The following is a 50,566-nucleotide window of genomic DNA, read 5'->3' as shown; positions in this document are numbered from 1 at the left end:
TGGCGAGGCGCCCCGGTGCCGGGGGGTGCGCGCCCCCCCCCCCCCCCCCCCCGGGGGGGGGGGGGCCCCCCCCCCCCCCCCCCGGGGGGGGGGCCGCCCCGGGGGGGCCCCCCCCCCCCGGCGTGGGGATGGGGGAGTGGTCAGGCGGCGACAGCGGCTTCGCGGCCCCTGCGGGTACGGCGGTGGAAGATCTCCTCGAAGGACGCGCGGGCGCCGTCGGGGTCGATGTAGTGCATGGCCAGCAGGGCTGCAATGACAGCGCCGACGAGGTCGTTCTGGACCTCGGACCAGCCGTGGGCGTCGCCGCAGGTGGTGAGGCCCTTCAGGCCGTGGAGGGCGTGCATGGCCTCGCCTGCCTCCTCGGCGACCTTGCCCACCTGGAGGGCCTTGAGTTCCTCGTCGGGGAGGTGTTCACCGGCCTTGCGGCAGACGGTGGAGAGCTTGGTGATGTCGTCCCACAGGTCGTCCATGTCGGATCTCCCATCCGTGTGTCCCGGCCCCGGGACGGGGCCTGGGGTCCTATGGCTGTGCGGGTCGGCCGAGCTGGCGTACGGTCCATCCAGCTGTGCGCCAGGTGTCGGCGTTCAGGAGGTTGCGGAGGTCCACGAGGACCGGTTGCTCGGCCAGGGCGGCCAGGGCCCTGGGGTCGGTGTCGCGGAACTGGGGCCACTCGGTGGCCAGGACGATCAGTTCCGCGCCCTTGACCGATTCCTCCAGGCCTTCCGCGTAGTCGAGTTCGGGGTGGCGTACGAGTGCGGTGGGCACGGCGTGGGGGTCGTGGACCGTGACGGTCGCGCCGCGCTGGTGCATGAGGGCGGCGACGGCGAGGGCTGGCGACTCGCGCACGTCGTCGGTGCCGGCCTTGAAGGAGGCGCCCCACACGGTGACGCGTGTTCCTGCCACTGGTCGGTCGAGGGTCTGTTCGATGAGGGCGAGGGCGGCGGTGGGGCGGGACTCGTTGACCTGCTCGGCGGCTCGCAGCAGGGTTGCCGCGTCGAGGGCGCCGAGGCTCTGGGCGGAGGCGGTGAACGCGCGTACGTCCTTGGGCAGGCAGCCTCCGCCGTAGCCGGGTCCGGCGTTCAGGCCGCCGCGGCCGATGCGCGGGTCGAGGCCGATGGCCTCCGTGAGCTGGTGGACATCGGCGCCGGCGGCAGTACACATGTCGGCGACGCCGTTGATGAAGGAGATCTTCATACCGAGGTAGGCGTTGGCGGCGCCCTTGATCAGTTCGGCGGTGGCGGGGTCGGTGACGAACAGAGGGATCTGGTTGTGCAGCAGTGGGGCGTAGACCTGGCGGACGACGTCCTCGGCATGCAGGGAAGGGACGCCTGCGACGATCCGGTCGGGGCGGAGGGTGTCCTCGATGGCGTGGCCTTCACGCAGGAACTCGGGGTTCCAGACGACCTCGACGTCGGTGCCCGCGGGGGCGAGGCGGGCAAGGAGGGCGGCCAGGTCGCGGGTGGTGCCGACGGTGACAGTGGACTTGCCGATGATCACGCATGGGCGGGTCAGGTGCGGGGCGAGTGCGCGGGCCGCGCCGAAGACCTGGCCGGTGTCGTAGCTGCGGCCGTCGGCGTCGATGGGTGTGCCGACGGCGAGGAAGTGGACGTCGGCGAAGGCCGCGGCCTCGGCCAGGTCGGTGGTGAAGCGCAGTCGGCCGGTGGCGGTGTGGGTGGCCAGCAGGTCTGGCAGGCCCTCTTCGTAGATGGGGCATTCGCCGGCGTTGAGCCGGTCGATCTTCGTCTGGTCGAGGTCCACGCCGATGACCTCGTGGCCGATCTCGGCCATGGCCGCGGCGTGCGGGATGCCCAGGTGGCCGCAGCCGATGACGGATACGCGCATGGTGCGGGCGCTCCTTTCCCTGTCTCGCCTGCCCGGTGGTCCGGGCCGGTCAGGGGCGACACGCTAGCGCCGCTGTCCGGCCCGGACCTGATCGTGCAGGTAGGTCAGTCGGTGGACGTGGCGAGGAGGTTGACGAGTTCCGGCAGGCCCTCCGCGGCTGGCTTCCGGCAGACCAGGTCGTCGTCCTGGGGACCTTCCAGCGGGTAGGGCTTGAACTGGCCGTCGTGCCAGAAGCCCTCGGGGTCGAGGTAGACGACCTTCAGACCGCGCTCGCGGGCGCGGGCCTGGACCTTGCGCCGGTCGGCGTGCAGACCGACGACGAGCAGGGCCTTCGCGCCGTCCACCCACTCGACGTCCGGTACGGCCTGGTCGTAGCGGCGCATGAAGCACTCCTCCAGGCCGGCGCGGGCCGCCAGCACGTCGAAGTTGTTGGTGATCACGGGCCCGACCAGGTGTCCGGCGTCGTGAAGCTCCTTCAGTGCGCGCATGGCGGGCGTTGGCTCGGCCAGGAAGCACGCCTTGAACATCTCGGTAAACTCGGCCGTCTTCTCCTCCGGCTCGGTGAGCACTTCGTGCAGAAGCGGGTCGGAGGTGGGGGAGAGGGTGAAGCGGTGTTCGCGCGGGTCGTCGCCCTGGCGGTCGGTGACGCGGTAGATCTCGTGGAGGCGGTGCAGGGGCGGGATGCCGGCCTCCACGGAGGTGCCGCAGCCGATCTCGACCTGGAAGGGGAGGTGATCGGCGAGGACGGACAGGTCCGGGACGAGGGTGGGTGTGCCGCGCTGGTCCTTGATCCGGATGCCGGAGGCCAGCACGTCCCAGGGCCGTTGCCGCACGGCCGGTGGTGGGGCGTACTGGGCGGAGGTGATTTGGACGTCGAGGCTGCGGTAGTTCTGCGGGAGCTTGCGGCGGGCCACGGCGTCCTGGGGGTGCAGTGTGAACTGCGTGATCTTGCACTTGAGGTCCTGGCGCATCCACGAGGCACCGCCGGGGGTGCGCTTCCATCCCCCGACCGCGAGCGAGGCCCTCACCGCGTCCTCGTGCGCGGTGATCTCGCCGGCGGGCGCGGTCACGGAGTGGTACAGGTATAGGTCGGTCAGGCCGATCGCCGGGGCGGCCGTGGTCGGCACCAGGCCGTACCGGTAGCGGTAGTGAATGAGTCGGCGACGGGCGTCGTCGCCCCCGCTCCAGCCCGACTGGCCGGCGGTGGCTTCCTCCTGGGTGCGACGCCAAATGCCCTCCTCGATGTAGCGGGGGCGGTCGGCGTCGCCGAAGTATGTGCTCCACACCTGCTGCTGCGACGGGGTGAGCTGGTCGACGACGATGTACGGGGTCTCCACGGGCTTCCCTCCCTGGTGATGGTCCGCCCGCCCACAGCGATGGGCGGCCGATCTGATGCCGTACGACATGTGCCGGGTCGAGCGCCGTTCCGCCCGGCGGAGCCGAGCCGCTGGCTTGCACCGGGCGGTACGGGTTGTGCTGCGGGGCAGCCCGCCGTAGCGAGGGCGGCTCCTCACCGCACCTCCTCCAGGGCGGTGTCCGGTGCTCCGGCACCCGGGGGCAGGCCCCAGGCCGGGGCCGGAGCGGTCTAGGGGTCCGGCTCGGTGATGTCCGGCATGGAGACGGCCGTGGGCCGCTCGGCGGGGAGAAGATCGGCAGCCTGGCCGCGCAGAACCCACGCGGGCCCGGCTAGGCCGAGCAGAGCCAGGACAGTCAGGGCGATGCCGCCGGATTCGCGGTGAGTCGGGCTGCTCGGACCGTGGTCCGGCGCGCGGTGCCGTCCCTGGGGCATCACGGCGCCCCGCCGCGAGAGTGCTCGTGGTCGGCGAGTATGCGTCCGGTCTGGGCGTGCAGGCGCTCAAGGTCGGTCGGCGTGAGGATCAGCGCGGCCTCGCTGCGGCCGCCATCTTCGTGGTGCACGAGGATGGCCACCGAGCCTTGCTTGGCACGAGGGTCGTAGACCGCGTCGGTGATGAGCAGGGTCGCGTATGTCGGCCTGGCGGGCACCGGCTCCAACGTGCTGGCGTCGGCCGGCGCGGACCATGCCGGACCACCGCCCGGTGGGCGCAGGTGGTACGTCGCGGCGCCTTCGCCGGGGAGGGCGACGACGACGCCGACTCGGCCGTTCCGGGCGGTGTCGGCGGCGAGGTCGCCGAGCTGGGGAGAGAACGGGGCCGTTGTGCCTAACTCGGCTCCCTGCGAAGGAAGATGGAGAGTTCGTCGTCCGCTCATGCCCCTGACGCTAGGAACGGTTCAGGGGCCTAATATGAGCCCGAGGAATACGACCCTCATCCGTCCAGGTGGAAGCGGTCGGACATGTGCCGCAACTTCTCGCGTGTGACCGCTCGCTCGGCGTAGACGATGCTGCGAAGGGTGGAGCGGGCGATGGGGTGGTTACGGATGAGCTGCGGTGCGATTCGCTCCGCCGTCTCCAGTTCGCCCAGTGCCTTGTCGCGGCGCCCATCCCATAGCCAGGCTCGCGCGAGGTCCATGTGGTGGTGCCCCTGACGCGAGTTGGGCATGGAAGCGACCAGCTCCGGGCTGGTGCGGTGGTTTATCGTCAGGGCCTTCCGCTGCTGTCCCATCTCCAGAGCCACGCTGATGGCGTGGATCTGGACGTTGCCGGGCGAGAACGTCAGCGAGTGCCTGTCGTACACCGGAGGCCCGGTGTACTCGTCCATGCGGTCGGCCGCCGTCCTGGCTAGACCTATGCGGTCTTCCGCCTCCGCTGCCCGGCCGCCTCGTGCTGCGGAGACCGCGGCACGGAGCTGGAGCGTCCCCCATGCCCGCAGGGCCAACGGCTCGCCACGCTCGTAGTCCTGCTGAAGAGTGCTGATGGCCTTGTCGGACAGGACGATGGCGTCTTCCCAGTCCGCGCTCGCCCACATGTCCCAGACCCGCATCCAGTCGGCGACCGCGGGCAGGACCGGGTCGCCGGACAGCCGTGCGGACCAGGCGGCCCGCTCGCAGGCCATGGCGACCAGCTCGGGGTGGCCCAGAGCGTGGGCGGCGGTGTGTGCGAACTTGCAACACACCGCGTAGATCGAGTAAGCCTCCTCCCGCTCGTGGCCGGTGGTCACCTCGGCGAGTGCGCGTGACTCGCGGAGCAGGTCCGGCAGGACGCGCAGGATGGCCACGTTCGCGGCGGCGTCCCGCAGTCGGTGCAGCCGCGTCATCTCCCGCCAAAGCTTCGCCGCTGGACGCGGGGTGCCGTCGAACACGGGGGCGAGGTCGTAGCGACGCAGTTCCCGCAGGATCGAGGAAGCGGCAACCTGCCACTGGTTCTCGTCGGGGGAGCTGGTGTACGGGCGGCCGATCAGATCATTGGGGTGGACGTGCAACTCGGCGGCCAGCAGGTTCAGAACGCCGACCCTGTCCAGCTCGATCAGGCCGCGCTCCATCTTCGAGACCCAGCCCTGCGACTTGCCCAGAGCAGCGGCAAGGTCGGCCTGGGGCATGCCCAGGCGGAGGCGGGCACGACGGGCTCGGCGACCGATCTCCTCGGCTTCCTCCAGCATCACTGCACCCCCGACCTGCTGATGGGCCGGCTTGGCTCAGTCGTTCGGCAGGGCATGGTGCCTCCGTCCGTTCAGGCGTCTCCATCAGAACGGTACCTATGCCGGCGCATTCCTCGCTGATGGCCTCGCTTCCGCGAGGCCATAGCGCTGGGATCATCGGTGTCGGGCAGGCGCCGTAAGGTCGGACTGCGAGGGGATCTGTGTGGCATGGCCGGGCTGTGCCGGTCGTGCTGTCGCGGTCGTGCGGGCTTGGGCGGCTCGTGCTCGGTCGCCGGGGGCTCGCCTGGCGGCGAGGCGTTGGATGCGCCAGGTGAGGGTCCCGGCGGTGGAGTGGGCGTCGCCCAGGGTGCGCAGGCGTGCGGCGTGCTGGAGGAGTTGCTCGGGGTCGTGGCCGGCGTTCTCGGCCTCGGTCAGGGCGGCGGCCAGTGCCGGCCAGGCGGGGTCGTCGAGGATCTGCTGGGCGTAGTCGGGCACGGCCACGAGGATGCGCTGAGCGTGCCGTTCCACGGTGCGGGCCGGTGGTTTGCGCTGGGCCAGGGCGGCCAGCGGCTGAGTGGCGGCTTGCTGGTAGGCGGCCTGGAGATGGGCCAGGGCCTGGTGCGCGGCGGCGACCTGCTGGTCGTGCCGGCGGGCCTGGTGCCAGCGGGCTGTGGCGATGACGATGAGGACGGCGATGTCGAGGAACATCGCCAGCCCGGAACCGTCCCCGGTGACCGGCGCGGTGCGCAGGGCCCGGACGGCGCCGCGCAGGGCACGGGCTTGGTCTTGCTGGGCGTGGATGCGGGAGCGGGTGGCGCGTTCGAAGGCGACGGCAGCCTGCTGCAGCCGTGGCCGCAGGTGGCTGGGGGCGAGCAGCGGCAGGACGTCGATGGCCTCGCCGAAGGCCGCGACGTGAGCCTGGGAGGTTTCGTCGTCGCCGTGGTCGAGGTGGTGGGGGATGCGCTCGGCCGCGGCGGTGGCCTGGTGCCAGGGGTTGGGCTTGCGCTGGCTGCCTGGCTCGGTAGCGGGCGGGCTCTCGATGGCGGTGAGGCGCTCGCGGATCTTGGGGAAGGACAGGTCGGGGGCGAGTTTGGCGCCGGAGAACCAGACGGGCTCGCCAGCGGCATTGGTGTCGCCTTCGACGGCGACCTTGTACCCGCGTACATCGCCGGAGGGGAAGTGCTGGACGTCGACGAGCACGCCCTCGATGCCGTCGAGCAGGCGGAGGAAGTCCTCTGGGCTGGTGGCGATGGCGACCAGCTGTCGGACGGTGGTGCGCAGGTGTTCGCGGGAGGTTTTGCCCTTGCCTGCGCGGCGGGCCTTCTCGGTCTCGGCGCGGGTGGGGCGCTTGGCTGCGGTGCGGTCACCTCGTACGACTTGCTGGAGGCCGTATTCCTTCTCGATGGCGGCGAGTTCCTTGTCGGCCTTCAGGTAGTCGTTCCAGTGGCGGGCGGTGCGTAGGTCGCCGCGGACCCTGGTGGCAGCGATGTGGATGTGGTCGTCGGCGTGGCGTATGGCGACCCACCGGCACCCGTCGGGGTCACCTTGTGGCGCGATGCCGGTGGCCGCCACAATGCGGCGCGCGAGGTCCGCCCACTCGGCGTCGGTGAGGTGCCGGTCGCCGGGAGCGGCCCGTACCGAGCAGTGCCACACGTGTCGCTCGGGGGCACGGCCCAGCCGCCTGGCCTGCTTGAGACGCAGGTCGAGGTCCGCCACGAGGAGCTTCTTCGTGGCCTCGAAGTCGTCGGCGCGGCCGGGGTCGGGCGCGAAGCCGTCCCAGGACGCGACCAGGTGCGGGTCGGTGTGGTCCTTGGCCGTCTTCGTGTCGAACAAGTACCGGATCAAGCCGGCAGTGCTCTTGCCGCTGCCGATCTTGGCGATCATCAGGCGGCCTTCGTGGAGACGGCGTGGTTCATGACCTGCGCGATGTCGCTGATGGAGGCGCGGACGGTGTGCAGGGTGCGCTCGGCCTGAGCGAGGACGGCGGTGTCCATGGGGTGTGGATCGCCTCCGGTGTTGAGGCGGTGGGCGATCTGGTTGACGTTGTTGCCGATGCGGGCGACTTCGGTCCGTAGGGCGTCGAGCTTGTCGAGGTAGTCATCGAGCTGGGTACGTTGGTCGGCCAGGCCCACGGTGAGATCGCCGTCGAGGTACGCCGTGATCACGGCGCCGACGAGGTGGGCGCCGGCGATGCCCATCTCACCGGCGCGGGTGAGGATCCGGGTCTTCTCGTCGACGCTGTAGCGGACGTCGACACGCTCTTTGCGCTGGACGTCTTCGCGGGTACGGCGGCGAGCGATGCGGCGCAGCGTGACTTCATCGACGGGCGTCTCCTCCTCGGGCACCCCCTGGTGCCCGAGACCCTCCGCCACTCCTGGGGCGGAGGTGTTCGCGTTGGACCGGCCGGTGGACGGTCCAACGTCATACCTTGCTCCGCCCGGGGCTGGGTGAGCAGGCGTCTCCGGTCGGGTGGTGGGGGAGAGGGCGGAGCTGTGCTGTTTGGGCATCGTCGGGCCTTCTGGCGGTGGGCTGGGGGGGAGGGGAAGCGGAGTTCGCCCCAGGAGTCCCTGGGGCGAACGGTGGAGCCTGCGGACCGGGCCGGGCCTATGCGGCGTCGGCCCGGGCTCGGTCGAGTTCGTCCTGCAGGAAGTCCTTGGCCTCGTCCAGGCGTTCACGGCCGATGCGGAGGCCCTGGTCGCGGATGGCCTTCTCGATGTGACGACGGGATGCGCGGCCGCCACGTCCCAGCGGTGCGGTGCGGCCGATCTCGATGGCCTGCTCCAACGTGGTGCTCGGCTGCCGGCCGGGCCGTCCGGCGGGCCGCCTTTCGGGCTGAGTCACTTGAGCGGTGGCGTCTGCAGCTACGTCGCTGACCGGCATCGGCTCTGGGGTAGTTGTGACGCCACTTGCTGGGACGGGGACGGGGACGGGGACGGTGGCGGTGTGGCTGGGCTCTTCGTGCGGCTCCATCTCCATCTGGGCGGGGCGGCGCTGGACGAGTAGGTAGAGGTGGACGGCGCCGGCTAGGGCGAGTGGGGCGATGGCGGAGATGACGCCGACGGTGATGTCGTCGAGCGCGAGCCCGCTCCGGCGGGTCTGTTCGTTGAGACGGACGGCGTGCAGGACGTTGGCCCAGATGCTCGTGCCGGTGGCGATGCCGACCAGCACCGAGACGTACAGGCGAGGCCGCAGGGGTGAGGTGCGCAGGACGAGCAGGGCACCGATGCCGATGGCGATGAAGCCGTCGATCACGAGGGGGAAGGCGTAGGTGAGCACCTGGTGGATATGGCTGGCGGTGGCCATCTGACGCAGGGCGTCGTAGGAGAGGGCGAAGGCGGCCAGGGCCAGCAGGGCCACACCGGTGCGGATCGAGGTGGCGAGGGCCGCCGGTACGGAGACGGAGGTGAGAGTGGTGGTGGGTGCGGGCAAGGGTGAGGGTGCTCCAGGAGTGGGGGCGGAGGTGTGTCCGTGGCGGGTGGGGACCCGTTGCGACTCGTCGCGTGCCTGGTCAGAGCAGGTACGGGACAGGCGTTGATGTCGGGTCGACTCGTTGCGGGCTGGTGAGTCGTCCCGGCTCTGACCTGCGTGGCGACGGGTGGGGACGGGTGGTGTCGGGTCAGGCGCCGGTCGTGGGTTCTGGCTCGGCCGTCGGCTCGGGGTCGGGGCAGTAGCGGGCCCAGGCGTCGGTGAATTGCAGGCGGGTGAAGCCCTTGGCCTGGTGGCCGTCGGGGAAGCGGCGGTTGGCCGAGCCGATGCCGTAGTCCTTCAGCAGGAGCTGCAGCCCGCGTGCGGTCAGGCCCTTGTCGCTGTACCCCGGCCAGGGGGACTCGGCGTCCTCGTTCAGGGAGTCGATCAGGCGGCTGGTGCGGATGATCGCCGGGTTACCCTCGGCGGCGAAGACGCGGCGGATGTCAGCGAGGAGGCGGATGTTCAGGGCGCTGTTGTCCTGGTCCTGCTCGGCCTCGTGCTTCGTCATCGCCAGGCAGGCGGCGCGGGCGGCCTCGGGCCAGGGACCTCCGGCGAGGTCGGCGACGGCGATGAGCGGCTCCCAAGTGTCGGCGGCGCGGTCCTCCACCGGCATCGGCGGAGTGAGGTCCATCGCGGTGGCGTGGAGCGGGGCAAGCCAGGCCATGAGGCGATCACGCAGGGCATGCAGGGCGGGGGTGTCGCGGACGGTGCGGAACTCCGCGACCTTCTCGCCCGGCCTGCGGCGGCGCATCCGGATGACGACCGAGCGGTCCATGATCGTGTCGGGTAGGTCACCGATGCCGGCGAGGGCGGCCATGGCGAAGGTGGGGAACTTCGACACCTCGTGGTTGGGGCCGGAGACTCGCAGAGTGGGCCGGTTGCGCTGGTGGCCGGCGTTGAGCAGGCCGCGCATCTCCTCGTTCTTCTCCGCGACCTTCGCCGAGCCGAAGAGGGTGTCGGCCTCATCCACCAGCAGGGTGGGCGGGTTCTCGGTGATCGACCGGAAGACGGCCGCCGGGGAGGCGTTGACTGTGATCAGCGGGTCGTGCACGGTCTCGGTGACCACGTCCAGCAGACGCGACTTGCCGCATCGCTTGGCCGGGCCGACGACCGCGAGGCGTGGGGCATGCTGCCACGCCGTCTGCAGGTGAGTAGCCGCCACCCACAGCGTCACCGCGGTGAGCGCGTCCTCGTTCGGCAGCACCACGTACCGCCGGAACTGTGCCCGCAGGTCGGACAGCACCTGCTCACCCTCGGAGGGGTGGGCGGGCTCGGGCTGGGGGACAGCCGGTTCGCCGGGGACGGCGATCGGCGGCCAGGACGGCTGAGCGTCTTCGGGGGAGGGTATTGGGGCGGCGGCTTCCAAGGCGGCTCCTTCACTGGTGGTCCCATCGAGAGACCACCTCGGGGATTGGGTGGGGCATCCGGCGTTGTCGGGGTGCGTGGACAACACAGCCACACCCGGTGCGTGAAAGTCCAGCCTTGGCACTGGAATTCGCGACAGCTCGTTTCGCCGGTCTATTGACTGTAAGACCGGGATCCCGGTTGGCGAAATAGCCCCGGAAATTCGCCGGCGGTCGGCGCATCGCTCACAGCAGACAGAGAAACGTTCCCAGGCGGCCGGCGCGCAAGCTACAACACACCGATGCCGCCACGCCCACTCGAAATCGGACCCGCCGGACGAGCCGCCGCCCGTGCCATCGAACGCGCCCGCATCGCCCGCGGCCACTCGCAGCGCCAGCTCGCCGCCCGCGTCACCGCACTCGGTCGGCCCATGACCTTCACCGCGCTTTCCCGCATCGAACGCACAGTCCGCCGTTGCGACATCGACGACCTCGTCGCCATCGCAGCCGCCCTCGGAATCCCGCCCCAGACCCTCCTCGCCGGCCCTGAGCCGGTCGGAGCGGGCGCAATGTAGCCGACGATCTCCGGTTTCCCTAACCGGGGACTCTCCGGACCATTGATCGTCCTGGCGCTCTTCCGGCAGTCGAGGTGCGCTGCTCCTTTCTGCCCGCCGATTTAAGGAATCCCGCTTGTCTGTCGTCACCCCCATTTCCTCTCGTTCTACCCCCGAAGCCGGAGGCGACCCCACCATCGGTCGTGCATTTCTCGGGGTGAAGGACGCGGCCGCATACCTCGGGCTTTCGCCCCGCACGTTGTACGTCTGGCGCCACCGTCGGCAGGGGCCGCCGAGCTTCCGAATGGGAGCCCACGGGCGAGTGACATACCGGCTCGATGCCCTCGACGCGTGGATACGCGAGCAGGAGCAGGCGGACTCTCGCTCGAACCCCGCCTTGAACCCCGTGAGCGCGGCCCCGCAGCGCCGCGTCGGTTACTCGGCCACGGCCTGACGCCCCAGCGCCAACGGCACTCCCACCCCCGATCCTGAGGAAGTACTTGGCCGGCTACATCGAAGACCGCTGGATCAACAAGAAGAAGGACCCCACCAGCGGCAAGCGGGAGCGCACCACTCGCTATGGGAAGGGCTCGCGGTATCGCGTCGCCGGGATCCCCGGCGTACGGAACATGTCGTTCGACACGCTGGAGGACGCCAAGGCGTGGCTGCGCAGGGCCGGAACCGACAGCGAACGTGGCGAGTTCGTCGACCCGCGCGACGGCTCCATCCCGCTGACTGACTACGTCACCCGCTTCTGGAAGGAGGGCGTACGGGGCGCGCCCGGCACGATCAAGCGTGTCGACGAGCGCGTACGCCTCCACATCCTTCCGCACCTCGGCACGGTGGGACTGAGAGACATCTCCGCGACCGTCCTGCGCGGCTACATCGCCACGCTGGAAGGAGAATGCGCGCCGCGCTACGCCCGGCAGATCCTGACCACCCTCTCGAACATCTTCGAGACGGCCATCGACGACAAGCGCCTGGTACGCAACCCGATGCGCGCCAAGTCGGTGCGCTGGCCCAAGGTGCCGGAGGACCAGCGGGAAGCATGGCCGCTGGAGACCGCGCAGCGCGTGCGGGACGCGATCAAAGCGCGGTACCGCATTGCCGTCGTGGTCGCGCTCGGCTGCGGGCTTCGGCAGGGAGAGGTCTTCGGCCTATCGCCGGAGGACATCGACTTCCAGCGCGGGATCATACGCGTGCGAAGGCAGGTCCAACTACTCAATGGCCGCTTGTACTTCACCCTGCCTAAGGGCGGGAAGACGCGCATCGTCGATATGCCCCGGTCCGTCGCCGCCGAACTGGCCACTCACTTCCTCCAGCACCCAGCCGTCGAGGTGGAGCTGCCCTGGGGCGGCCCGGAGCTGGAGCGGGAGAAACGATCGTTCCCGCTCGTCCTGACGACGACGTACGGCAACGCGCTGCGGGCCAACATCTTCAACGACGAGGTCTGGAAGCCCGCCCTCGCGGCGGCCGGGGTCATCCCCATGCGGGAGAAGGGGAAGCGCTGGAAGGCTTCCCGCAAGGACGGCTTCCACGTCCTCCGGCACACCTACGCCTCGATCATCCTCGAAGCCGGCGAATCCGTCGTCACCCTCGCCCGATGGCTCGGCCACTCCAGCCCGACCATCACCCTCGACCACTACGCCCACTTCATGCCGGAGGCCGGCGGCAAGGGGCGCGCTGCGCTCGATGCGCTGCTCGGCCCGGTCCCCGAGCATGTCCCGGAGAACCTAGTCGCGGTCTGAGCAACGGGTGGCACAGCACACGCTGTGCCACCCGTTCTCGTTGGTGCGTCGCGGCGCGCGGGTCATGCCGCTCGACGCCACGGCAAGCGGGAGCCTCCCGTGGGCAGCGCGAGCAGTTCGTGCAGGGGCCTGCCCTTGTGGGCCCAACGGTCCAGCTGGTCGCGGTCCACCCACCGCACGCCGTGGCGGTCGCCCCAAGCCGTGGCGTCGCGGGTGAACGAGCCGTTGGTGACGACGACCGCGTGGTCCGCCTTGTGCACGGGACCCGCTGTGCCCTTCACCTGGTACATCACCGACGAGCCGACCTTGCCTCCGACGCGTGTGTGTTTGGCCTGCACTACGATCCGCCCGAGGGAGGTCCGGACGCCGATCACGTCGGCGGCCTGGTCCCCGGCCTTGCCCACCTTCCTGGCCGCCCAGCCGTCGCGGACGAGGAGGTCGCGCAGTGCGTACTCGAACTGCCCGTCGTCCATCGCATCGAACTCCGCCAGGGTGATGCGCAGGCGAGCCAGCCGTTCCCTGTCCGCGCGATCCCGACGGTGGCCCCATACGCGGGGGCCGGCCACGGCGACGGCCAAGGCGAAGGCGACCAGGACCAGCAGGGGCCAGGCCGCAGCGGCCCTCGTCATCAGGTTCGATGCGGCCTGCGCCAGGGCGACCATGACCGCGAGGGCCACGGCTGTCGCACCCAGGGCGTCCAGGGTGCTGCGCGGTCGCCACTGGAGCCTTCGCCGCGGTCGGGCTGTCATCGCCCGTCCGCCGGCGCGGAGACGGCCGGCTTCGGGGCGGGCTGCTGCTCGGTGTCGTTGTCGCCGAACCCGAAGATCTGGCCCCAGAGCCATACCACCGCACACAAGCCGGCCACGGCCCAGACGCTGAGCCCCTTGGCGGACTTGGGCCCCGGCTTGCGGCGGAGGTGGCTTCGTACGCGCACGTATCCGTCCGGAACCTTCGGCATGCTGCATCCCCTCCCTAGCGGTCCGCGCTGCGCGGACCTCCAGTTCGGTTGTAGCGGTGACCACTGACAGAAACTGATGCCCCGTCATGATCGTGCGGGTGCCAAGGGTGCAAGTCGGCCGCGCCTTCGCGACTGCCTACCGACCCTTGCGACCCTCTGGCCTGCGCCGAGACTCTTCGGCTGGGTGCCGTGGGCGGATACGCAAGTCGTTCCGAATGGCCTGTTCCTGCGGAGTGCGGTGAGCAGTGACCGCGCCGGGCGCCGCCCCTCGATGAGGTGGAGGCTCTGAGCCCGGTCGGCCCGCTGCTGCGCATTCTCCCCAGATTCTCCCCAGAGGGTCGGGAGTCGCCCTCAGCGTCGTTCGCGTACGCGAAGTCGATCAAGGGATCGCATCCTCGTCGCTACAGCCAGTCCCGCCGCTTGAAGATGAAGTACAGGCTCGTGCACACCGCCGCCATCAGCAGAATTGCGAACGGGTATCCACCGGCCCAGTGCAGCTCCGGCATGTTGTCGAAGTTCATGCCGTAGATCGTTCCCACCAACGTGGGAGCAAACAAAATAGCGGCCCACGACGAGATCTTCTTGATCTCCTCGTTCTGCTCGAAACCTGCCTCCGCCAGAGCGCGCATTTCCGCGTTCTGTTGCTGGGTGACGAGTGTGGCGTTGACCTGGAGGATGTCGGTGAGGGCGGAGCGGAAGCCGTCGACGCGTTCGCTGGTGTGGGTGACGTGGTCGGCGACGTCGCGGAGGTAGCGCTGGAGTTCGTCGTCCGTGCCGTATTTGGCGAAGCCCGCCATCAGGCCGTGGAGCATGCCGACCAGGGGGCGGGTCGCGCGCTGGAACTCCACCATTTCGCGGGCGAGTTCGTAGATGCGGCGGGAGACGGCCGGGTCGCCGCCGAAGACCTCGGTCTCGATCTCGTCGAGGTCGTTCTGGACGCCCGCCACGACCGGGGCGTAGCCGTCGACGACGGCGTCGAGGATCGCGTAGAGCACGGCCTCCGGGCCGAGGGCGAGGAGCTCCGGGGTGGCCTCCATGCGGCGGCGGACGGCCGGGAGGTCCGGGGCGGCGCCGTGCCGGACGGTGATGACGAAGTCGGGGCCGACGAAGACGTGGAGCTCGCCGAAGTCGACCTCCTCGGGGGCGTCGAGGTAGCGGGCGGCGCGCAGGACCACGAAGAGGGTGTCGCCGTAACGTTCCAGCTTGGGCCGCTGGTGGGCCTCCAGGGCGTCCTCGACCGCGAGCTGGTGGAGGTCGAACTCCCCGGCGAGCGAGAGGAGTTCCTCCTCGGAGGGGCGGTGGAGGCCGATCCAGGCCATGCCGTCGGGCTGCTCGCGCAGTCGTCGGTAGGTGTCCGCGAGCGAGGTCGGGGTGGCCACGCGGTGGCCGTCGCGGTAGACGGCGGCGTGGACGACGCTCGTCCCGTCGACGGCCTTGCCGTCGGTGGCGCGGTCGGCCGACGGGCCGGTGGCGGGGTCCGGGCCGGGTGCCGGGGGAGCGGTCGTGCGGCCGTTTGCCGGGCGCAGCCATGAGTGCTTCCGTGGGACGGGTCGGTGGCGTGGAGGGCGCTCGGGCATGGTTCGTCTCCCTCTCGCCCGTCGCGGGCCGCGGAACAGGGTACGCGGAACAGGATATACATCCCCATTTGCAGTGCCCGAGGGGCTGCTCCGGTGGCGTCAGGTGGCGTCAGCCGCCGTCGCCCCGCAGTGATCGCAGGTGCAGTCGCAGTACCCGGCGCATGTCGTCGGCGGGGACCCGGTCCGGGTGGAGGACGGCCGTGAGGGTCAGTCCGTCGATGAGCGCGAGCGTCCGCAGCGCCTCCGTGGGGACGTCGAGGTCCTCGGGGAGGCCGCCGGCGCTCCGCGTCTCGCGCAGGACGCGCTCGACCAGCTCGCGCATGCCCGTGTGGAGGCTGTCGGCGCTGGGTCGCAGCTCGGGGCGGACCCGGGCCGCCGTGCCGAAGGCCAGCCACAGGACGGCCTCGTCGTGGCGGTCCTGGTCGAGGGGGAGGAACTCCGCGAGGAGCTCCTCGACGAGCGCGGCGCGCTCCGGGGCGGGCGGCGTGGCCAGCAGCCGCTCGGCGTGGCCGCGCACGCGGTCCTCGACGCGGCGGGCGAGCTCCCGCATGGCGAAGAGCATCAGGTCGGAGTGGTCGGCGAAGTAGTGCCGCACGGAACCGACGGCGAGCCCCGCCTCCTGGGCGACGTTGCGCAGTGACGCGTTCTCCAGGCCGTCGCGGCGGGCCACCCGGAACACGGCGTCGGCGACCGCCCGGCGGCGGGCCTCGGGGTCGACGATCTTAGGCATGTTGCCGTTATAGCACGACCGGGTTAAATTCTTATTTGGCACGAGTGGGTTATGAAAAGGAGCTGCGCGAGCAATGAGCCGCGCGAGCAAGGAGTCGGTGTGAACGTCTGGCTGTTGACCGCCCTCATCGCCGCGGGTGCCGTGGCCGTCGTGGTCAAACGGCTGCGAGGGGAACCCCTCAACGCCCGCGACCTGTTCGCGGCCCCGCTGATCCTCACCGGCCTCGGCGCGTGGACCCTGTGGAAGGCCGAGGGCATCGGCGTCGCGGACACCGTCTGGGTGGCGGCCGGCGCCCTGCTGGGCGTCTCGCTGGGGGCGGTACGCGGGCTGACCATCCAGGTCTTCGAGAAGGAGGGGGTGCTCTGGCAGCGCTACACCGGCCGGACGTTCGCGGTGATGGCTGTGTCGGCGCTGCTCTCGCTCGGCTTCGGGCTCCTCGCGAGCCGGATGGGCATGCACCCGCAGGCCCGCCCCGTCCAGCTCTCCATCGGCATCGGCTTCCTGGGCGAGGCCCTGGCGGTGGGCGCGCGCGGCCTGATGACCGGGGTCCCCTTCGCGCCGGAGTCCCGGGACGGGCGCCGCCGCTGAACGGCGGCGCCCGCCCAGGCACGGGGGTGGACGGTCAGTCCGGCAGCTCCCGGCTCCACAGGTCCGCCGGCGTCTCCCGGCGGACCAGCAGGCGCGCGCGGCCGTCCGCGACGGCGGCCACCGGGGGGCGGCCGACGAGGTTGTACGCCGAGGCCATCGACAGGTGGTACGCACCCGACGCCGGGACGGCGAGGACGTCCCCGGGGCGGACGTCGGCCGGCAGCGGGACGTCCTCCGCCAGCACGTCGCCCGCCTCGCAGTGCCGGCCCACCACCGTCATCGGCCGGGCCGGCGCCGCCGAGGCGCGGCCCGCCAGCCGGACCGTGTAGCGCACCCCGTACAGCGCCGGGCGGGGGTTGTCGCTCATCCCGCCGTCCACGGCGACGAACGTCCGTCCGCCCGAGACCTTCACCGCCAGCACCCGGTACAGCGCCACACCCGCCGGGCCCGCTATCCAGCGGCCCGGCTCGACGGCCAGCCTGGGCGCCGGGAGGTCCGCGTGGGCGCAGCGCAGCGCCAGCTCGGCGGGGACGCGCGCCGCGTACTCGGCGGGGTCGAAGACCGGTTCGCCGTCGCGGTAGGCGATGCCGAAGCCACCGCCCAGGTCGAGTTCGGGGAACGTCACTCCGTGCACGTCGCGCAGACCGGACAGGAAGGCCACCAGCTTGCGGACGGCCGCGAGATAGGGGTCGACCGAGGTGATCTGGGAGCCGAGGTGGCAGTGCAGGCCCACGAGTTCCAGCCGGGGCTGCCCCAGGACGCGCGCCACGGCGTCCGCCGCCTCGCCGCCGTCGAGGGACAGCCCGAACTTCTGCCCCTCGACCCCCGTCCGCACCGCCGCGTGGGCGCCGGCCTCGATCCCGGGCACCACGCGCACCAGCACCTTCTGCCGGGCGCCGGGCGGCACCAGCGCCGCGAGCCGGGCGATCTCACCGGTGTTGTCGAGGACCACGCGCCCCACGCCCAGGCGCAGCGCGGTCCGCAGGTCGTCGGGGCTCTTGGCGTTGCCGTGGAGGATGACGCGCTCGCCGGGGAAGCCCGCGTGCGCGGCGAGTTCGAGCTCGCCGGCCGAGCAGACGTCGAGGTGGAGCCCTTCCTCCTCGACCCACCGGATCATCGCCCGGGTGAGGAACGCCTTGCCGGCGTAGGCCACGTCGGCGTCCGGGAGCGCGGCGCGCCACGCGCGGGCACGCGCCCGGACCTCGTCCTCGTCGACGACGTAGGAGGGGGTGCCGAAACGGTCGGCGAGCTCGGCGAGGGGCACCCCGCCGACGGCCAGCCCGCCCGAGGGCAGGGCCCGGGCGGACGCGGGCCACACGGGACCCGGCCATGCCGGGTCCGGGTGGGCGGACCCGGTCGGCACGGGGGCCGGCACGGGCTCCCCGGGCCGCGGGGACAGGGCGGCGGGGGAGAGGGGGAGGGACACGGATGATCTCCTTCGGGGGAAATCGGTGGGGCGCGAGGAGTCAGCCGGAAGTGTCAGCCGGGGAACGACGGGAAGGGGGGAAGCGCGGGCGCGGCCTCCTCGGCCACCGGCAGCACGGGGCGGGCCGTCAGCTGCGGGTCGACCGAGACCAGCCCGACGCCGAGCGGCGCGGCCAGGGCCCGTACGGCGGGCAGGGCGAGACGGACCGAGGGGACACCCGCCCCCAGACAGTCGGAAAGCCGCCGCCTACTGGTGAAGGCGACGGCCGTCCGGTCGCCGAGCGGGGTGCGGAAGACACGCAGGGCGAAACCCACGGAGCAGGGGCGTACGGGGACGTACAGCGGCCGCTCCGGGCCCGGGTGGGCCGGCTGGACCGGCCGGCCGGGATGGGAAGGCTCGCCGTCGTCGGCGGGGCGGCTCCCGGCGGTCTCGGGGGACATCGCCGCGGCGACGGCCGCGGCCTCGGCGGGAGTACGGCTCAGATGCATGACGGTCCTTGGGAGGTGTCGGTGAGGTGCGTCGGTCACGCTATGCCCGGCCCCGGCCCGGGCGACCGCCTCCTTGACAGCACATTGACCCCACCCGGGAGTCCCTTGACGGCTCGTTTACGCGCCGGGAACCACCCTCGCGCCCCCACGCGCCCTTGCGCCGGCCGGGTCCGAGGACGCGCCGCCGTACCACCGTCGTACGACCGCCGCCCCTCGTCCGCCCCCGGAAGCGCCGCCCCCGGCCCCCGGAAATCTTTGGAACAATCCGCCCCGCGCGCACCGGCACCGGCCCCGCGTCCCGCCCCGCGCGCACCGGACCCCTCCGGGGCTGGTCAGACGTGGATCATTGCCGCACGATGCTTACCGGCGGGGGCGGCACGGCCCCGGGCACTTACGGAGGACAAGTGACGGCGATGACGAACGTGACCGCGAAACCCGGCCCGGCGGACGGCTTCCGGGCGGCCCGGGACTTCCTGCTCGACCACCGCGAGGACTACGCGGCGGCCCGCGAGGGCTTCTCCTGGCCCCGGCCCGCCGCCTTCAACTGGGCGCTGGACTGGTTCGACACGATCGCCCGGGACAACGACCGCACCGCCCTGTGGATCGTGGAGGAGGACGGCGGTGAGGAGAAGCTCTCCTTCGACATGATGCGCCGCCGCTCCGACCGGGTCGCCAACTGGCTGCGCGCGCGGGGCGTACGGGCCGGCGACCGGATCGTCGTGATGCTCGGCAACCAGCGCGAGCTGTGGGAGACCGCCCTGGCGGCCATGAAGCTGCGCGCCGTCGTCATCCCCGCCACCCCGCTGCTGGGCCCGGCCGACCTCGCCGACCGCATCGAGCGCGGCCGGGCCCGCCATGTGCTCGTACGGGCCGAGGACACCGGCAAGTTCGCGGACGTCCCCGGCGACTACACCCGTATCGCCGTCGGTGGGGCTCCGGAAGGCGGCGGCTGGCTGGCTTACGAGGACGCCGACCACGCCGAGGAGGCGTTCACCCCCGACGGGCCCACTCACGCCGACGACACCCTGCTCCTCTACTTCACCTCGGGCACCACAGCTCGCCCCAAACTCGTCGAGCACACCCACATCTCGTACCCCATCGGTCACTTGACCACCATGTACTGGATCGGTCTGCGTCCCGGCGACGTCCACCTCAACATCTCCTCGCCCGGCTGGGCCAAGCACGCCTGGTCCAATCTCTTCGCCCCCTGGAACGCCGAGGCCACCGTCTTCGTCCACAACTACACCCGCTTCGACGCGGCCCGCCTCCTGGCGGAGCTGGACCGCTGCGGCGTCACCAGCTTCTGCGCCCCGCCCACGGTGTGGCGGATGCTCATCCAGGCCGACCTGGGCGCGCTGCGCGAGCCGCCGCGCGAGGTCGTGGCCGCGGGCGAGCCCCTCAACCCCGAGGTCATCGAGGCCGTCCGGCGCTCCTGGGGCCGTACCATCCGCGACGGCTTCGGGCAGACCGAGACCTCCGTCCAGATCGCCAACCCGCCCGGCCAGCCGCTGAAACCCGGGTCCATGGGCCGCCCCAGCCCCGGCTTCACCGTCGTCCTCCTCGACCCGCGCACCGGGGAGCCCGCCGACGAGGGCGAGATCGCCCTCGACCTGCGCGACCGCCCCGTCGGCCTGATGACCGGCTACGCGGGCGACCCCGAACGCACCGCCGAGGCGATGGCGGACGGCTACTACCGCACCGGCGACATCGCCGCACGCGACGAAGAGGGGTATCTGACCTACATCGGGCGCGCCGACGACGTCTTCAAGTCCAGCGACTACAAGATCAGTCCCTTCGAGCTGGAGAGCGCCCTCCTGGAGCACGAGGCCGTCGTCGAGGCGGCCGTCGTCCCCGCCCCCGACCCGCTGCGGCTGTCCGTGCCCAAGGCCTACGTCGTCCTCGCCGCCGGCTGGGAGCCCGGCCCGGACACCGCCAAGGCCCTCTTCGCCCACTCGCGCGCCGTACTCGCCCCCTACAAGCGCGTCCGCCGGCTGGAGTTCGCCGAGCTGCCCAAGACCGTGTCCGGCAAGATCCGCCGCATCGAGCTGCGCGAACGCACCGCGCGGGGCGGCGGGACCGAGTACCGAGAGGAAGACCACCGGTGACCACACCCTCCCCCTCCCACACGGCAGGCCCCGTCGACACCCCGTTGCTCGACGACACCATCGGCGCCAACCTGGCCCGTACCGTCGCGCTCTTCGGCGACCGCGAAGCGCTCGTCGACGTCCAGGGCGGCCGCCGCTGGACCTACGAGGAGTTCGGCAGGGCGGTGGAGGAGGTCGCCCTGGGGCTGCTCGCCAAGGGCGTGGCCAAGGGCGACCGCGTGGGCATCTGGGCCGTCAACTGCCCCGAGTGGGTCATGCTCCAGTACGCCACCGCCCGGATCGGCGCGGTCATGGTCAACATCAACCCGGCCTACCGCGTCCACGAACTGGCCTACGTCCTGCGCCAGGCGGGGATCGGCATCCTCGTCTCCTCCGTCGAGTACAGGACGAGCGACTACCGCCGCATGGTCGAACAGGTCCGCGGCCGCTGCCCGGCGCTGCGCGACGTCGTCTACATCGACGACCCCACCTGGACCGGCCTCGTCAGCCTCGGCCGGAACGTCGACCCCGCCCGCCTCACCGCCCGCGAGAAACTGCTCGGCCCCGACGACCCCGTCAACATCCAGTACACCTCGGGCACCACCGGCTTCGCCAAGGGCGCCACCCTCTCCCACCGCAACATCCTCAACAACGGCTATTTCGTGGGCGAGGGCCTCGGCTACACCGAGGCGGACCGCATCGCCCTCCCCGTGCCCTTCTACCACTGCTTCGGCATGGTCATGGGCAACCTCGCCGCCACCACCCACGGCGCCTGCGTCGTCATCCCGGCCCCCACCTTCGACGCCACCGCCACCCTCCACGCCGTCGAACGCGAGCGCTGCACCTCGCTCTACGGCGTCCCCACCATGTTCATCGCCGAGCTCGGCCTGCCCGACTTCGCCACCTACGACCTCGGCTCGCTGCGCACCGGCATCATGGCGGGCTCGCCCTGCCCGGAGGAGGTGATGAAGCGCGTCGTCACGGAGATGCACATGTCCGAGGTCGCCATCTGCTACGGGATGACGGAGACCTCCCCGGTCTCCACCCAGACCCGGCGCGACGACCCCCTGGAGTGCCGCACCGGCACGGTCGGGCGGGTGCTGCCGCACATCGAAGTGAAGATCACCGACCCGGCCGACGGCTCCACCGTCCCGCGCGGCGAGCCCGGTGAACTGTGCACCCGCGGCTATTCGGTGATGCTCGGCTACTGGGACGACCCCGAGCGCACCGCGGAGGTCGTCGACGCCGAACGGTGGATGCACACCGGCGATCTCGCGGTGATGGACGAGGACGGCTACGTCCGGATCGTCGGCCGCATCAAGGACATGATCATCAGGGGTGGGGAGAACGTCTACCCGCGCGAGATCGAGGAGTTCCTCTACACCCACCCCAAGATCTCCGACGTCCAGGTCATCGGCGTCCCCGACGAGAAGTTCGGCGAGGAGATCATGGCCTGCGTCATTCTGCGCGACCCCGCCGACACCCTCACGCGCGACGAGCTCGCCCGCTACTGCCGGGGCCGGCTCGCGCACTACAAGGTGCCCCGCCATCTGCGGCTGATGGACGCCTTCCCCATGACCGTCAGCGGCAAGGTGCGGAAGGTGGAGCTGAGGGAGGAGGCCGCCGCGCTGCTCGCGGGGGCGGGCGTCGCCGTGCGGGGCTGACAGCGGACGGAGCCGGCGGCGGATGGTGCTGACGGCAGACGGACGGGGCGGGCCGCGTACGGCCCGCCCCGTCGTCTTCCCCCGTTCCCCCCGTATCCCCCGTTCCCCCGTGAACGGTCTCTTTCTCCCCCGTGCCCCCCGTGGCCGGGCCCGCAGTCCCCCGTGTCTCGCGGGCCCTGCGCTCAGTCTCCGCCCCGGCGCACCCAAGTGGCCATGATGGGGCGTCAGTTCAGAGGAAGAATTGAGCTTCGCGTCACCTCCTGCCGCGCCGCACCAGCTCGTCGGCCCACTCGTTGAGGGCCTGCGGAGTGCCCGTCAGGTCCATCACGAACAGGGGGAGCCGCAGGTCGTCCGCCCGGCAGCGGGCGTCCCGGGCGTAACCCGCCAGCGAGAAGCAGACGCTCGTCGCGGAGTCCAGCAGGCCGTACAGCCACAGGCACTCGATGTCGCGCAGGGTGGTGGGGAGGGTCGTGGGGTCGACACGGGCGACGACGCCGGTGGCGCACAGGTCCACGCCGCTCGCCGCGGGCGCCGGGCAGTTGCCGGGGCGGCGTACGTCCGGGAAGCCCAGCCACCGCAGATAGCGCTCGGCCGACATCACCGCGTCGCGCTCGGTACGGATGGCCACCGGCCGGAACGGTGGCTTGGAGATGGCGCGGGGGCGCGGGGCGGTGTCGGAGGGCGCCTCGGGCGCTGCCTCCTCCAAGCCCTTCGCGCCCTTGGTCTCCTGGGGGTTCTCCACGGCGTCGCGCGGCGGCAGGACGGGCAGCCGGACGACCGTCCCGCAGGAACAGCCCAGTTCGGGCCGGGGCCACTGGCCCTGCCGGTCGCAGGACGGGCAGCGCACCGCCACCCAGGAGTCGCGCCAGGTGCGGTGGGCGAGTAACTCGGGGGTGGCGTCGGGCGGTACCGGCAGGGTCAGTGGGGTGCCGCAGGCGCAGGGAAAGGTCGGCGGGGTGAAGGAGTGTTCCCGGTGACACGTGGGGCAGTGCACCGGCACGCTCTTGGCCATCTTCGGCTCCAGCGTAGGGTCCGTAGGGGATATGGGACCCCATCGTCCACGATGCGGGCGTGGTGGGGGAGCGAATCGGCAAGGCGGGCGCGGGAGAGTGCTCCGGGCGGCGCCGCCGGGGCGCGAACAGGATGGATGCCGGCGCCGCCGCCCGGAGGTCAGGGGAGTGGCTCGAATTCCTCCACGGCGTCGATGTTCGCGCCGTGCGGGGTGTTGGCCTCCCGCTCGATCATGATCTCGACGAGGACGGGCCGGGAGGTGGCGACCGCCTCCTTACGGGCCCATTCGATCGCCGGACGGATGTCCGCCGGCTCGACGACCCGCCGCCCCGAACAGCCGTAGGCCTCCATCAGCTTGACGTTGTCGGTGCCCGTCTCGTCGTAGTGGACGTCGACCTGGTAGTTCATCCCGTAGCCGATGGACGCCTGCCGGATGAGGCCCAGATACTCGTTGTTCAGCATGATCAGGACGAACGGGACGTCGTACTGCGCCGCGACCGCCAGCTCCTCCGCCGTGTACTGGAAGCCGTAGTCGCCCACGATTCCCACCACCTCGGTGGCGCCCCGGCCCATTCCCTCCAGCGCCTTCTTCGCCCCGATCGCCGCCGGGACCTCCCAGCCCAGCGGGCCCGCCTGGCCGCACACCTGGTAGTGGCGGGGCAGGTGGGCCCTCTGATGCTGGCCGCCCCAGATCTGGTACAGGCCGATGGCGGTGAGGAAGTAGGTGTCCTCGCCGAAGATCTCGTTGATCTCCTTGTAGACGCGGGGGGCCTTCACCGGGACGGAAGCGAAGTCCTCCCGCCGGACGAGGGTCCGCTTGAGCAGCCGGCAGCGCTCCCGCCACGACTGCCACGACCGGCACGGCCCCGTGTCCGCCCGGGCCCCGCGCCGCCGGGCGGCGGCCAGCAGGGCCGCGAGGAACTCCTTCGCGTCCGAGACGACGCCCAGGTCCGGCGCGATCACCTTGCCCAGCTGGGTGGGCTCGACGTCCACCTGGACGAACGTCCGCCCGCCCCGGTAGACGTCCGTGTCCGCCCCCGTGTGCCGGTCGCCGAATCGCGCGCCCACGGCGAGCACGAAATCCGCCTCCAGGAACGAGGCGTTGGCGTACCGCTGCGAGGTCTGGATACCGGTGGTGCCCATGTGGAGCTCGTGGTCGTCCTCGACGGCCCCCTTGCCCATCAGCGTCACCTGGAACGGCACGCCCAGCAGCTCCACCAGCGCGCGCAGTCCGTCCGCCGCCCCGGCCAGGATCACCCCGCCACCCGCGAGCACCAGCGGACGCTCGGCCGCCAGCAGCAGATCCAGGGCGGCCTCGACGCTGGGCGGGTGCGGAACCGGGACGCGGACGGGCAGCCGGGCGTCGGTGGCGGCGTCGTAGCGGATCTCGCGCCGGGCGATGTCGACCGGGATGTCGATCAGTACCGGCCCCGGCCGCCCCTCGCGCGCGACCCGGAAAGCCTCCCGGAACACCCAGGGAATCTGCGCCGCCTCCGTGACCCGTACCGCCCACTTGGTGACGGGACGGACGATCCCCACGATGTCGACCGCCTGGAAAGCCTCCTGGTGGAGCTTGGTGGAGACCGCCTGGCCGGTGACGCAGACCATGGGGATCGAGTCGGCGAAGGCGGTGTACAGCCCGGTGACGAGATTGGTGCCCCCGGGCCCGGAGGTGGCCAGCGCCACCCCGACCCGGCCGTTGGTACGGGCCCACCCGTCGGCCATGTGCGCGGCGCCCGCTTCATGACGGACGATCAGGTGCTCGATGCCGCCGACGGTCTCCAGCGCCTTGTACAGCGGCAGGATCGCGGCGCCGGGGCAGCCGAAGACGGTGTCGACGCCCTCGTCCTTGAGGATCCGCACGACGGCGTGCATGGCGGGGACGGTGGTCACGTGGTGCCCCCCGACAGCCGTTCGACGCCCCGGAGCAGGGCCGAGTGGTCGAGCGCGCCGTCGCCCTGCGCCCGGGCGGCGGCCACGAGCGTGGCCACGACGGTCCCCAGCGGCAGCACGGCGCCGACCTCGCGGGCGGCGGTGGTGACGATGCCCATGTCCTTGTGGTGGAGGTCGATCCGGAACCCCGGCGGATACTCGCGGCCCAGGAAGTTCTCCCGCTTCCGGGCGAGCACGGCGGAGGCGGCGAGCCCGCCGCCGAGGACGTCCAGCGCGGCGGCGAGGTCCACGCCGGACTTCTGAAGGAAGACGACGGCCTCGGCGCACGCCTGGATGTTGGCGGCGACGATCAGCTGGTTGGCGGCCTTCACGGTCTGCCCGGCGCCGTGGGGGCCGCAGTGCACGACCGTCGTGCCGAGCGTGCGCAGCAGGGGCGCGGCTTCTTCGAAGTCGGCCCGCTCGCCGCCGGCCATCACGGACAGCGTGCCCTCGATCGCCCCGGCCTCACCGCCGGAGACGGGTGCGTCGAGTGCGCGGACGTTGTGGGCCGCCGCGGATTCCGCGAGTGCGGCGGAGGTGCGGGGGCTGATCGAGGACATGTCGATGAAGAGCGTGCCCGGGCGGGCGTTGGCGAGCACGCCGTCGTCGCCGTGGGCGACGGCGGTGACCTCGGGGTCGGCGGGCAGCATGGTGACGACGACGTCGGCGCGGGCGACGGCCTCGCGGACGGAGCCGGCGGGGGTGCCGCCGGCGGCGGCGAGACGGTCGAGCTTGTGGGGTTCGAGGGTGTGACCGGTGAGGGGGTACCCGGCCTTGAGGAGGTTCTCGGCCATGGGGGAGCCCATGACGCCTAGGCCTATCCAGGCGATGTGGGGGAGGGTTGGCATGGGGCGTTTCCCTTCGGGGTGGTTGTGGGTGCCCCGGTCCCGCCCTTTCACCGTTTCCGACGGGGCTGCGCCCCCTCGAACCCCCGGACCGGGCTTCGCCCGGTGTCCTCAAGCGCCGGACGGGCTGAAATCAGCCCGTCCGGCGCTTGAGGACCGGGGTCTGGGGCGGAGCCCCAGGAAACGGGAAGGGGCGGGGCCGGGGAGGAATCAACGTCCGGCGAGCCAGCCGAAAGCGTCCGCGCTCGCGTCCGCGACCCGGTACTCGAGCCCGACCGCCCCGCCGTACCCGGCCGCGTCCAGGCGGGAGAACAGCTCCGCGAAGTCCAAGGCCCCCGTCCCCGGCGCCCCCCGCCCCGGCACGTCCGCGATCTGGACGTGCCCCGCGCGCCGCGCGTAGCGGTCGATGGCCTCGCGCGGGTCCGCCCCGCCCATGGCCACGTGGTAAAGATCCAGCAGCAGCCGCGCGTTCCCCAGCCCCGTCGCCGCGTCGACCTTGTCGACCACCTCGACGGCCGACGCCACGTCCGTCAGCGGATATCTCGGTGACTCCACGGCGTTGAGCGCCTCGATCAGCAGGATCGCCCCCACCCGGTCCGCCGCCCGCGCCGCGTACGCGAGGTTCTCCAGCGCGAGCGCGTCCTGGGCTCCCGGGGCCACCCCGTCGACGCGGTTGCCGTACAGCGCGTTGAGCGCCCGGCAGCCCACCGACGCGGCGAAGCCGGCCGCGACGTCGACGTTCGCGCGGAAGCGCGCGGACTCCTCGCCCGGCACGGAGAGCGCGCCCCGGTCCGGGCCGGGCAGGCGGCCCGCGTAGAAGTTGAGGGCGATCAGCTGGGTGTCGGCGACGGCCAACGCGTCCTGCAGGGAGGCGAGTTCGGACTCGGGTGGTTCGGGATCCTCCGGCCAGGGCCACCACAGCTCCACCTCCGTGAACCCGGCGGCCGCCGCCGCGGCGGGCCGTGCCGTCAGTGGCAGGTCGGTGATGAGGATCGAGAGGTTCGCATCGAAGCGGCGCAATCCCAACACCCGCCCCTCTCTTCCGTATTACGGAAACCAACTTCCATCAAAAGGAAAGGCTGCTCCCGTCCGGACGGCCCTGTCAAGGGCCCGGTACGTTGACCGTGTGCGATTGAGAGTGGAGTTCACGACCGAACCGTTCGATCTCGACGAGCCCCCGCCCCACGCCGTCGCGGCCCGGGACGTCGTCCAGGCGGCGGAGCTGGACGCCGTCGACGTCGGCCCGTTCGGCAACACCGTCGAGGGGCGGGCCGACACCGTACTCGCGACGGTGGACACCCTGCTGCGCGCCTCCCTGGAGGCGGGCGCCACGCGGGTGTCGCTCCAGGTCAACGTGGTGGGCGCGGACGGTGTGACGAGCGGCGGCGGGACGGGAGGGGACGGCGCGTGAGCGAGGACGCCTTTCGCGCCGCCGTCCGGCCGCTCGTGGACGCCATGGGCGGCCGGCTGCTCGAACCCGAGCAGGCCGAGGGCGATGACGTCGTCCTCCGCTGGGAGGGCCGCCCGGTCGTGGCCGTACGCCTCCCGCACCTGGCGGAGTCGCTGGAGGGCATCCTCGCCGACCTGGAGCGCCGGCACGGCATGCCGCTCGCCCGGCTGGACCGCAGGGCCAAGCAGTCGGTCGTACGGAACCTGGAGGCGCGCGGCGCGTTCGCCCTGCGGCACGGCGTGGAGACGGTCGCCGCCGCGCTCGGCGTCAGCCGGTTCACCGTCTACAACTACCTCAACCGCCAGCGGGACGCGGACGATCGCGTCCACCCCCGGTCGGACGACGGCTCAGCCGGACGGTGACCACGACGGCACCCCGGGTGGACGTGCGCCGTGGCGGACGCGGCGAGTCTTGAGGTGACGCCCACGCCGCCCAGGAGACGGACATGACCCTCACGACACCGCTGCCCATCGACGCGAAGCCCGACACCAGTGCCCCCGCCTTCCCTCCCGTGCCGCGCTGGCTGGACCGGACGGCGCGCGCCGTGCCGCTGGCCGTCCTGCCGTCGGGGCTGTGGCGGATGGCCATGGCCGTGGGGATCCCCGTCGGCTTCAGCGGGCAGCTGGCGGAGGACTGGCGGCCCGGCCCGGAGAACTTCTCCTACATCACCCTGCTGACCCTCGTCGTCGAACTGCTGGCCTTCCTGACGATCGGCCTGGTACGGCCGTGGGGCGAGCGGACGCCGCGCTGGATCCCGTTCCTGGGCGGCCGTCACGTCCCGGTGTGGGCGGCGGTCGTGCCGGCGGCGCTGGGGGCGCTCGTCGTCACGGCTGTGATGACGCTGATGTTCTGGGGCGTCCTGCCCGGCTCCGCGGGCGGTTCCGAAGGCCCTCAGGGCGCCGCCGCGTGGATCATGAACGCCTGCTATCTGCCCCTTCTGCTCTGGGGGCCGCTGCTCGCCGTCGTCACGGTCGCCTACGCCCGCCGGCGCCTGCGCGCGGCCCGGCCGAACGGCTGACCGATCGGCCGACCGGTGCCGTGAGGGACGCGAACGGTTCTTCAACAAACTGTTGACGCACGTTCTCCGGAGGCGTTAGCTATGCGCAGCTCATCCGAGAGCGGCGAGAAGCGCCACGGAGGTTCCCGTGACTTCGAGTTCGACACCGGGGCTCACCCGGTTCAACGCGGCCGAGGACGACACCGCGCGGGCCGCGCTGCACGAGATCTGTGCCAGTACCACGTGGCGCGAGGAGCTCCTCGCCCGGCGCCCCTACGGTGACGCCGAGGAACTGCTGGCCGCCAGCGACACGGCCGTCGCCCGGCTCTCGCCGGACGACCTGGCCGAGGCCATGGCGGCGCACCCGCCCATCGGCCGCCCCCGGCCCGGCGATCCGGTCTCCGCCCGGGAACAGCGCGGCATGGCGGGCGCCTCCGACCGGCTCAAGGCCGAGATGCTCGAACTCAACCTCGCCTACCAGGAGAAGTTCGGGCACGTCTTCCTGATCTGCGCCACCGGCCTCACCGCCGAGCAGATGCGGGACTCCGTCCGTAACCGGATCGACAACTCCCCGGAACGCGAGCGCGAGATCGTCCGGGGGGAGCTGGGCCGGATCAACCGCATCCGGCTGGCCCGGCTCGCCGTCCGGCCCGAGACCGAAGGAGCGCCCCGGCCATGAGCGACAGCACGGTCTCGACCCACGTCCTCGACACCGGCACCGGCTGCCCCGCCGCCGGTATCGGCGTGGAACTGGCCGTACGCGGCGGCCCGGACGGTGAATGGGCCGTGCTCGGCGCGGCGCGCACCGACGCGGACGGGCGCTGCGCGGCCTTTCCCGCGCTGCCGCCGGCCGCCGCGCACGTCCGGCTGCGCTTCGACGTCGGGCCGTATCTGTCCGCCGGGTCAGGCGGGTCAGGCGGGTCCGCCGGGCCAGGCGCCGGCACGGCGTTCTTCCCCGAGGTGACGGTCGCCTTCGCGCTGTCGCCCGGCGAGCACCATCACGTACCACTGCTGTTCAGCCCGTTCGGATACTCCGTATACCGAGGGAGTTAGCCCGTGATCCTGGGTCAGAACCAGTACGGCAAGGCCGAGAACCGCATCGTACGGATCACCCGCGAGGGAAGCACCCACCACATCAAGGACCTCAACGTCTCGGTCGCGCTCACCGGCGATATGACGGACGTCCACCTCTCCGGCTCCAACGCCAACGTCCTGACCACCGACACCACCAAGAACACCGTCTTCGCCTTCGCCAAGGAGCACGGCATAGCGTCGGCCGAGGCGTTCGGCATCCTCCTCGCCCGTCACTTCGTCACCAAGCAGCCCACGATCCACAGTGCCCGGATCCGTATCGAGGAGTACGCGTGGGAACGGATCGAGACCCCCGGCCCCAAGCGGCACTCCTTCGTCCGTGAGGGCCGGGAGACCCGCACCGCCCAGATCCGTTTCGACGGCACCACCTGGGAGATCGTCTCCGGGCTCAAGGACCTGACCGTGCTGAACTCCACCGACTCCGAGTTCACCGGCTACGTCAAGGACCGCTACACCACCCTCCCCGAGACCCGCGACCGCGTCCTCGCCACCCAGGTGCACGCCCGCTGGCGCCACTCCACCCACGAAGCGGACTGGGACGGCTCGTACCGGCAGTCCCGCGAGGACCTCCTCACGGCCTTCGCCGACACGTACTCGCTCTCCCTCCAGCAGACCCTCCACCGCATGGGCTCCCGCGTCCTGGAGAACGGCCCCGGCATCGAGGAGATCCGGCTGTCCCTCCCCAACCGGCACCACTTCCTCGTCGACCTCGAACCCTTCGGCCTGAAGAACGACAACGAGGTCTACTACGCGGCCGACCGCCCGTACGGCCTCATCGAGGCGACCATCCTGCGCGACGGCGCCGAGCCCCGCATACCGGTGGACATGACGAACCTCTAGATCCTCCAGCGATCTCCAGGACCTCTAAGGACACACGCTCATGGCGGAACCCCCACCCCCCGTACCCGAGGCACGGATCGTCATCGAGAACTGCGCCGTCGCGACCGTCGACGCCGACGACACCGCCTACGCCTCCGGCCACATCGTCGTCGCCGGCAACCTCATCGAGACCGTCGGTCCCGGACCGGCACCCGCCGGGCTGACCGGGGTCGTCCGCCGCGTCGACGGCACCGGCCACCTCGCCACCCCCGGCCTGGTCAACACCCACCACCACTTCTACCAGTGGCTCACCCGGGGCCTCGCCCAGAACTCCCACCTCTTCGACTGGCTCGTCACCCTCTACCCCATCTGGGCGCGCATCGACGAGCCGATGGTCCACGCCGCCGCGCGCGGCTCGCTGGCCATGATGGTCCGCGGCGGCGTCACCACCGCCATGGACCACCACTACGTCTTCCCCCGGGGCGCGGGCGACCTGCTCGGCGCGGAGATCCGCGCCGCCCGCGAGATGGGCGTACGGTTCAGCCCCACCCGCGGCTCCATGGACCTCGGCGAGTCGGCGGGCGGACTGCCGCCCGACTTCGCCGTCGAGACCACCGAGGCCGCCCTCCTCGCCACCGAGGAGGCCATCGACACCCACCACGACCCGTCGTTCGGCTCGATGCTCCGCGTCGGCGTCGCCCCCTGCTCGCCCTTCTCCGTCTCCACCGAACTCCTCCGCCAGGCCGCCGAGCTCGCCCGCCGCAAGGGGGTGCGCCTCCACACCCACGGTTCGGAGACCGTGGAGGAGGAGCGGTTCTGCAAGGAGAAGTTCGGCATGGGGCCCACGGACTACCTCGCGTCCACGGGCTGGCTCGGCGAGGACGTGTGGATGGCCCACTGCATCCATATGAACGACGCCGACATCGCCGCCTTCGCCCGCACCGGCACCGGCGTGGCGCACTGCCCCTCCTCCAACGCCCGGATCGCCGCCGGCACCGCCCCCGTCCCCGCCCTGCTCAAGGCGGGCGTTCCCGTCGGCCTCGGCGTGGACGGCACGGCCTCCAACGAGACCGGCGAACTCCACACCGAGCTGCGCAACGCCCTCCTCGTCCACCGGCTCGCGGGCGGCGAGAACGCCCTCGACGTCCGGCAGGCGCTGCGGCTGGGCACCTACGGCGGCGCCCAGGTGCTGGGCCGTGCGGCGGAGATCGGCTCGCTGGAGCCGGGCAAGCTCGCCGACCTCGTCCTGTGGAAGCTCGACGGCCTCGGCCACTCCACCATCGCCGACCCGGTCGCCGCCCTCGTCCTCGGGGCGCCCGCGCCCGTCACCCTCTCGCTCGTCGACGGCAGGCCGGTCGTCGAGGGCGGCCGTCTGGTCACCGCCGACGAGGACACCATCGCCCGCGAGGCCCGCCACGAGGCCCGGCGCCTGGCGCGGATCGCGGCCGACGGCTGAAGCCGTCACCGCATGTCGTTCGCGCGAGCCGCCCGTCGAGGGGGACGGCCCTCGGCGGGCCGGACCGGGGCGCGGGGCACCACCCCGCGCCCCGGTCCTTCTCCATCCCCCACCACACCGGAGGAACAGCCGTGACCGCAGAGCCCGGCGCCACCGAGCGGACCGACGCGGGCGCGGGGACCCACCCCGTGGACCGCTTCCCCGGCCCCGGCCGGCTGCTGGCCGGCGGCTTCCAGCACGTGGCCGCCAGCTACGCCGGGGTGGTCGCCCCGCCGCTCGTCCTCGGCGCGGCCCTCCGCCTCCCGCCGAAGGAGATCACGTTCCTGGTGGGGGCGGCCCTCTTCACGGCGGGCATCGCGACCCTCCTCCAGACGATCGGCTTCTGGAAGGTCGGGGCCAGAATGCCGTTCGTCAACGGCGTCTCGTTCGCGGGCGTCGCCCCCATGCTCGCCATCGCCGACTCCCGTCACTCCCACGGCGACGCGCTGCCCGTCATCCACGGCGCCGTCATCGTGGCCGGAGTCCTCGGCTTTCTGCTGGCGCCGTCCTTCTGCCGGCTCGTCCGCTTCTTCCCGCCCGTCGTCAGCGGCACGGTCATCACCCTCATCGGGATCACCCTGCTGCCCGTCTCCTTCGGCTGGATCCAGGGCGGCCGGCCCGACCGGCCCGCCTCGGTGACCAATCTGGCCCTGGCCGGGGCGACGCTCGTCACCGTGCTCGTCCTGCGCCGGCTTCTCAGCGGTTTCCTGCGGCAGATCGCCATCCTGCTGGGGATCGTCGCGGGCACGCTGATAGCCGTCCCCACCGGTGCCGTCGACACCACGGCCACTCGCCATGCCGCCCTCGTCGGCTTCCCCACCCCGTTCCACTTCGGCCACCCCCTCTTCGAGGTGCCGGCGATCGTCTCCATGTGCGTCGTGATGCTGGTCTGCATGACCGAGAGCACCGCCGACATGCTCGCGCTCGGCGAGATCGTCGGGCGCCGGGCGGACGAGAAGGTGATCGCGGCGGGCCTGCGCGCCGACACCCTGGGCAGCGCCGTCAGCCCGTTCTTCAACGGCTTCGCCAACAGCGCCTTCGCCCAGAACATCGGCCTGGTCGCCATCACCCGCGTCCGCAGCCGCTACACCGTGGCCGCCTGCGGGCTGTTCTTCGTCCTGCTCGGACTGAGTCCCGCCTTCGCCTCCCTCATCGCCCTCGTGCCCCAGCCCGTCCTCGGCGGCGCGGGCATCGTGCTCTTCGGCACGGTCGCCGCCAGCGGCATCGACGTGCTCCGCACGGCGGGCCTGGACCAGGGTGACAACCTGCTGATCGCGGCCGCCTCCCTCGGCATGGGCCTGATCCCGGTCGTCTCCCGGGCCTTTTACGACAACACCGCCATCCCCGAGACCCTGAAGATCGTCCTGAACTCGGGGGTCAGCGCCGGCTGCCTGACGGCGGTGCTGCTGAACCTCGCGTTCAACCACGTGGGGCGCGGCCGACGGACACCGTGAGGCCTGCGCGCCTCAGCCACCCGGACGCGGCCGTACGTCACAATCCCGACAAAGACCCCAAAGATTGATTGGTGTGCCGTCGTGGAGGAGCAACCGCAGGGGACGGACCGGGAGGCGGCGGGGACCCGGCACCGCTTCGTCTTCCCCAGCGCGCTGACCGTCCTCGCGGCGGTGACGGTGGCCGTCTGGATCGTCGCCTTCTTCATCCCCTCCGGCACCTACGACCGCGGCCCCGACGGCAACCCCCTCGAGGGCACCTACCACCGCGAACCCGCCCGGGGCGGCTTCGTCCACCGCCTCGGCCAGCTCTTCCTGGCGCCCGTCAACGGCCTCTACGGCGTCCGCGACCTCAAGACCGGCGAGGTCGCGCCCGACGCGGTCGGCACCCTCTACGGCAGCGCCGGGGTGTTCCTCTTCGTCCTCGCCATCGGCGCGTTCATCACCGTCGTCTTCGCCACCGGCGCCCTGGACCGCGGCATCGAACGCCTCGCCCACCGGCTGAGGTCGCGCGGAGCGCTGCTCATCGCCGGGGTGATGACGGTCTTCTCACTGCTGGGCACGGTCGAGGGGTTCGCCGAGGAGACCCTGGGCTTCTACGGGCTGCTGGTGCCGCTGATGCTGGCGCTCGGCTACGACCGCATGGTCGCGACCGGCACGATCATCCTCGGCGCGGGCATCGGCGTACTGGCCTCGACGGTCAACCCCTTCGCCACCGGTGTCGCCTCTTCGGCAGCGGGAATCTCACTCGGCGACGGCATCGTCCTGAGATTCACGATGTGGCTGGTGCTCACCGCCGTCACCATCGCCTACGTCGTCCGCTACGCGCGCCGGGTACGGGCGGACCCGGCGCGCTCCCTGGTCGGCTTCCAGGAGGGCGACCGCGAGCTCGCCGAGCAGGCGGTCCACCCTCCGGAGCTGACGGGACTTCAAAAGGGCGTGCTGGTGCTCGTCGCCCTGGTCTTCGCCTTCATGATCTTCTCGGTGATCCCCTGGGCGAGCGCGCTCAGCGGCAAGGCCGACGCGACGCCCTACGGCTGGGAACTGGGCTGGTCCTTCGCCCAGCTGGCCGCCCTCTTCATCGCCGCCGCGGTGCTCGTCGGGCTCGTCGCCCGGCTCGGCGAGCAGAAGCTCAGCGCCACGCTCGTCCAGGGCGTGGCGGACTTCGTCTCCCCGGCGCTGGTGATCGTGCTCGCGCGGGGCATCACCGTCATCATGACGAACGCGAAGATCATCGACACGGTGCTCCACGCCATCGAGGGCACGGTCCGGGGCGCCCCGGAAGCGCTCTTCGGCGTCATGGTCTTCCTCGTCAACCTGCCGCTCGCGTTCCTGATCCCCTCCACGTCCGGGCACGCGACGCTCGCGATGCCGATCCTCGCGCCGCTGGCCCAGTTCGCGGGGGTCGCGCGGGCGGTGGTCGTGACGGCCTGGCAGTCGGCGAGCGGGTGGATGAACCTGTGGGTGCCGACGACCGCGGTGGTGGTGGGCGGGGTGTCGCTGGCGAAGGTCGGCTACGACCGGTACCTGCGGTTCGTATGGCCGTTGCTGGTGATTCTGGCAGTGCTGATCTGTGCGTTCGTGGCGGCGGGTGCGGTGGTTTCGTAGCCCCCGCCCCCGCCTCCCGGAGATGCTTCTACCGGTCCAGCAGCTCGTACGCCGGCAGTGTCAGGAACTCCACATACTCCTCGCTGAGCGCGACCCGCAGGAACAGCTCGTGCGCCTGCCGCCAGGTGTCCGACGCCTCCGGCGCGGACGCCAGCTCCTCCGCCGCCACCTCCCGGACGAGCTCCGCCGTCACCTTCTCCCCGTTGTCGAGCACGACCCCCGCGTCGACCCACTGCCAGATCTGGGAACGGGAGATCTCCGCCGTGGCCGCGTCCTCCATGAGGTTGAAGATGGCCACCGCGCCCAGCCCGCGCAGCCACGCCTCGATGTACCGCAGGCCCACCTGCACCGCGTTGCGCAGCCCGTCGATCGTCGGCTTCGCCTCCAGAGTGCCGACGGCGACGAGCTGGTCGGCGGTGACCCTCACGTCCTCGCGCAGGCGGTGCTTCTGGTGGGGCCGCTCCCCGAGGACGGCGTCGAAGGAGGCGCGGGCGACCGGGACCAGGTCGGGGTGGGCGACCCAGGAGCCGTCGAAGCCGTCACCGGCCTCGCGGTCCTTGTCGGCCCGGACCTTCTCCAGCGCGACCTCGTTGATCCCCGGGTCCCGGCGGGACGGGATGAAGGCGGCCATGCCCCCGATGGCGTGCGCGCCGCGCTTGTGGCAGGTGCGCACCAGCAGTTCCGTGTAGGCGCGCATGAACGGGGCCGTCATCGTGATGGCGTTGCGGTCGGGGAGGACGAACGCCTCGCCCGCGTCACGGAAGTTCTTGATGATGGAGAAGAGGTAGTCCCAGCGGCCGGCGTTGAGGCCCGAGGCGTGCTCGCGCAGCTCGTAGAGGATCTCCTCCATCTCGTAGGCCGCCGTGATGGTCTCGATGAGGACGGTCGCGCGGATCGTGCCCCGGGGGATGCCCAACCGCTCCTGGGCGAGGACGAAGACGTCGTTCCACAGCCGGGCCTCGAGGTGCGACTCGGTCTTGGGGAGGTAGAAGTACGGCCCCTTGCCGAGTTCGAGCAGCCGCCGGGCGTTGTGGAAGAAGTAGAGGCCGAAGTCGGCCAGGGCGCCGGGGACGGGGCGGCCGTCGACGGTGAGGTGGCGCTCGTCGAGGTGCCAGCCGCGGGGGCGCATCACGACGGTGGCGAGCCGCTCGGCGGGCTGGAGGGCGTACGTCTTGCCCTCGGGGCTGGTGAAGTCGACGCGGCGGGCGTAGGCGTCCATGAGGTTGAGCTGGCCGTGGACGACGTTGTGCCAGGTGGGGGAGGAGGCGTCCTCCATGTCGGCGAGCCAGACGCGGGCCCCGGAGTTGAGGGCGTTGATGGTCATCTTGCGGTCGTCGGCGGGCCCGGTGATCTCCACGCGCCGGTCCTCCAGCGCGGCGGGCGCGGGCGCCACCCGCCAGTCCGGGTCCTCGCGGACGGCGGCGGTCTCCGGCAGGAAGTCCGGCCGGCCGGTCCGGGCGAGCTCCGCGCGCCGCTCGGCGCGGCGGGCCAGCAGCTCGTCACGGCGCGGGGTGAACCGGCGGTGCAGCTCGGCGACGAACGCGAGGGCCGCTTCCGTGAGCACCTCCTCCTGCCGTTCCACATACGGGGCTTCGACGGCGGCCGACGAGGACGGAGCAGGCGCGGACATGGGCTGTCACTCCTTCAGCGGGCGGTGCGGCACGCGGTGCCGCCTCGGCTAGTGGAGAATAGTTTTCTCATTGTGGAAGTTCAATGGGGTGCCGGCGCGGCTCAGCGCAGGAGGCCGAGATCGTCCGGAGTGTCGACGTCGTCGGGCGAGGCGACGTCCGCGCACTCCACGAGCCGTATGGCGGCGGTGTGTTGTCGTAGGTAGGCCCGCGCGCCCATGTCCCCGTCGGCCGCCCGGGCCGCGCCCGCCCAGTGCTCCCGGGCGAGCAGCACCGGGTGCCCCCGCTCGCCCCCGTACGCCGCCGCCGCGAGCCTCGCCCCCGCCCGGTGCGCGGCCAGTACCCGGGCCACCGCCTCGGCGCCGACGCGCGGCTGGTCGACCAGCGTCACCAGCACCGCCGACACCGCCACCGGGTCCGTAGCGGCGGCCAGCGACGCCAGGCCGGCGCGCAGGGACGTGCCCATGCCCCGGGGCCAGTCGGGGTTCTCCACGAGGACGGTGCCGGTGCTGCCGAGCCGCGCCTGTACCTCCGCCGCCCCGGCACCCACGACCACGTGCACCGGGGCGCAGCCGCCCTCGTGGAGCACCCGCGCCGCGTGCTCCGCCAGCGGGCCGCCCCGGAACTCCAGCAGCGCCTTGGGCCGCCCGCCGAGCCGCCGCCCGCCGCCGGCCGCCAGCAGCAGCCCCGCGACCGCGCTCGCGCCCGTCATCTGCTCATCCGCGTCATGGCCCCTGCATACCGTATGGACGTCCGCATGTGCGCCGTACGGGAGTTCGTCACTCGTACGGGAACGCGCGGCCTGAATTTCGCTGTGAGTGTGGCGCGTCACACGTGAAGTGGCGTTAACTGATCCGCGCGGGCGGGCGTGCGGGAGGGGGACAGTCGTGGCGGAAGGCGCCGTGGTGGTGGAAGAGGAGCGAACGGGACGATCCGGTGAGGAACCGGACCCGAGGGCCGGCGAGCTGAGCGCCGCCGTGGCCCGGCTGCGCCGGGCGCTGGCCGGGCACCCCGCGCCATTACCCGACAGGGACGCCGCGGAGGACGAGCTGGCCACGCTGGACGCGATGGCGCGCACGGGGCACCCGGACCTCTCGCGGCTGCGGCGCTCGCTGCTGCTGGTGGCGGGAGCCGTGGGGTCGGTGAGCGCGCTGGGGCCGGCGCTCGGTGAAGTACGGGCGGCGGTCGACCTCTTCGGGGAGAACCGGGACGCCCCGGACACGGTGCCGCGGCCCCGCGAAGGGGCCTGACCGGCGCCGGTGCCGGCGCGCGTCGTCCTCAAACGCCGGACGGGCCGAAATCAGCCCGTCGCCCCCGCCAGCGTCGCCGACAGTTCCGCCGCGACCTCCCGCAGCAGCGGCACGATCCGTTCCGTGGCGGCCTCGGTGACGCGGCCCGCCGGGCCCGAGATGGAGATGGCCGCGGACGTGGGGGAGTCCGGCACCGGCACCGCGAGACAGCGGACGCCGATCTCCTGCTCGTTGTCGTCCATCGCGAAGCCCGATTCGCGCACCCGGGCGAGCTCCTTGAGGAAGTCCTCCGGAGACGTGATCGTCTTCTCCGTCGCGGCCGGCATGCCCGTACGGGCCAGCAGCGCGCGGACCTCGTCGTCCGGGGCGTGGGCCAGCAGCGCCTTGCCCACGCCCGTGGAGTGGGGCAGCACCCGCCGGCCGACCTCCGTGAACATCCGCATCGAGTGCCGCGAGGGCACCTGGGCCACGTAGACGACCTCGTCGCCGTCGAGCAGCGCCATGTTGGCCGTCTCGCCGGTCTCGTCCACCAGCCGTGCGAGGTGCGGGCGGGCCCAGGTGCCGAGCAGGCGCGAGGAGCTCTCGCCGAGGCGGATCAGCCGGGGGCCCAGCGCGTAGCGCCGGTTGGGCTGCTGCCGGACGTATCCACAGGCCACCAGCGTGCGCATCAGCCGGTGGATGGTGGGCAGCGGCAGCCCGCTGCTCGTGGACAGTTCGCTCAGCCCGACCTCGCCGCCGGCGTCGGCCATCCGCTCCAGCAGGTCGAATGCGCGCTCGAGGGACTGGACGCCGCCGCTGGCGGAGGCGGTTCGGGGCTCGGCGGACGGGGGCACGGCGCTCCTTCCGGGATGGGTGGCAGCAGCCTACCGGCCACCCCACCTGTCACATGCCGGTTTCTATCAGGTGAAATCAGGCTTCCGTACAACGAAAAGGGTCTTGACGGGGTCGCGGGGCGGCTGAAGACTGCGGACAGCGCTGTTTCAACAAATCGTTGACGATTCGTCGAGGGGCGGACGGTGGAACTGCTGCTGCGTTCGACACGAGTGGTGACCCCGGAGGGCGTACGCGCCGCCGCCGTCGCCGTGACCGGCGGCCGGATCGCCGCGGTCCTGCCCCATGGGACCGAACCGCCCGCGGGAACCCCCGTCGAGGAACTGGGCGACGACGTCATCCTGCCCGGTCTCGTCGACACCCATGTGCATGTGAACGACCCGGGCCGGGCCGAATGGGAGGGCTTCGCCACGGCCACCCGGGCGGCCGCCGCCGGCGGCGTCACCACGCTCGTCGACATGCCGCTCAACAGCCTCCCGCCCACCACCACCGTGGCCCACCTGCGCGCCAAACAGGCCGTGGCCCGGAGGCGGGCGCACATCGACGTGGGCTTCTGGGGCGGGGCGCTGCCCGACAACCTCGCCGACCTGCGCCCCCTGCACGACGCCGGCGTCCTCGGATTCAAGGCCTTCCTCTCCCCGTCCGGCGTCGACGAGTTCCCGCACCTGGGCCGAGGCGACCTCGACGCCGTGGCGGCCCGGATCGCCGAGCTCGACGCGCTGCTGATCGTCCACGCCGAGGACCCGGACCGGCTGGACGGCGCCCCGCGGCACACCGGCCCGCGCTACGCCGACTTCCTCGCCTCCCGCCCGCGCGCCGCCGAGCACGAGGCGATCGCCGCGCTCGTCGACGTCGCGCGCCGCCGGGGCACGCGCGTCCATGTGCTGCACCTGTCCTCCGCCGGCGCGCTGCCCGTGATCGCCGCCGCCCGCGCCGAGGGCGTGCGGATCACCGCCGAGACCTGTCCGCACTTCCTGACCCTCACCGCGGAGGAAGTGCCGGACGGGGCCACCGAGTTCAAGTGCTGCCCCCCGATCCGCGAGGCCGCCAACCGGGACGCCCTGTGGGCGGCGCTGGCCGACGGCGTGATCGACTGCGTCGTCTCCGACCACTCGCCCTGCACGGCCGACCTCAAGGTCCCCGACTTCGCGGCGGCCTGGGGCGGGATCTCCTCCCTCCAGCTGGGCCTGTCCGCCGTCTGGACCGAGGCCCGGCGGCGCGGCCGCACCCTGGCCGATGTGGCCCGCTGGATGTCCACCGCCCCCGCCGCCCTCGCGGGCCTGTCCGCCAAGGGCGCGATCGAGGCGGGGCGCGACGCCGACTTCGCGGTCCTCGCCCCCGACGAGACCTTCACCGTCGACCCGGCCGCCCTCCACCACCGCAACCCCGTCACCGCCTACGCGGGCCGGACCCTGCACGGCGTCGTCCGGTCCACCTGGCTGCGCGGCCGCAGGACGGCCGACCACGGCACCCCCCTGACCGGACCCACCGGCCGACTCCTGGAGCGCTGATGAGCATCGCCCCGTTCACCGGCGGCGCCGCCCCGTACACCGGCGGCGACCCCTACGCCGACTACCGGACCGCCGACTTCCCCTTCACCCGCCTCCCCGACCTCGCCGACCGCCGGCTGGGCGGCTCGGTGATCGCCGCCAACGACGAGTTCTTCGCCGAGCGCGAGAACCTCATAAAACCGCAGACACCGCACTTCGACCCCGCGCTCTTCGGCCACAAGGGCAAGGTCATGGACGGCTGGGAGACCCGCCGCCGGCGCGGCCGCACGGCCGGCGAGCCCCACCCCTCGGACGAGGACCACGACTGGGCGATCGTCCGCCTCGGCGTGCCCGGCGTCGTCCGGGGCGTGGTCGTCGACACCGCCCACTTCCGCGGCAACCACCCGTACGCCGTCGGCGTGGAGGGCGCCTCGCTGCCCGGCTCGCCGTCCCCCGCCGAGCTGCTCGCCGACGACGTGAAATGGACGGTCCTCGTCCCCCGCACCCCCGTCGGCGGGCACGCCGCCAACGGCTTCGCCGTCGGGGGCGGGGAACGCTTCACCCACCTGAGACTCAGTCAGTACCCCGACGGGGGCATAGCCCGGCTGAGGGTCCACGGCGAGGCCGCCCCCGACCCCGCCTGGCTCGCGGCGCTGGGCACCTTCGACCTCGCCGCGCTGGAGAACGGCGGGCACGCCGAGGACGCCTCCGACCGCTTCTACTCGTCCCCGTCGAACGCCATCCACCCGGGCCGCTCCCACAAGATGGACGACGGCTGGGAGACCCGCCGCCGCCGCGACCGCGGCCACGACTGGGTGCGCTACCGGCTGACCGGCCAGGCCGCGCTCCGCGCCGTCGAGATCGACACCGGCTGCTACAAGGGCAACGCGGCCGGGTGGGCCGCGCTGTCCGTCCTCGACGCCACGACCGGCGCCGACCCGGCCGACCACACCACCGGGTGGCGGGAACTGCTGCCCCGGACCCGGCTGGAGCCGGACACCGTGCACCGGTTCGTCCTGGACCGCGCCGCCGTCGCCACCCACGTCCGGGTGGACATCTTCCCCGACGGGGGCATCGCCCGGCTGCGCGTCCACGGCTCGCTGACGGAGGAGGGCCTCCACTCGCTACGGGGCTGAGCGGGCGCGGGGCTAAGCCAGCGCGCGGCTCATGAACAGCGCCGTCTCGCCCTCCGCGGCCGTCCCCCGGTAGAGGGTGGTGTCCAGTCCGCACACCGTGAACCCCATGCGGCGGTACGCCTGTACCGCGGGCGCGTTGACGCTCGTCACCTCCAGCCACGCGGTACGGGCGCCCTGTTCGCGGCCGCGCGCGAGGGCGCGGTCCATCAGGCCGCGGCCTATGCCCTGCCCCCGGCGGCCGGGGGCGACCCGGACGTCGGCGATGAACAGCCTGCGGTTCCAGGCCTCGTACGCGAAGGTGATCGCACCGCACAGCTCCGCGCCGTCCTGGGCGACGACGGTCTCGCGGGGGCGGTCGTCCTCGTCCTCGTCGTCCGGGTAGACCTTGCGCAGCGGGGGGCTCACCCGCACCGTGCGCAGGCGGAAGCCGTCGTCCGAGGCGGTGACCACGATGATGGAGTCCGTGGTGAAGGAGTTGTCGAGCGCGTCGACACGGGCCAGCTCGTCGGCAGGCGCCGAACGGTAGTTCAGCATGCCGCGAGCGTAGCCCAGAACATCAGTTCATAGTCCTGGAGCAGACGACCGTAGCGGTGCGCCAGCCGTTCCGTGAGCCGGCCGTCCACCAGACCGGTGCCCACGGCGGCCAGCGCGCGCTCCGCGCCCTCGGGGTCGGGCGTGGCGAACAGGTCGAAGAAGCCGCACGCCTCGTCGTCGAAGCCGTAGTGCTCGCGCAGGGCGTGGCCCACCGTGGCGCAGTAGCCGCCCCACGCCGCGAAGTTGGCGCACAGGGCCACGACCACGTCGACCGGCTCGGCGCCCAGCGCCAGCCAGGCCACGTACGCCGGATACGCCTGGCAGCCGGCCCGCGGTTCGTGCTCCGCCACGGCCGCCGCGTCCAGCCGGCAGGCGGCCGCGAGCGGGCCGAGACGGGCGAGCGCCCGGGACTCGTCCTGGGCGAGGTGGTCGAAGAACGCGGCGACGGCGGGCTGCCGCAACAGCGCGGCCCGTTCGGCCAGGTGCAGAAAACTGCGGGCGTCGGAGGCGATGACGTGGTGCTGCTCCAGGGCGAAGGCGGCGACGGCGGTGACGGGGGCGTCGCCCGCCGCGATCAGCGGGACCAGGCGGTTCGCCCCCGCCTCCGGTGCCAGCTCGCGCGTCGCCTCGTCGAGGACTTCCCGGGCTGTTCGGGCCATGGCTCCAGGGTAGCCACGGCCGCACCGCCGCGCCGGGCTACTTCGCCCCGCCGAGATAGAAGAGGAGGAAGAAGAACGCCACGATGAAGTGGACGGCGACGAGGTAGATGAAGACCCGGAACGTCATGCCCATCGGGGCCCGGTCCTCCTCGCGGAACTCCTTCACGCCCGTCGTGTCGTTCACGGCCGTCGCGTCGTCGCTCATCGGATTCCCCTCTGGGTCGGTGGCGTGGCGCCGAGGCACAGCTCGGCGGCGCCGCTCTGGAGCAGTGTGTGGAGGAACAGCAGGTCCACCCCGCCGCGCGACGCGGCGGCGATGCGGTGCGGGGTGAGGGAGTCGAAGTGGGCGGCGTCACCGGGGTCGAGCAGATGCGTGGCGTCGCCCAGCGTCAGCCGGAGCCGTCCGCGGGTGACGTAGAGCCACTCCTCGCCCGGGTGCACGCGCACCAGCTCGTTCTGGCTGCCCCCGCCCGGCGGTACGTGCAGCCGCAGCGCCTGCATGGCGCGGCCGGAGCCGCCGGCCCGCCAGTAGGTCCAGCCGCCCGCCTCCTGCGGCTCCATGCGGTCCGCGCGGACGATCGGGTCGAGCTCGGCGGGCACCTCGCCCAGCAGGTCGGATACGGTCGTACCGTAGGTCCGTGCCAGCGCCAGCAGCATGGGGAGGGACGGCGTCCGCCGTCCGGTCTCCAGCCGGGACAGATGCGCGGGCGACAGGCCCACCCGGGCCGCGGCGGCCTCCAGGGTCAGCCCGCTCCGTCTGCGCAGCGCGCGCAGCCGCGGGGCCATGGAGGGCAGCTCGACGACCCCCTCGTCCGGGGCGTCCGGGGTCCCCGGGACGGGGGAGAGGTGCGGTTCGGGCAGCGGGCTCATGGCTCCGGTATAGACCCGTCATTACCCATGGGGCAAAACTTTTGCCTCTGAGGCAAAGACCGTCTCCGGGCCCCTCGCGTGGCGGCGTGGACACAGACGATCTCTTCGGTCAACGTGATGAACGTCAAGGGAACATCAGGAGATTGGCGTTGACATGCCATACGGTCGGCCGGTCATCCTAATGTCCATGACAAACCCCCCTCGCCTCGTGCGCCTCGGCGCCCTCGCCGCCGTCGCCGCCACCCTCCTCTTCGGCACCCCCGCCGTCGCCGCCCCGTCGGCCGCTCCCGCGGTGGTGGCCGTGCAGTCCGTCGGTGACATCTGCTACTCGGAGCTGCCCTCCCAGGCCCACGACACCATCCGGCTGATCGACCAGGGCGGCCCCTTCCCCTACCCGCGGGACGGGATCGTCTTCTCCAACCGCGAGGGCGTCCTCCCCAAGCAGTCGAGCGGCTACTACCACGAGTACACCGTCATCACCCCGGGCTCCCCGGACCGCGGCGCCCGCCGGGTCATCACCGGCAAGGGCTCGCACGAGGACTACTACACGGCCGACCACTACCGGACCTTCGACCTCGTCGACTTCTCCTGCTGACGTTCTCCTGCTGACGCGCCCTCCCACCGGCACGCGTCCGAAAGCCCCGCGCCGTCCCGGGCGCGGGGCTTTCCCCGGCACCGGCTGTACCTACTGGTATGTACACTCGACCCATGGGCACCCCGGAACGCCTCATCGAGAGCACCCGTGAACTCCTGTGGGAGCGCGGCTACGTCGGTACGAGCCCCAAGGCGATCCAGCAGCGCGCGGGCGCCGGGCAGGGCAGTATGTACCACCACTTCTCCGGCAAGCCGGATCTCGCCCTCGCCGCCATCCGGCGCACCGCCGACGAACTCCGGGCCGCCGCCGAGGAGCGGTTCGCCGCGCCCGGCACGGCCGTCGAGCGCGTCACGGCGTATCTGCGGCGCGAGCGGGAGGTCCTCAAGGGCTGCCCCATCGGCCGGCTCACCCAGGACCCCGACGTCATGGCCGACCCCGTACTGCGCGCGCCGGTCGACGAGACCTTCGCCTGGCTGCGGGCCCGGATCGCGGACGTACTGGCCGAGGGCCGGGACCGCGGCGAGCTCGACGCCGCGCTCGACCCCGCCGACACGGCCTCGACCGTGGTGGCCGTGCTCCAGGGCGGCTACGTCCTCGCCCGCGCCGCCGGATCCGAGGAGCCGTTCCGGCGGGCCGTCGACGGAGTCCTGGGGCTGCTCGCCGCGCACACCACCCGGCACTGACCCGACGCAGGAGAAAAGACGCCATGTACGCGATGCAGTACGAGATCACCCTCCCCGCCGACTACGACATGAACACCATCCGGGAGCGGGTGGGGGCCCGGGCCCACGTCCTCGACGACCGCGCCGGGCTGGGCCTGAAGGCCTATGTCGTCCGGGAACGCGGAGTCGACGGCTCGCCGGTCAACCAGTACGCCCCCTTCTATCTGTGGGACGGCGTCGGCGCGATGAGCGAGTTCCTGGTCGGCGGCGGGGGATTCCAGGGCATCGTCGCCTCCTTCGGCCGCCCGGCCGTCCACCACTGGACCGGCCTCGCCTGCCACGCGGGCCCGGCCCGGTCCGCCGTGCCGCGCGCGGCCTCCCGGCTGCTCACCCCGATGCCCGCCGGGGCCGACCCCGAGACCGTCGTGGCGGACGCGCTCGACGAGCTGGACGGGCTCGCCGCGCGGCCCGGGGCGCACACCACCGCGCTGGCCTTCGACCCCCGCCACTGGCAGCTGCTGCGCTTCACGCTGTGGGAGCACTCCGTTCCCCCGGGCGAGGACGAGCGCGCCGAGCGCTACGAGGTGCTCCACCTGTCGGACCCCCACCTGACGGAGATCCCCGAGGGCCGCCACTGGTGACGCACCGTCACGAGTGGCCGTAGGGTCCCGGGGGTCAATCGCCGTTGTACGGCCACCGCTTGACGGTGTGCCGGACTTCTCCTCACGGGCCATGGCGGCCGCCCCTACCCGCGCGTAGGGTGAATGCGTCGAACAACATTCCGACGTACGGGGGGCGGCGCAGTGGCCGAAGAACGGGACGGGACGATCGATCTGGCGGCGATGGGCGCGGAGCTGGCCCGGGACCCCTACCGCGTCTACGCCGCCCTGCGCGAGCGGGGCCCCGTCCACCGGGTACGGATGCCGGAGGGGGCGGTCTGCTGGCTCGTCGTCGGCTACGACGAGGTGCGCGCCGCCCTCAACGACCCCACGCTCTCCAAGGACTGGGTGAACGCCGCCCCCGACATGCCCCTGCCGCCCGTCGCCGCCGGCCGGCACATGCTCATCGTCGACCAGCCGAACCACACCCGGCTGCGCAGACTGGTCGCCAAGGAGTTCACGCCGCGCCGCGTCGAGGCCATGGCACCCCGCGTCCAGCAGCTCACCGACGAACTCCTCGACACCATGCTGGCCGCCCCGGACCGCCGCGCCGACCTCGTCGAGGCCCTGTCCTTCCCGCTGCCCATGAGCGTCATCTGCGAGCTGCTCGGCGTGCCCGACCTCGACCGGGCGGCCTTCCGCCGCTGGTCGAACACCACCATCGGCGCCGAGCCGCCCCAGGCGAAGCTCAAGGCCGCCCAGGAGGTCGGCGTCTATCTGACGGACCTCGTCGCCGCCAAACGGGAGAAGCCCGGCGACGACCTGCTCAGCGACCTGATCCGCACCACCGACGAGGACGGTGACCGGCTCTCGTCCGAGGAGCTCCTCGGCATGGCCTGGATCCTGCTGGTCGCGGGCCACGAGACCACCGTGAACCTCATATCGAACGGCGTCCTCGCCCTGCTGCGCCACCCCGGCCAGCTCGCCGACCTCCGCGCCGACTTCGGGCTCCTCGACGGCGCCGTCGAGGAGATGCTGCGCTACGACGGCCCCGTCGAGACCTCCACCTTCCGCTTCACCACCGAGCCCCTGGACATCGGCGGCACCGTCATCCCCGGCGGCGGCGAACTCGTCCTCGCCGCCCTGTCCGACGCCGACCGCGACCCGGCCCGCTTCGAGGAAGCCGGCCGCTTCGACATCCACCGCGACGCCCGCGGCCACGTCGCGTTCGGCCACGGCATCCACTACTGCCTCGGCGCGCCCCTGGCCCGGCTGGAGGCGAGGATCGCCATCCGCTCGCTGCTGGAGCGCTGCCCCGACCTCGCCCTCGACAGCCACCCCGACGCCCTCACCTGGCGCGAGGGCCTCCTGATGAGGGGCCCGCACCACTTGCCGGTGCGCTTCTGAAGGGGGCTGCGCCCGAAGGGGCGCGGGGCAGTGTCGATATGCGGCTGCCGCCGCGTGGGCGCGACAAGCCCCCACCGGCGCGCAGGTGACCTCGATGCACCGCCCGGAGGTCGGGTGGTCCGGATGTCCGGACATAAAGACCTCCGGACTACCGGTCATCAGGCCACACGACTACGCTCCCCCCGTGGCCACGCACCAACCCCTCCAGTTCACCCTCGACCGCGGCAGCCCGGTCCCGCTCTACTTCCAGCTCTCCCAGCAGCTGGAGGCCGCCATCGAGCGGGGCGAGCTCGCCCCCGGCAGCCTGCTCGGCAACGAGATCGAGCTCGCGGGACGGCTGGGCCTGTCCCGGCCCACCGTCCGCCAGGCCATCCAGTCGCTCGTCGACAAGGGCCTGCTCGTCCGCCGCCGGGGCGTGGGCACCCAGGTCGTCCACAGTCAGGTCAAGCGCCCCCTGGAGCTCAGCAGCCTCTACGACGACCTGGAGGAGGCCGGCCAGAAGCCCGCCACCCGGGTGCTGCGCCGCACCGTCGAGCCCGCCACCGCCCGTGTCGCCGCCGCCCTCGGCATCGCCGAGGGCGCCGACGTCGTCCTGGTGGAGCGGTTGCGCCTGGCGCACGGCGAGCCCATGGCCGTCCTGCGCAACCACCTGCCCGTCGGGCTGCTCGACCTCGACGACGAGGCGCTGGAGCGCACCGGCCTCTACCGGCTGATGCGGATGGCCGGGATCACCCTCCACAGCGCCCGGCAGACGATCGGGGCCCGCGCCGCCACCCCCGCCGAGGGCGGGCTGCTGGCCGAGCCGGAGGGGGCGCCGCTGCTGACGATGGAGCGGACGACCTTCGACGACACCGGCCGCGCGGTCGAGTTCGCCTCCCATCTCTACCGGGCGTCGCGCTACGCGTTCGACTTCCAGCTCCTGGCGCGGTCGTAACGGTCCTCCGACCTGTCCTGTCGTAAGAATGTTCTGACAAAGCCTTGACGGGGTGTGGCTTACGCCACTAGAACTCCACCCACAAAGAGCAGCCCCGGCGCCCCCGCCGACAGCGGTGACGGATGGTGACGGATACTTGGGCGGTTGGGCCCGTGGGATAGGGGTCCGGCCGCACCGTGACAGACAGTGAGAAGGGCAAGTCCTCGTGGCAAGGGTTCGGACAGGCGTACGTGCGGTGAGCGCCGTGCTGGCAGCGGTGCTCGGCGCCACACTCGCGGGGTGCAGCAGCACGGGCGGCAAGCGTGCCGAGGAGCGGGCCGCCAAGGCCGCCCAGGGGCGTGCCGCGGTCGACACCCCCCGGTGGACCTTCGCGATGGTCACCCACTCGGGCGATGGCGACACCTTCTGGGACATCGTGCAGAACGGTGCCAAGCAGGCGGCGGCCAAGGACAACATCAAATTCCTCTACGCCCACGACGTCGAGGGCAACAAGCAGGCCCAGGACGTCCAGGCCATGATCGACCAGAAGGTCGACGGCCTGATCGTCACCCTCGCCAAGCCCGACGCCATGAAGGACGTCGTGGCCAAGGCGGTGAAGGCCGGCATCCCGGTGATCACCGTGAACTCGGGCTCCGACAAGTCCAAGGAGTTCGGCGCGCTCACCCACATCGGCCAGGACGAGGTCATCGCCGGCGAGGCCGTCGGCGAGCAGCTCAACCAGCGGGGTAGGAAGAAGGCCGTCTGTGTCCTCCACGAGCAGGGCAACGTCGGCCACGAGCAGCGCTGCGAAGGCGTGAAGAAGGCATTCAAGGGCGAGGTGCAGAACCTCTACGTCGAAGGCACCAACATGCCCGGCGTGCAGTCCTCCATCGAGGCGAAGCTCCAGTCCGACAAGGACATCGACGCCGTGGTCACCCTCGGCGCCCCCTTCGCCCCCACCGCCGTCAAGGCCGCCCAGCAGGCCGGCAGCAAGGCCGAGGTCGACACTTTCGACCTCAACGCCAAGGTCGCCGAGGCCCTCCAGGGCGGCTCCCTCGGCTTCGCCGTCGACCAGGACCCCTACCTCCAGGGCTACGAGGCCGTCGACCTGCTCTGGCTCTACAAGTACAACCGCGACATGCTCGGCGGCGGCCGGCCGGTGCTCACCGGCCCGCAGATCGTCACCAAGGACGACGCGAAGACCCTGGCCGAGTACACGAAGCGGGGCACCCGATGAGTACAGCGGCAACCGCACGGGCCGACGAGCGCCTCCTCCACCGCGGCATACTCCGCCGGATGCTCGGCCGCCCCGAGCTCGGCGCGGTCGTGGGCGCGGCCGCGGTCTTCCTCTTCTTCTCGTTCGTCGCCGACAGCTTCCTGCGCGCCTCCAGCCTCTCCACCGTGCTGTACGCGTCCTCCACGATCGGCATCATGGCCGTCCCCGTCGCCCTGCTGATGATCGGCGGCGAGTTCGACCTGTCGACCGGTGTGATGGTCACGACCTCCGCCCTGGTCTCGTCGATGTTCAGCTACCAGATGACGGCGAACGTCTGGGTCGGCGTCGGGGTCTCCCTGCTGACCACCCTGGCCATCGGCTTCTTCAACGGCTTCATGCTCACCCGCACCAAACTGCCGAGCTTCATCATCACGCTCGGCACGTTCCTGATGCTCACCGGCCTCAACCTGGGCTTCACCAAGCTCATCAGCGGCACGGTCTCCACCAAGACCATCGGTGACATGGAAGGCTTCGGCTCCGCCCACGCCGTCTTCGCCTCCCACCTCACCCTCGGCGGCGTCGACCTCCAGGTGACGATCCTCTGGTGGTTCGGCCTCGTCGCCCTGGCCACCTGGATCCTGCTGCGCACCCGCGTCGGCAACTGGATCTTCGCCGTCGGCGGCGGCTCCGACGCCGCCCGCGCCGTCGGCGTCCCCGTCAACAAGACCAAGATCGGCCTCTATATGGCCGTCGCCTTTTGCGCCTGGATCTCCGGCCAGCACCTCCTGATGTCCTACGACGTGGTGCAGTCCGGCGAGGGCGTCGGCAACGAGTTCCTCTACATCATCGCGGCCGTCATCGGCGGCTGCCTGATGACCGGCGGCTACGGCTCCGCCTTCGGCTCGGCGGTCGGCGCCTTCATCTTCGGCATGACCAGCAAGGGCATCGTGTACGCGCAGTGGAACCCGGACTGGTTCAAGTTCTTCCTCGGCGCGATGCTGCTCCTCGCGACCCTGCTCAACGCATGGGTCCGCAAGCGCGCGGAGGCGAGCAAGTGACCGCACTCGTCAGGCTCACGGACGTGAGCAAGTTCTACGGCAACATCCGCGCGCTCGAGGGCGTCTCCCTGGAAGTCCACCCCGGCGAGATCACCTGCGTCCTCGGTGACAACGGCGCCGGCAAGTCGACCCTCATCAAGATCATCGCCGGGCTCCACCAGCACGACACCGGCACCTTCGAGATCGACGAGGAGGAGACCCGGCTCGGCTCCCCCCGCGAGGCCCTCGACCGCGGCATCGCCACGGTCTACCAGGACCTCGCCGTCGTCCCCCTGATGCCCGTCTGGCGCAACTTCTTCCTCGGCTCCGAGCCCACCAAGGGCAGCGGGCCCTTCAAGCGCCTCGACGTCGCCACCATGCGCGAGACCACCCGCGCGGAGCTGCTCCGCATGGGCATCGACCTGCGTGACGTCGACCAGCCGATCGGCACCCTCTCCGGCGGCGAGCGCCAGTGCGTGGCCATCGCCCGCGCCGTGTACTTCGGCGCGAAGGTCCTCGTCCTCGACGAGCCCACCGCGGCGCTCGGCGTCAAGCAGTCCGGCGTCGTCCTCAAGTACGTCGCGGCCGCGCGGGACGCCGGCCTCGGCGTGGTCTTGATCACGCACAACCCCCACCACGCCTATCTGGTCGGCGACCGCTTCATCCTCCTCAAGCGAGGAGCCATGGCCGGCAGCCACCTGAAGTCGGAGATCGCCCTCGACGAGCTCACCCGGCAGATGGCGGGCGGCAGCGAGCTGGACCAGCTCAGCCACGAACTGGAACGGGCCCCGGGCCCCGATGTGATCGGCGGCAAGAGGATCGAGCCGGCACCCGAGGCCGGGCCGGAACCGGGCGCCGGGCCGGCACCGGAAGAGCGGGAAAAGGGCGACTGACCCACCCAGGGAACACCGGGCGGGGGGGGGCCGGGGGGGGCCCCCCCCCCCCCCCCCCCCCCCCACCCCCCCCCCCCCCCCCCCCCCCCGCCCCCCCCCCCCCCCCCCCCCCCCCCACCCCCCCCCCCCCCCCCCCACAAAACCGCCGCCCCCCCCCCCCACCCACCCCCCCCCACACCCCC

At 72.1% G+C, this 50,566-nt stretch carries 52 protein-coding genes; 26 read left to right on the top strand and 26 right to left on the bottom strand.

Annotated elements, in window-relative coordinates; translation table 11 throughout:
• Positions 1–140: 140 nt before the first annotated feature.
• The 9 genes from ACFYZR_RS31655 to ACFYZR_RS31615 all read right to left on the bottom strand — a co-directional run bounded on the left by ACFYZR_RS31655 (position 141) and on the right by ACFYZR_RS31615 (position 10,170).
• A complete protein-coding gene (locus tag ACFYZR_RS31655; RefSeq protein WP_391916785.1) occupies positions 141–470 on the bottom strand; it encodes a MazG-like family protein in 330 nt (109 codons plus the stop codon).
• Positions 471–519: 49 nt separating this feature from the next.
• Positions 520–1,842, bottom strand: coding sequence for a UDP-glucose dehydrogenase family protein (locus ACFYZR_RS31650; protein WP_391916782.1), 1,323 nt, complete (start codon positions 1,840–1,842; stop codon positions 520–522).
• A gap of 104 nt (positions 1,843–1,946) precedes the next feature.
• Positions 1,947–3,179 carry a hypothetical protein gene (locus tag ACFYZR_RS31645; protein ID WP_391916779.1) on the bottom strand — a complete coding sequence of 411 codons (1,233 nt, stop codon included), beginning with the start codon at positions 3,177–3,179 and terminating at the stop codon, positions 1,947–1,949.
• A 451-nt stretch (positions 3,180–3,630) separates the two neighbouring features.
• Positions 3,631–4,071, bottom strand: coding sequence for a hypothetical protein (locus tag ACFYZR_RS31640; protein WP_391916776.1), 441 nt, complete (start codon positions 4,069–4,071; stop codon positions 3,631–3,633).
• 56 nt (positions 4,072–4,127) lie between these two features.
• A complete protein-coding gene (locus ACFYZR_RS31635) occupies positions 4,128–5,357 on the bottom strand; it encodes a helix-turn-helix domain-containing protein (protein WP_391916773.1) in 1,230 nt (409 codons plus the stop codon).
• Between the two features lie 153 nt (positions 5,358–5,510).
• A complete protein-coding gene (locus ACFYZR_RS31630; protein WP_391916770.1) occupies positions 5,511–7,220 on the bottom strand; it encodes a relaxase/mobilization nuclease domain-containing protein in 1,710 nt (569 codons plus the stop codon).
• Positions 7,220–7,843 carry a MobC family plasmid mobilization relaxosome protein gene (locus tag ACFYZR_RS31625; protein ID WP_391916768.1) on the bottom strand — a complete coding sequence of 208 codons (624 nt, stop codon included), beginning with the start codon at positions 7,841–7,843 and terminating at the stop codon, positions 7,220–7,222. Before ACFYZR_RS31625 ends, ACFYZR_RS31630 begins: the two co-directional genes overlap by 1 nt.
• Before the next feature lie 97 nt (positions 7,844–7,940).
• Positions 7,941–8,765 (bottom strand): DUF2637 domain-containing protein, encoded by an 825-nt coding sequence (locus ACFYZR_RS31620; RefSeq protein ID WP_391916765.1) that lies wholly within the window; start codon positions 8,763–8,765, stop codon positions 7,941–7,943.
• 187 nt (positions 8,766–8,952) lie between these two features.
• On the bottom strand, positions 8,953–10,170 hold the full coding sequence (locus ACFYZR_RS31615) for a DUF3631 domain-containing protein (protein ID WP_391916762.1): 1,218 nt from the start codon (positions 10,168–10,170) through the stop codon (positions 8,953–8,955).
• A gap of 279 nt (positions 10,171–10,449) precedes the next feature.
• Between ACFYZR_RS31615 and ACFYZR_RS31610 the strand changes: the two genes are divergently transcribed.
• The 3 genes from ACFYZR_RS31610 to ACFYZR_RS31600 all read left to right on the top strand — a co-directional run bounded on the left by ACFYZR_RS31610 (position 10,450) and on the right by ACFYZR_RS31600 (position 12,449).
• Positions 10,450–10,722, top strand: a complete 273-nt coding sequence (locus ACFYZR_RS31610; RefSeq protein WP_391916760.1) for a helix-turn-helix domain-containing protein — start codon at positions 10,450–10,452, stop codon at positions 10,720–10,722.
• A gap of 196 nt (positions 10,723–10,918) precedes the next feature.
• Positions 10,919–11,155, top strand: coding sequence for an AlpA family transcriptional regulator (locus ACFYZR_RS31605; protein WP_242705433.1), 237 nt, complete (start codon positions 10,919–10,921; stop codon positions 11,153–11,155).
• A 46-nt stretch (positions 11,156–11,201) separates the two neighbouring features.
• Positions 11,202–12,449 (top strand): tyrosine-type recombinase/integrase, encoded by a 1,248-nt coding sequence (locus ACFYZR_RS31600; protein ID WP_391916757.1) that lies wholly within the window; start codon positions 11,202–11,204, stop codon positions 12,447–12,449.
• A gap of 62 nt (positions 12,450–12,511) precedes the next feature.
• Here ACFYZR_RS31600 and ACFYZR_RS31595 read toward each other — a convergent pair whose 3' ends face one another.
• From ACFYZR_RS31595 to ACFYZR_RS31580, 4 genes are all read right to left on the bottom strand, one after another.
• Positions 12,512–13,198 carry a restriction endonuclease gene (locus ACFYZR_RS31595; protein WP_391916755.1) on the bottom strand — a complete coding sequence of 229 codons (687 nt, stop codon included), beginning with the start codon at positions 13,196–13,198 and terminating at the stop codon, positions 12,512–12,514.
• Complete coding sequence (locus tag ACFYZR_RS31590) at positions 13,195–13,407, bottom strand: hypothetical protein (protein WP_086573253.1); 213 nt, start codon at positions 13,405–13,407, stop codon at positions 13,195–13,197. Before ACFYZR_RS31590 ends, ACFYZR_RS31595 begins: the two co-directional genes overlap by 4 nt.
• A 401-nt stretch (positions 13,408–13,808) precedes the next feature.
• A complete protein-coding gene (locus tag ACFYZR_RS31585; RefSeq protein WP_391916753.1) occupies positions 13,809–14,984 on the bottom strand; it encodes a magnesium and cobalt transport protein CorA in 1,176 nt (391 codons plus the stop codon).
• A gap of 109 nt (positions 14,985–15,093) precedes the next feature.
• On the bottom strand, positions 15,094–15,714 hold the full coding sequence (locus tag ACFYZR_RS31580; protein WP_391916750.1) for a TetR/AcrR family transcriptional regulator: 621 nt from the start codon (positions 15,712–15,714) through the stop codon (positions 15,094–15,096).
• Between the two features lie 99 nt (positions 15,715–15,813).
• On the opposite strand from ACFYZR_RS31580, the gene ACFYZR_RS31575 reads away from it, so the two are divergent.
• Positions 15,814–16,302: a DUF1453 domain-containing protein gene (locus ACFYZR_RS31575; protein WP_391916747.1), complete on the top strand. Its 489-nt coding sequence runs from the start codon at positions 15,814–15,816 to the stop codon at positions 16,300–16,302.
• A gap of 34 nt (positions 16,303–16,336) precedes the next feature.
• Here the strand turns inward: ACFYZR_RS31575 and lysA are convergent, their stop codons facing one another.
• Both lysA and ACFYZR_RS31565 read right to left on the bottom strand, forming a co-directional pair.
• Entirely contained in the window at positions 16,337–17,677 is a 1,341-nt protein-coding gene (gene lysA, locus ACFYZR_RS31570; RefSeq protein ID WP_391916803.1) for a diaminopimelate decarboxylase, read from the bottom strand.
• A 104-nt stretch (positions 17,678–17,781) separates the two neighbouring features.
• Positions 17,782–18,216, bottom strand: a complete 435-nt coding sequence (locus ACFYZR_RS31565; protein WP_391916745.1) for an SAV_915 family protein — start codon at positions 18,214–18,216, stop codon at positions 17,782–17,784.
• A 413-nt stretch (positions 18,217–18,629) separates the two neighbouring features.
• Between ACFYZR_RS31565 and ACFYZR_RS31560 the strand changes: the two genes are divergently transcribed.
• A complete protein-coding gene (locus ACFYZR_RS31560; RefSeq protein ID WP_391916742.1) occupies positions 18,630–20,321 on the top strand; it encodes an AMP-binding protein in 1,692 nt (563 codons plus the stop codon).
• On the top strand, positions 20,318–21,964 hold the full coding sequence (locus ACFYZR_RS31555; protein ID WP_391916740.1) for an AMP-binding protein: 1,647 nt from the start codon (positions 20,318–20,320) through the stop codon (positions 21,962–21,964). Before ACFYZR_RS31560 ends, ACFYZR_RS31555 begins: the two co-directional genes overlap by 4 nt.
• 253 nt (positions 21,965–22,217) lie before the next feature.
• On the opposite strand, the gene ACFYZR_RS31550 is transcribed toward ACFYZR_RS31555, so the two are convergent.
• The 4 genes from ACFYZR_RS31550 to ACFYZR_RS31535 all read right to left on the bottom strand — a co-directional run bounded on the left by ACFYZR_RS31550 (position 22,218) and on the right by ACFYZR_RS31535 (position 26,778).
• Positions 22,218–22,976 (bottom strand): hypothetical protein, encoded by a 759-nt coding sequence (locus tag ACFYZR_RS31550; protein WP_391916738.1) that lies wholly within the window; start codon positions 22,974–22,976, stop codon positions 22,218–22,220.
• 158 nt (positions 22,977–23,134) lie between these two features.
• Complete coding sequence (gene gcl / locus ACFYZR_RS31545) at positions 23,135–24,868, bottom strand: glyoxylate carboligase (protein ID WP_391916735.1); 1,734 nt, start codon at positions 24,866–24,868, stop codon at positions 23,135–23,137.
• A complete protein-coding gene (locus ACFYZR_RS31540; RefSeq protein ID WP_391916732.1) occupies positions 24,865–25,755 on the bottom strand; it encodes a 2-hydroxy-3-oxopropionate reductase in 891 nt (296 codons plus the stop codon). Before ACFYZR_RS31540 ends, gcl begins: the two co-directional genes overlap by 4 nt.
• 207 nt (positions 25,756–25,962) lie before the next feature.
• A complete protein-coding gene (locus ACFYZR_RS31535) occupies positions 25,963–26,778 on the bottom strand; it encodes a TIM barrel protein (protein ID WP_391916729.1) in 816 nt (271 codons plus the stop codon).
• A 100-nt stretch (positions 26,779–26,878) separates the two neighbouring features.
• On the opposite strand from ACFYZR_RS31535, the gene ACFYZR_RS31530 reads away from it, so the two are divergent.
• The 9 genes from ACFYZR_RS31530 to ACFYZR_RS31490 all read left to right on the top strand — a co-directional run bounded on the left by ACFYZR_RS31530 (position 26,879) and on the right by ACFYZR_RS31490 (position 34,664).
• On the top strand, positions 26,879–27,163 hold the full coding sequence (locus ACFYZR_RS31530; RefSeq protein WP_391916726.1) for a thiamine-binding protein: 285 nt from the start codon (positions 26,879–26,881) through the stop codon (positions 27,161–27,163).
• A 44-nt stretch (positions 27,164–27,207) separates the two neighbouring features.
• A complete protein-coding gene (locus ACFYZR_RS31525) occupies positions 27,208–27,564 on the top strand; it encodes a helix-turn-helix domain-containing protein (protein ID WP_391916801.1) in 357 nt (118 codons plus the stop codon).
• Between the two features lie 83 nt (positions 27,565–27,647).
• Positions 27,648–28,220 carry a hypothetical protein gene (locus tag ACFYZR_RS31520; RefSeq protein WP_391916723.1) on the top strand — a complete coding sequence of 191 codons (573 nt, stop codon included), beginning with the start codon at positions 27,648–27,650 and terminating at the stop codon, positions 28,218–28,220.
• A gap of 127 nt (positions 28,221–28,347) precedes the next feature.
• Entirely contained in the window at positions 28,348–28,878 is a 531-nt protein-coding gene (gene uraD / locus ACFYZR_RS31515) for a 2-oxo-4-hydroxy-4-carboxy-5-ureidoimidazoline decarboxylase (RefSeq protein ID WP_391916721.1), read from the top strand.
• Positions 28,875–29,252, top strand: coding sequence for a hydroxyisourate hydrolase (uraH, locus tag ACFYZR_RS31510; RefSeq protein WP_391916719.1), 378 nt, complete (start codon positions 28,875–28,877; stop codon positions 29,250–29,252). The genes uraD and uraH overlap by 4 nt, the downstream gene beginning before the upstream one ends.
• A 3-nt stretch (positions 29,253–29,255) precedes the next feature.
• A complete protein-coding gene (pucL, locus tag ACFYZR_RS31505; RefSeq protein WP_391916716.1) occupies positions 29,256–30,131 on the top strand; it encodes a factor-independent urate hydroxylase in 876 nt (291 codons plus the stop codon).
• A gap of 40 nt (positions 30,132–30,171) precedes the next feature.
• Complete coding sequence (locus ACFYZR_RS31500) at positions 30,172–31,566, top strand: 8-oxoguanine deaminase (RefSeq protein ID WP_391916713.1); 1,395 nt, start codon at positions 30,172–30,174, stop codon at positions 31,564–31,566.
• Between the two features lie 131 nt (positions 31,567–31,697).
• Positions 31,698–33,059 (top strand): nucleobase:cation symporter-2 family protein, encoded by a 1,362-nt coding sequence (locus ACFYZR_RS31495; RefSeq protein ID WP_391916710.1) that lies wholly within the window; start codon positions 31,698–31,700, stop codon positions 33,057–33,059.
• A gap of 81 nt (positions 33,060–33,140) precedes the next feature.
• The gene (locus tag ACFYZR_RS31490) at positions 33,141–34,664 is read left to right on the top strand and encodes a YfcC family protein (protein WP_391916707.1); all 1,524 of its coding nucleotides are present in this window, start codon (positions 33,141–33,143) and stop codon (positions 34,662–34,664) included.
• Between the two features lie 28 nt (positions 34,665–34,692).
• On the opposite strand, the gene aceB is transcribed toward ACFYZR_RS31490, so the two are convergent.
• Both aceB and ACFYZR_RS31480 read right to left on the bottom strand, forming a co-directional pair.
• The gene (aceB, locus tag ACFYZR_RS31485; protein ID WP_391916705.1) at positions 34,693–36,294 is read right to left on the bottom strand and encodes a malate synthase A; all 1,602 of its coding nucleotides are present in this window, start codon (positions 36,292–36,294) and stop codon (positions 34,693–34,695) included.
• Positions 36,295–36,395: 101 nt separating this feature from the next.
• Positions 36,396–37,004: an NTP transferase domain-containing protein gene (locus ACFYZR_RS31480; RefSeq protein ID WP_391916702.1), complete on the bottom strand. Its 609-nt coding sequence runs from the start codon at positions 37,002–37,004 to the stop codon at positions 36,396–36,398.
• Between the two features lie 175 nt (positions 37,005–37,179).
• Between ACFYZR_RS31480 and ACFYZR_RS31475 the strand changes: the two genes are divergently transcribed.
• Positions 37,180–37,542, top strand: coding sequence for a DUF5955 family protein (locus ACFYZR_RS31475; protein WP_391916699.1), 363 nt, complete (start codon positions 37,180–37,182; stop codon positions 37,540–37,542).
• 50 nt (positions 37,543–37,592) lie between these two features.
• On the opposite strand, the gene ACFYZR_RS31470 is transcribed toward ACFYZR_RS31475, so the two are convergent.
• Positions 37,593–38,375 (bottom strand): IclR family transcriptional regulator, encoded by a 783-nt coding sequence (locus ACFYZR_RS31470; protein WP_391916696.1) that lies wholly within the window; start codon positions 38,373–38,375, stop codon positions 37,593–37,595.
• A gap of 183 nt (positions 38,376–38,558) precedes the next feature.
• Here ACFYZR_RS31470 and allB point away from each other — a divergent pair, with 183 nt between their 5' ends.
• Complete coding sequence (allB, locus tag ACFYZR_RS31465) at positions 38,559–39,884, top strand: allantoinase AllB (RefSeq protein ID WP_391916693.1); 1,326 nt, start codon at positions 38,559–38,561, stop codon at positions 39,882–39,884.
• Positions 39,884–40,999: an allantoicase gene (gene alc / locus ACFYZR_RS31460; RefSeq protein ID WP_391916690.1), complete on the top strand. Its 1,116-nt coding sequence runs from the start codon at positions 39,884–39,886 to the stop codon at positions 40,997–40,999. Before allB ends, alc begins: the two co-directional genes overlap by 1 nt.
• A gap of 12 nt (positions 41,000–41,011) precedes the next feature.
• Here the strand turns inward: alc and ACFYZR_RS31455 are convergent, their stop codons facing one another.
• The 4 genes from ACFYZR_RS31455 to ACFYZR_RS31440 are packed head-to-tail and all read right to left on the bottom strand — an operon-like array spanning position 41,012 to position 43,062.
• Positions 41,012–41,533 carry a GNAT family N-acetyltransferase gene (locus ACFYZR_RS31455; RefSeq protein WP_391916687.1) on the bottom strand — a complete coding sequence of 174 codons (522 nt, stop codon included), beginning with the start codon at positions 41,531–41,533 and terminating at the stop codon, positions 41,012–41,014.
• Positions 41,527–42,192, bottom strand: a complete 666-nt coding sequence (locus ACFYZR_RS31450; protein WP_391916685.1) for a transcriptional regulator — start codon at positions 42,190–42,192, stop codon at positions 41,527–41,529. Before ACFYZR_RS31450 ends, ACFYZR_RS31455 begins: the two co-directional genes overlap by 7 nt.
• 37 nt (positions 42,193–42,229) lie before the next feature.
• Positions 42,230–42,397, bottom strand: coding sequence for a DUF6126 family protein (locus ACFYZR_RS31445; RefSeq protein WP_391916682.1), 168 nt, complete (start codon positions 42,395–42,397; stop codon positions 42,230–42,232).
• The gene (locus ACFYZR_RS31440; RefSeq protein ID WP_391916678.1) at positions 42,394–43,062 is read right to left on the bottom strand and encodes a helix-turn-helix domain-containing protein; all 669 of its coding nucleotides are present in this window, start codon (positions 43,060–43,062) and stop codon (positions 42,394–42,396) included. The genes ACFYZR_RS31445 and ACFYZR_RS31440 overlap by 4 nt, the downstream gene beginning before the upstream one ends.
• Positions 43,063–43,249: 187 nt before the next feature.
• Here ACFYZR_RS31440 and ACFYZR_RS31435 point away from each other — a divergent pair, with 187 nt between their 5' ends.
• The 8 genes from ACFYZR_RS31435 to ACFYZR_RS31400 all read left to right on the top strand — a co-directional run bounded on the left by ACFYZR_RS31435 (position 43,250) and on the right by ACFYZR_RS31400 (position 50,384).
• Complete coding sequence (locus ACFYZR_RS31435) at positions 43,250–43,657, top strand: ribonuclease domain-containing protein (protein ID WP_391916676.1); 408 nt, start codon at positions 43,250–43,252, stop codon at positions 43,655–43,657.
• A 113-nt stretch (positions 43,658–43,770) separates the two neighbouring features.
• Positions 43,771–44,340, top strand: a complete 570-nt coding sequence (locus ACFYZR_RS31430) for a TetR/AcrR family transcriptional regulator (RefSeq protein WP_391916673.1) — start codon at positions 43,771–43,773, stop codon at positions 44,338–44,340.
• Positions 44,341–44,363: 23 nt separating this feature from the next.
• A complete protein-coding gene (locus tag ACFYZR_RS31425) occupies positions 44,364–44,960 on the top strand; it encodes a DUF4865 family protein (protein ID WP_391916670.1) in 597 nt (198 codons plus the stop codon).
• 201 nt (positions 44,961–45,161) lie between these two features.
• Positions 45,162–46,325: a cytochrome P450 gene (locus ACFYZR_RS31420; protein ID WP_391916798.1), complete on the top strand. Its 1,164-nt coding sequence runs from the start codon at positions 45,162–45,164 to the stop codon at positions 46,323–46,325.
• Positions 46,326–46,509: 184 nt separating this feature from the next.
• Positions 46,510–47,259 (top strand): GntR family transcriptional regulator, encoded by a 750-nt coding sequence (locus ACFYZR_RS31415; RefSeq protein ID WP_391916668.1) that lies wholly within the window; start codon positions 46,510–46,512, stop codon positions 47,257–47,259.
• A 235-nt stretch (positions 47,260–47,494) separates the two neighbouring features.
• Positions 47,495–48,475: a sugar ABC transporter substrate-binding protein gene (locus tag ACFYZR_RS31410; protein ID WP_391916666.1), complete on the top strand. Its 981-nt coding sequence runs from the start codon at positions 47,495–47,497 to the stop codon at positions 48,473–48,475.
• Entirely contained in the window at positions 48,472–49,512 is a 1,041-nt protein-coding gene (locus ACFYZR_RS31405; RefSeq protein ID WP_391916664.1) for an ABC transporter permease, read from the top strand. The genes ACFYZR_RS31410 and ACFYZR_RS31405 overlap by 4 nt, the downstream gene beginning before the upstream one ends.
• Complete coding sequence (locus ACFYZR_RS31400) at positions 49,479–50,384, top strand: ATP-binding cassette domain-containing protein (protein WP_391916662.1); 906 nt, start codon at positions 49,479–49,481, stop codon at positions 50,382–50,384. Before ACFYZR_RS31405 ends, ACFYZR_RS31400 begins: the two co-directional genes overlap by 34 nt.
• Positions 50,385–50,566 lie beyond the last annotated feature (182 nt).

The organism is Streptomyces sp. NPDC001678, from assembly GCF_042892945.1.
GTDB lineage: Bacteria > Actinomycetota > Actinomycetes > Streptomycetales > Streptomycetaceae > Streptomyces.
Note: the sequence above shows the minus strand (reverse complement) of the source record. Positions and strands in the feature narration are given on the sequence as shown.

Bases quoted from the DNA above. Each gene is read 5' to 3' on its own strand.
- ACFYZR_RS31640 (WP_391916776.1), bottom strand. From the start codon at position 4,071: ATGAGCGGACGACGAACTCTCCATCTTCCTTCGCAGGGAGCCGAGTTA.
- ACFYZR_RS31500 (WP_391916713.1), top strand. From the start codon at position 30,172: ATGGCGGAACCCCCACCCCCCGTACCCGAGGCACGGATCGTCATCGAG.
- ACFYZR_RS31430 (WP_391916673.1), top strand. From the start codon at position 43,771: ATGGGCACCCCGGAACGCCTCATCGAGAGCACCCGTGAACTCCTGTGG.
- ACFYZR_RS31450 (WP_391916685.1), bottom strand. From the start codon at position 42,192: ATGGCCCGAACAGCCCGGGAAGTCCTCGACGAGGCGACGCGCGAGCTG.
- ACFYZR_RS31425 (WP_391916670.1), top strand. From the start codon at position 44,364: ATGTACGCGATGCAGTACGAGATCACCCTCCCCGCCGACTACGACATG.
- ACFYZR_RS31445 (WP_391916682.1), bottom strand. From the start codon at position 42,397: ATGAGCGACGACGCGACGGCCGTGAACGACACGACGGGCGTGAAGGAG.
- ACFYZR_RS31630 (WP_391916770.1), bottom strand. From the start codon at position 7,220: ATGATCGCCAAGATCGGCAGCGGCAAGAGCACTGCCGGCTTGATCCGG.
- alc (WP_391916690.1), top strand. From the start codon at position 39,884: ATGAGCATCGCCCCGTTCACCGGCGGCGCCGCCCCGTACACCGGCGGC.
- ACFYZR_RS31580 (WP_391916750.1), bottom strand. From the start codon at position 15,714: ATGCCTAAGATCGTCGACCCCGAGGCCCGCCGCCGGGCGGTCGCCGAC.
- ACFYZR_RS31635 (WP_391916773.1), bottom strand. From the start codon at position 5,357: ATGCTGGAGGAAGCCGAGGAGATCGGTCGCCGAGCCCGTCGTGCCCGC.
- ACFYZR_RS31560 (WP_391916742.1), top strand. From the start codon at position 18,630: ATGACGAACGTGACCGCGAAACCCGGCCCGGCGGACGGCTTCCGGGCG.
- ACFYZR_RS31435 (WP_391916676.1), top strand. From the start codon at position 43,250: ATGACAAACCCCCCTCGCCTCGTGCGCCTCGGCGCCCTCGCCGCCGTC.
- aceB (WP_391916705.1), bottom strand. From the start codon at position 36,294: ATGTCCGCGCCTGCTCCGTCCTCGTCGGCCGCCGTCGAAGCCCCGTAT.
- uraH (WP_391916719.1), top strand. From the start codon at position 28,875: ATGAGCGACAGCACGGTCTCGACCCACGTCCTCGACACCGGCACCGGC.
- ACFYZR_RS31610 (WP_391916760.1), top strand. From the start codon at position 10,450: ATGCCGCCACGCCCACTCGAAATCGGACCCGCCGGACGAGCCGCCGCC.
- ACFYZR_RS31550 (WP_391916738.1), bottom strand. From the start codon at position 22,976: ATGGCCAAGAGCGTGCCGGTGCACTGCCCCACGTGTCACCGGGAACAC.
- ACFYZR_RS31420 (WP_391916798.1), top strand. From the start codon at position 45,162: ATGGGCGCGGAGCTGGCCCGGGACCCCTACCGCGTCTACGCCGCCCTG.
- ACFYZR_RS31625 (WP_391916768.1), bottom strand. From the start codon at position 7,843: ATGCCCAAACAGCACAGCTCCGCCCTCTCCCCCACCACCCGACCGGAG.
- ACFYZR_RS31520 (WP_391916723.1), top strand. From the start codon at position 27,648: ATGACCCTCACGACACCGCTGCCCATCGACGCGAAGCCCGACACCAGT.
- ACFYZR_RS31655 (WP_391916785.1), bottom strand. From the start codon at position 470: ATGGACGACCTGTGGGACGACATCACCAAGCTCTCCACCGTCTGCCGC.
- ACFYZR_RS31440 (WP_391916678.1), bottom strand. From the start codon at position 43,062: ATGAGCCCGCTGCCCGAACCGCACCTCTCCCCCGTCCCGGGGACCCCG.
- ACFYZR_RS31585 (WP_391916753.1), bottom strand. From the start codon at position 14,984: ATGCCCGAGCGCCCTCCACGCCACCGACCCGTCCCACGGAAGCACTCA.
- ACFYZR_RS31525 (WP_391916801.1), top strand. From the start codon at position 27,208: ATGGGCGGCCGGCTGCTCGAACCCGAGCAGGCCGAGGGCGATGACGTC.
- ACFYZR_RS31405 (WP_391916664.1), top strand. From the start codon at position 48,472: ATGAGTACAGCGGCAACCGCACGGGCCGACGAGCGCCTCCTCCACCGC.
- ACFYZR_RS31400 (WP_391916662.1), top strand. From the start codon at position 49,479: ATGGGTCCGCAAGCGCGCGGAGGCGAGCAAGTGACCGCACTCGTCAGG.
- ACFYZR_RS31540 (WP_391916732.1), bottom strand. From the start codon at position 25,755: ATGCCAACCCTCCCCCACATCGCCTGGATAGGCCTAGGCGTCATGGGC.
- ACFYZR_RS31650 (WP_391916782.1), bottom strand. From the start codon at position 1,842: ATGCGCGTATCCGTCATCGGCTGCGGCCACCTGGGCATCCCGCACGCC.
- ACFYZR_RS31590 (WP_086573253.1), bottom strand. From the start codon at position 13,407: ATGCCGAAGGTTCCGGACGGATACGTGCGCGTACGAAGCCACCTCCGC.
- ACFYZR_RS31595 (WP_391916755.1), bottom strand. From the start codon at position 13,198: ATGACAGCCCGACCGCGGCGAAGGCTCCAGTGGCGACCGCGCAGCACC.
- ACFYZR_RS31455 (WP_391916687.1), bottom strand. From the start codon at position 41,533: ATGCTGAACTACCGTTCGGCGCCTGCCGACGAGCTGGCCCGTGTCGAC.
- ACFYZR_RS31480 (WP_391916702.1), bottom strand. From the start codon at position 37,004: ATGACGGGCGCGAGCGCGGTCGCGGGGCTGCTGCTGGCGGCCGGCGGC.
- ACFYZR_RS31565 (WP_391916745.1), bottom strand. From the start codon at position 18,216: ATGCATCTGAGCCGTACTCCCGCCGAGGCCGCGGCCGTCGCCGCGGCG.